Source organism: Leifsonia shinshuensis (assembly GCF_014217625.1).
Classification (GTDB): domain Bacteria; phylum Actinomycetota; class Actinomycetes; order Actinomycetales; family Microbacteriaceae; genus Leifsonia; species Leifsonia shinshuensis_A.
The window spans coordinates 1,573,629-1,628,457 of the sequence record NZ_CP043641.1 but is presented as its reverse complement, the minus strand read 5'-3'; the positions used below and the strand labels follow the sequence as shown (position 1 = coordinate 1,628,457).

Genomic DNA, 54,829 nt, shown 5'->3' with positions numbered 1-54,829 from the left:
CCACCTTCACCCCGGTGAGCGACGAGCGCACCATCCCGTTCGAGCACATCCGCGACAACGGCCTCACCCGCGACCTGGTCGTGCCGGGCGACATCACGTTCTCGCGCGAAGGCGTCGACTACACGCTCAGCGCGTTCGACGACGACGGCACGCTGCTGCTGGTCTTCGGCGACCCGACCAACGGCGACGACGGCCCTGGCGGCACCTACGCGTCCGGCCGCTTCCTCTTCGTGACACGGGAGGGCGACCGCGCCGTTCTCGACTTCAACCGCGCCTTCGTCCCCCCGTGCGGCTTCTCGGACCAGTACAACTGTCCGCTGCCGCCGCGGAACAACCGCTTCCCCGTCCCCGTGACCGCGGGCGAGCAGCGCGTCGTGCTCCGCGACGGCGCCGCGCACTGAGCCTCCGGCTCACCTCTGCTTCACCCCCTCGCACACCCCACTCCACACAGCACAGGAGAACTCCGTTGAGAAAGACCCCCCTGCTCGCCACGATCGCGATCGGCATCGCCGCCTCCCTGGCGCTCGCCGGCTGCTCCGGCGCGTCCTCGTCGTCGTCCGCCGGCGCCGACGCGTCGATCGCCGTCGGCTCGCTCTACGAGCCCGTCAACCTGGACAACACCGCCGGCGGCGGCCAGGGCGTCACCGAAGCCCTGAACGGGAACGTCTACGAGGGCCTGTTCAAGCTCACCGACGACGGAAAGGTGCAGCCGCTGCTCGCCACGAAGTACACGACGAGCGCTGACGGTCTCACCTACACCTTCACCCTCCGCGACGGGGTGAAGTTCCATTCCGGCAAGCCGCTCACCAGCGAGTCGGTCAAGACGAGCATCGAGCGCGTCCTCGCGACCGACTCCCAGTCGGCCCGCAAGTCGCAGCTCGCCGTCATCTCCGGCATCCAGACCCCGGACGACAAGACCGTGGTCATCTCGTTGAAGTCGCGCTCCATCTCGCTGCCGTACAACCTCAGCTACGTCTGGATCTACGGCCCTGGCACCACGAACTACAAGACGGCGGAGGACGGCACCGGCCCCTACACGCTCGGCACCTGGAAGCGCGGCAGCTCGCTCAGCCTCGAGCGCTGGAACGGCTACTGGGGCGCCAAGGCGAAGAACAAGGAGGTCGTCTACGACTACTTCACCGACGCCAGCGCCCTCTCCAACGCCCTGCTGACCAACCAGGTGGACATCGTCACCAGCATCCAGAGCCCGGACTCGCTGACGCAGTTCGAGGGCAACAAGAACTACACGATCAGCAATGGCAAGTCGACCACGAAAGAGCTCCTCGCCTTCAACGACAAGGTCGCGCCCTTCAACAACGCCGAGGTACGCAAGGCGGTCTACTCGGCGATCGACACCAAGAAGCTGCTCAGCTCGATCTGGGGCAAGTACGGCACGCTCATCGGATCGATGGTCCCGCCGAGCGACCCCTGGTACGAGGACCTGACCAAGGTCAACCCGTACGACACCGCGCTGGCGAAGAAGGAGCTGGCCGCGGCCGGCCTCCCGAACGGCTTCAGTTTCACGCTCGACACCCCGACCTACGACCCGCACCCGGCGGTCGCGGAGTTCCTGAAGAGCGAGCTCGCCAAGGTCGGCGTCACGGTCAACATCAACTCGATCTCGGCCGACCAGTGGTACACGAAGGTGTTCAAGAACCACGACTTCACCGCGACCCTGCAGGAGCACGTCAACGACCGCGACGTGGTCTGGTACGGCAACCCCGACTTCTACTGGGGTTACGACAACCCGCAGGTCACCGCGTGGGTGAACGAGGCCGAGCAGTCCTCCACCACTGCGGAGCAGACGGCGAAGCTCAAGCTCGTCAACGAGCAGATCGCGAAGGACGCCGCCAGCGCGTGGCTGTACCTCTACCCGCAGATCGTGGTGGCGTCGAGCTCGGTGAGCGGCTACCCGGTCAACGGGCTGAACTCGCAGTTCTACGCGTACGACATCACCAAGAAGTAATCCTCCACAGGACGACGCGCGAGACGCGTTGTCCACCGATGCTCGGGAGGCCCGCGAACGGGTCTCCCGAGCATCTACGCTGAAACGATCATGACCTCCTATCTCCTCCGCCGCACCGCGTTCCTCGTGGTGTCCCTGCTGCTGGCGATGGTCGTGCTGTTCTTCCTGCTGCGCGTCCTGCCGGGCGACCCGGCGAACGCCCTGCTGTCGGCCAGTGCGACGCCCGATCAGATCAAGGCGGCGCAGGAGCAGGTGGGCAGCAACCTCCCGCTGCCCGAGCAGTTCGCGAACTGGTTCGGTTCCCTGCTGACGCTGGACCTCGGGCACTCGTTCATCACGTCGCTGCCGGTGGGGCCCGAGATCGCCTCGCGGCTGGCGGTGACCATCCCGCTCACGCTGATGGCGTTCGTGCTCGCCCTCGTGCTCGCCCTGCCGATCGGGTTCGTCGCCGCCTGGAAGGCCGACCGCTGGTACGGCCTGGTGCTGTCCGCCTTCTCGCAGCTCGGCATCGCGGTGCCGGTGTTCTGGGTGGGCATCCTGCTCGTGGACGCGTTCGCGGTGAACCTGCGCTGGTTCCCGTCCGGCGGGTTCCCGCGCGACGACTGGGCCGACCCCGCGGCCGCGCTGCAGTCGCTCGCCCTCCCGGTCATCACGATCGCCATTGTGATGAGCGCCTCCATCGCCCGGTACGTGCGCAGCGCGACGCTCGACGTCATCGGAAGCGACTACCTCCGCAACGCCCGTGCGCTCGGCTCCGGGTTCGGGAGGGCGATGTGGCGGCACGGGCTGCGCAACGGGTCCGTGCCCGTCATCTCCATCCTGGGGATCGAGCTGGCGACGACCTTCCTCGGCGCGGTGGTGGTCGAGAGCGTCTACACGCTGCCGGGCCTCGGCAGCATGCTGCTCACCGCGATCCAGCAGCACGACTACCCGGATATCCAGGGCATCCTGTTCGTCTCGACGCTGCTGGTGCTGATCGTGGGCTTCCTCGCCGACATCGCGCAGCGGCTGATCGACCCGCGGCTGCGGCAGAGCATCTCGGGCAATCGATGAGCGCGGTCGTCCAGCAGGCGGCGCAGACGGCGCCGGATCCGCGGGAGCGGGCCCGCCGTCGTGCGCGGCGGTCGGTGACCCTCGGCATCGGACTCACCCTGGTCGGCATCGTGGTGCTCGTCGCCGCACTGTCGTTCGTATGGCTCCCGTTCGCGCAGGGCGACACCTCGGGAGGCCGGCTGCAGCCGCCGGACGGCACGCACTGGCTGGGAACCGACCGGTTCGGCCGCGATCTGACGACGCAGCTCATGATCGGCGCGCGCATCGCCCTGTCCGTCGGCGTCGGCGCGGTCGCGATCGGCGCGGTCATCGGCGTCACGATCGGGATGCTGGCCGCCTTCGCGACGCGCTGGCTGGACGACACCATCTCGGCCGTGCTGGACATCATCATCGCCTTCCCCGTGCTGCTGCTCGCCATGCTCATCGTGGCCGCGCAGGGCGCCTCGCTCGGCACGGCCATCCTGGCCATCGGCCTGGCGATGTCGGCGGTCGTCGCGCGGCTCACGCGCGTGCTCTCGAAACGTGTGCTCGGGCAGCAATACGTGACCGCGGCGCGCACCTCGGGCACGTCGTGGGGCGGGATCGTCGCCCGGCACGTCCTCCCGAACATCTGGCCGACGCTCGGCGTCAACCTCGCGCTCCAGTTCGGGGTCGCCGTGCTGGCGGAGGCGAGCCTGTCGTACTTGGGGCTCGGCGCGCCGCCGCCGAACGCGTCGTGGGGCCGGCTGCTGCAGGAGGCCCAGGGGACCGTCGCCGTCGCGCCGGTCGGGGCGATTGCGCCGGGCATCGCGCTCGTCGTGCTGGTGGTCGGAGTGAACTTGGTGGCCGACGGCCTGCGCGACGTGGCCGACCCGACGCGGAGGAGGTCGCGATGATCCTCGACGTGCAGAATCTCGGGGTGACCGCCAAGGACGGCTCTCCGCTCGTGTCCGACGTCTCGTTCCGTCTCGACGCGGGGGAGCGGCTGAGCCTGATCGGGGAGTCCGGGTCGGGCAAGTCGCTGACCTCGTTCGCAATCACGGGTCTCCTGCCGGACGGCCTGACGGCGACCGGGAGTGTTCAGCTCGCCGGCGTCCAGGTGGTCGGCGCGAAGGAGCGGGCGCTGGTCCCGCTGCGCGGGCGCACCGCGTCGACGGTGTTCCAGGAGCCGCTGACGGCGCTCGACCCGCTCATGCGCCTGGGCGCCCAGGTCGCCGAGCCGCTGCGCCGGCACCTCGGGCTGCGGGGCGCCGCGCTGCGCGACGCCGTCCACGCGGCGCTGGAGGAGGTGCGCCTTCCCGATCCGGAGCGGATCGCCCGCGCGTACCCGCACGAGATCTCGGGAGGCCAGCGGCAACGCGTCGCGATCGCCGCCGCGCTGGCCTGCCGCCCGCAGCTCCTCATCGCGGACGAGCCGACCACGGCGCTGGACGTGACCGTGCAGGCCGACATCCTGGCGCTTTTGGACTCCCTCGTCGCCGAACGCGGCATGGCGCTGCTGTTCGTCAGCCACGACCTCGCCGTGGTGTCGCGGATGACCGAGCGCGCGCTGGTGCTGCGGGCCGGGCGCGTGGTCGAGGAGAGCACGATCGAGCGCATCCTGACTTCCCCGGCCGACCCGTACACGGCCGAGCTCGTGCGCAGCGCGCGCGAACTGGACGCCGCCCTGGAGGTGCGATGACCGCCGTCCTCGAACTCCGCGACGCAGGCTTCCGTTACCGCCGGGCGAGCGCCCCGGCGCTGGAGGGCGTCTCGTTCGCCGTCGAGCCCGGGCGCAGCGTCGGCTTGGTGGGGGAGTCCGGCGCGGGCAAGACCACCGTGCTGTCGCTGCTGCTGGGACTCGCGAGCCCGACCTCGGGGAGCGTGCTGTTCGACGGGAGGCCGCTCTACCGGGGCGACCGGGCGTTGATGCGGGAGTTCCGTCGCAGCGTGCAGACCGTGTTCCAGGATCCGTACTCGTCCCTCGACCCGCGCCAGAGCGTCGGGAGGATCGTCGGCGAGCCGCTCGCCTCGCTCCGGATCGCGTCGGGAGCCGACGCCCGCTCGCGGGTCGCTGAGGCGCTGCGCGCTGTGGCCCTGCCGGACGACGCGGCGAGCCGCTACCCGCACGAATTCTCGGGAGGCCAGCGCCAGCGCATCGCCATCGCACGTGCGATCGTCTCTCGCCCGCGCATCCTCCTCGCCGACGAACCGGTCAGCGCGCTCGACGTGACGACGCGGATCCAGATCATCGACCTGCTCGGCGAGCTCGCCCAGCAGGAGGGGATGACGGTGGTCATGGTCTCGCACGACCTCAGTGTGGTCGCGACGCTCTGCGAGCAGACGGTCGTGCTGCGCGACGGTCGCGTGGTGGAGCAGGGGCCGACCCGGGAGGTCCTCGGCGCGCCGCGCGACGCGTACACGCAGCGCCTGATCGCGTCGGTGCCGCGGCTGCCGGCGTAAGTGGCGTGGTGGTGCGGCGGCTGCGTGCCGCGATCCCATCGTTTCAACTGCGCGGCCACACCGGAAGCACCTGGCGCTTCCACGTCGCGTTCGTGACGCCCGCCCACGAGGTGTAGAGCGCGACGGCCGCCGTCGCGAGTCCGAGGCAGCCTCCGACCCTCGTCGCTCCCGTCGCGCCCGCCAGGTCGCCGATCGTGAGGGCGACGAACGTCAGCGTCAGCAGCACGAACACCGCCAGCGTGGCCCCGTTGGTTTTCGCCGCGGCGACCGTCATCAGCGCAGTGAAGATCGTCCAGGCCAGGAGGAAGAAGCCGACGCCGAGGGAGCCCGCCTCCTCGGCCAGGCCGGGGGCGGTGCGCAGCCACCAGAACGACAGCCAGAAGGCGCCGTACGACGTGAACGCGGTGGCGCCGAAGGTGTTGCCGCGCGCGAACTCCCACAGGCCGGCCGCGAACTGGGTCAGGCCGCCGTAGAACAGGGCCATCGCGACGGCCGTCGCGCCCGCCTCGCCGACGAGTCCCGCGTTGGCGAGGCTCAGCAGCATCGTGGTCAGCGCGAACGCGGCGAGGCCGAGCGGGCCGGGGTCGGCGACCTCAGCGCGGGCCGGGGACGCGGCCGGGGCCTGGGTCGTGGGGTGGGCGATGGTCCGCTCGGCGGTTGCGCTCATGGGGTGCACTCCTTCGTACGTGGCCGGCCGGAAACGGCCGCCCCTCGACATTAGAATGCCAGATCGCAGATTGCAAACACCTATGATCACTCCGGCGACCGGACGGCACGGGACTACGGCCGGCGGAGACCGTCCAGCAGCAGGTTCAGCGTGAAGTCGAAGCGCTCGTGGCCGCGGCCGGAGGTCAGCTCGTCCGCGTGCGCCACGGTGTTCGGGAAGCGCTCGGCGGGCAGCATCCGCAGGCGCTCGGCGAGCTCGCCGCGGTCCCGCGACGGCTCGCCGTCCCGCTCCTCCGCCCGCGTCCGGAGCGCGACCTCCAGGCTGTAGGCGCTCACGTAGAGGAAGGCGGCGTCGATCGTCCAGGCCGCATCCAGGGGTGCGACTCCCGCCGCGAGCAGGATGGCGAGCAGGCCCTCGCTGATCCGCATGGTCTCCAGGCTTTGCGGCGCCGCCGTGAATGCCGCCGCCGAGATGCCGGGGTAGCGCAGGTACTGGTCGCGCAGCCCTGCGCACACGGCCAGGAACTGCGCGCGCCACTGGTCGACCGACGGGGTCGGCAACGGGACCTCGGCGCAGAGCCGGCCGATCAGGAGGTCGTCCAGCTCCGCCTTGCTGCGCACGTGCGCGTACAGCGACGCGGGGCCGGTGCCGAGCAGCACGGCGACGCGGCGCATCGTGAGCGCTTCGTAACCCTCCGCCTCCACGATCCCGAACGCCGCGTCGATGATCCGCTCCGCGCTCAGCGGCGCCTTCCGGGCGGGGGAGGCCGGTGCGTCCAGGCGGGCGATGTCGGCCGCCCAGCGGTCGCGGGACGGGGTCCGGTCGGTCATGCGGCCAGCCTAGCAGTTGACACGAACGTCGTTCGGTTGTAGAACAGTGATCGTTGAACGAACACCGTTCGACACATCGAACGACAACCCGATCGACCCGACCATCCCCGGAGGACCCCGCCATGACCCCTCAGCACCTCGCGAGCGAGTCCCCGGCTTCCACGCGCCGCACACCGCAGTCGCTCCGCGAGGCGTGGCCGGCGCTCGCCGGGCTCTCCGCCGTCTTCCTCTTCGAGATGCTGGACAACTCGATCCTCAACGTCGCTCTGCCCACCATCGGCCGCGAGCTCTCCGCCTCCACGGTCGCCCTGCAGTGGGTCACCGGCGTCTACGCCGTCGTCTTCGGCGGCCTGATGCTGGCCTTCGGCGCCGTCGCCGACCGCTTCGGGCGCCGTCGCGTCATGCTGGTCGGCCTCGGGCTCCTCGCGCTCGCCGGCCTCGCCACCGCGTGGGTGACGACGGCGGAGCAGCTCATCGCCGTGCGCGCCGCGATGGGCATCGCCGCCGCGATGACCACGCCGGGATCGGCCGCCCTCGCTTTCCGCCTGTTCGGCACCGAGAGCCTGCGGGTGCGGGCGATCACCCTCATCTCGACGGTCGGCCTCGTCGGCCTGGCCGTCGCTCCGACACTGGGCGGCCTCGTCCTCGCGGTCGCGCCCTGGCAGGTCCTGCTGCTGGTCAACGTCCCGATCGCGCTGTTCGCGATGGTCGGGATCCGGTTCGGGATCGCGGCCGACGATCCCGCGACGCTGCACCGTGCGCCGGCCGACCTCCTCGGCGGCGTGCTCGGGACGGCGACGATCGTGCTCGCGCTCGTCGCCCCGACCCTGTTCGTCGACGCGGGGGCCGGGTCCTGGGCGCCGTGGGCGGCCTCCGCCGCCGCCGTGGTGTCCGCCGTGCTGTTCGTGCTGCGCGAGCGCAGCGCGGAGCATCCGCTCCTCGACCTGGGCCTCGTGCGCCGTCCGCTGGTGTCGAGCGGACTCGCCTACAAGGCCGCGACCGGGCTGGCCATGGCCGGGATGGGCTACCTCGTCACCCTCCAGCTCCAGCTGGACTGGGGCTGGCCTCCCGCCCTCGCCGCGCTCGGCCTGCTGCCGCAGGTGGCCGTGCTGCTCGGTCTCGGCCCGTTCGTCGACCCCTTCGTCAAGAAGGTCGGCATCGTCCGGGCGGCGTGGCTGAGCTCCACCGCGGTCGTCCTGGGGCTGGCGGTCTACACGGCCCTCGGCCGCCTCGGGTACGTCTGGGTCGCGCTCGCGCTCGTCCTGGTCGCCGCGGGCCTGCGCGTCAACGGCGTCGTCGCGGCGGTCAACGTGATCGGCGGCCTCCCGGAGAACCGCACCACCGTGGGCGCCGCCCTCACGGACACCGCGTCGGAGGTGGCCTCTGCGCTCGGGATCGCCCTCGCGGGCACGGTCCTCGCGTCGCTGTTCGCCGGGGACATCGCCTCGGCGCACTGGACCGTCGCCCAGACCACGCAGTTCCAGGACGCCGTGACGCTCGCGGGAGCCGTGCTCACCGCCGCAGCGGCCCTCCTGGTGCTGTTCGGCGCCACGCGCGGGCGCCGCCGCACGGGCGATGCCCGCGCGAGCGACGCCCCTGCGTGAACGGCCAGGTCAGTCCAGTCCGAGCTTCTTCCGCAGCGACGCCACGTGGCCGGTCGCCTTCACGTTGTAGAGCGGCAGGCGCACGGTGCCGTCGGGGTTCAGCACGAAGGTGGAGCGGATGACGCCCGTGACCGTCTTGCCGTAGAGCTTCTTCTCGCCGTACGCGCCGTAGGCGTTGTGCACCGCGAGGTCCTCGTCGGACAGCAGCGGGAAGTTCAGGCGCTCCTGCTCCTGGAACTCCTTGTTCTTGGCCGGGACGTCCTTCGAGATGCCGATGACGCGGTAGCCGCTGGAGGCGAGCGAGTTCAGGTTGTCGCGGAAGTCGCAGGCCTCGGTGGTGCAGCCCGGCGTCATGGCGGCCGGGTAGAAGTAGACGATCACGTTGTCGCCCGAGAAGTCGGAGAGCGAGACGGCGTTGCCGTCCTGATCGCGGAGCGTGAAGGTGGGCGCGGGCTGTCCCGCTTCGAGTCGAACCTCAGTCATGAGACCATTCTGCCCCGACTGTCGAAGGGCACGTAAACGCCCCTAAAACCACCTTTTAGGGGCGTTTACGTGCCCCTCGGCGTCGGACGGTGCCGGTCAGCGGGCGAAGGTGGCGAGGAGGCGCTGCAGGGAGTCGAGGCGGGCGCGGCCGGTTTCGCCGAGCCGGCCCTCCTCGACGGCCTCGATGATCGCGCAGTCCGGCGCGTCCGGCAGGTGGGTGCAGCCGCGCGGGCAGTCCTCCGCGATCGCGGCCAGGTCGGTGAACGCCTTCAGGATGCTCGCGGTGTCCACGTGGCCGAGCCCGAACGAGCGCACGCCGGGGGTGTCGATGACCCAGCCGTGGCCTTCGGCGTTCTCCACCCGCAGCGACACCGTGGAGGACGACGTGTGCCGCCCGCGCCCCGTCACCTCGTTGACGTGGCCGGTCGCACGCTTGGCGCCCGGCACGATCGCGTTCACCAGGGTGGACTTGCCGACGCCGGAATGGCCGACCACCACGGTGTCGTGGCCGACCAGGGCGGCCGTGATCTCGTCCACCGGGATGTGGTCCTCGCGGCTCGTGAACACCGGGAGGTCGAGGCCGGCGAAGTTCTCCAGGAACGGCGCGGGGTCGGCCAGGTCGATCTTGGTGACGCACAGCATCGGCTCGATGCCCGCGTCGTACGCCGCGACCAGGTAGCGGTCGACCAGCCGGGTGCGCGGCTCGGGGTTCGCCGCGGCCACCACGATGAGCATCTGGTCGGCGTTGGCGACGATGACGCGCTCCACCTCGTCGGTGTCGTCGGCGCTGCGGCGCAGCAGGGTCGAGCGCGGCTCGATGCGCACGATGCGGGCGAGCGTGCCCTCCTCGCCGGTGGTGTCGCCGACGACGGCGACGCGGTCGCCTGTCACGATCGCCTTGCGTCTCAGCTCGCTCGCACGGGCGGCCGTGACCTGCCGCTCGTCGGCGGTGTCCTCGTCCAGCAGGACGGTGTAGCGGCCGCGGTCGACGCCGAGGACGCGCGCGATCTCGGCGTCCGCGTGCTCCGGCCGGGTCTTGGTCCGCGGGCGGTTGCCCTTGGGGTTCGGCCGGGAGCGGATGTCCGCCTCGTCGTAGAGGTCGTACTCGTCGTCCTCGTCGTCGTCATCCGACCACCACGACATCTACGCCGCCGAGCCTTCTGCCAGCATCCGGGTCCAGAGCTGCGGGAACTGCGGCAGGGTCTTGGCGGTGGTCGCGATGTTCTCGATCTCCACGCCGGGGACGACCAAGCCGACGATCGCGCCGGCGGTCGCCATCCGGTGGTCCTCGTAGCTGCGCCAGACCCCGCCGGTCAGCGGTCGCGGCTCGATGCGGAGTCCGTCCTCCAGCTCGGTCACGGCGCCGCCGAGGCCGTTGAGCTCGGCCGCGAGGGCGGCGAGCCGGTCGGTCTCGTGGTGGCGGATGTGGCCGATGCCGGTGATCTCGCTCGTGCCGTCGGCGAAGGCAGCGATCGCCGCGATCGCCGGGACGAGCTCGCCGCCGGTGGAGAGGTCGATCGAGATCGGCCGGATGCGCTCCGGGCCGGTCACGGTGAGCCGGTCGCCGTCCTTCGACACGGTCGCGCCGAACAGCGGCAGCAGGTCGGCGAGGTCGGCGCCCACTTGCGTGGTCGACTCCGGCCAGCCGGTGACCGTGACGGAGCCTCCGGTCACGACCGCGGCCGCCAGGAACGGCGCCGCGTTGGACAGGTCTGGCTCGATGTCGACATCGAGCGCGCCGATGCCGCCGGGCCGGACGATCCAGCGGCCGACTTCGGGCGACTCCACCGTCACGTCGCGCGCGGCGAGGGCGGCGATGGTCATCTCGATGTGCGGGAGGCTCGGGAGGCGCTCGCCGGAGTGCGTCAGGTCGAGGCCCTCCTCGAACCGGCTCGCCGAGAGCAGCAGAGCGCTGACGAACTGGCTGGAGCTGGACGCGTCGATGCCGATGGCGCCGCCGCGCACCGTGCCGGTGCCATGCACCGTGAAGGGGAGCGCGCCGCGGCCGTCGTCGTTCACGTCGACGCCCAGCGCTCGCAGCGCGGCGATGATCGCGCCCATCGGCCGGCCGCGCGCCGAGTCGTCGGCGTCGAACATGGTCGGGCCGAGCGCGAGGCCGGCCACCGGTGGCACGAACCGCATCACGGTGCCCGCCTGGCCGCACTCGATCGTGGTGCTGCCGAGCAGCTCCTCCGCCGGCGTGATCAGGAAGTCGGCGCCGAACTCGCTCGCGCCCGGCTGCTCGACGATCGAGACGCCGAGCGCCCGCAGCGCCTCCACCATGTTCGCCGTGTCGCGCGAGTGGAGCGGCGCGCGCAGCAGCGACGGGCCGTCGGCGAGGGCCGAGAGCACCAGCTCGCGCGCGGTCAGCGACTTGGAGCCGGGCAGCGACACGGAGGCCGTGACCGGGCCGCCGGCGACGGGCGCCGGCCACAGGGTGTTCGGCTCCTCGGTGCGGTTGTCGCCGTACGGATCGAAGTCGGGGGCGGAATATTTCGAGATCAGCATTGTTGTCAAGGTTATCCGTGATCGAGCCCGAAGGAAGGACCGGCCCGTGCCCGCAGCAACCGCTGTCCTCGACCTCCCGCGCACCCCTGCGCTGGCGCCGTCGAAGGCCCGGCCCTCCCGCGTCACGCGACGCCGGGTCGCTCAGCGGTCGCCGCAACTAGACTGGCCCCTGATGAGCACCGAAACCGAGGACAAGGGCGCGCTGTTCGAAGAGCAGGCGCTTCCCTTCATGGACCAGCTCTACGCGGCCGCACTGCGCATGACGCGCAACCCGTCGGACGCGCAAGACCTCGTCCAGGAGACGTACGTCAAGGCGTATGCCGCCTTCGCGCAGTTCCAGCAGGGCACGAATCTGAAGGCGTGGCTGTACCGCATCCTCACCAACACGTTCATCAACACCTATCGCAAGAAGCAGCGCGAGCCGTATCAGGGGACGATCGACGAACTCGAGGACTGGCAGCTCGGAGGCGCGGAGTCGATCTCCGCGACCTCCAGCCGCTCGGCCGAGGCGGAGGCGATCGACCACCTGCCCGACAGTGCCGTCAAGGACGCGCTGCAGGCCATACCGGAGGACTTCCGGCTGGCCGTCTACCTCGCCGATGTCGAAGGGTTCTCCTACCAGGAGATCGCCGACATCATGAAGACCCCGATCGGCACCGTCATGAGCCGCCTCCACCGCGGCCGCCGGATGCTCCGGGAGCTTCTGACCGACTACGCGCACGAGCGCGGGCTCTCCGCCGTCCAGAGCCCGGCCGTGCAGACCACCAGGAGAACGAAATGACCGACTGCGGCTGTGAGAAGGCGAAAGCCGAACTCGAGGAGTACCTGCGCAACGAGCTCTGCAACGAGGATGCTGCAGACGTCCGTGAGCACCTGGCGAACTGCGACGGCTGCTCCAGCGAGGCGCACCTGAACGTCGTGCTCACCGAGGTCGTGCAGCGCGCGTGCAAGGAGACGGCCCCCGAGACGCTGCGCACCGAGGTACTGCTGCGCATCCGGTCGTTCCAGGCGTCGGTGCACTGAGGCCGCGCGATTCGTCACGAATGTCGACTCTCGCGCGCTGAAACGCGCGATTCGTGACGAATGTCGGCCGGCTCAGGCGATCGACCCCGGGACCTCGTGCAGGAAGAACAACCCGCCCAGCGGGTCGGTGACCTGCGCGAAGCGGCCGAACTCGCTGTCCCACGGGTCGCGGATGGCTGTGCCGCCGAGTTCGACCACCCGCGCGACCGCCGCCGCCGCGTCCTGGACGCCGAAGTACACCACCCAGTGCGACGGCACGTCCGGTGGCAGCATCCCGTCGGCGTCGAACACTCCGCCGCTCGGGGCGTCGGGGTCGCCGAAGGTCTGGTAGCGGAAGTCGGCGGTGTCGCCGAGCACCTGGGTATTCCAGCCGAAGACGCGCTTGTAGAACTCCACCTGCTCCGCGAAGCTCCGGGCGTACAGCTCGTGCCAGGACAGGCCGCCCACTTCGGCGACGAGCTCGAAGCCGCGGTGCTGCTCGGGCTCCCAGAGGCCGACGACCGCTCCGCCCGGGTCGGCGACGACCGCGAGCCGGCCCTGGTCGCCGACGGCCATCGTGGGGGAGAGCACCTGCGCGCCCGCGTTCGCCGACGCCTTCTCGCCGGCGTCGGCGTCCTCCACCAGCAGGTACGTCAGCCACGCGTTCGGCTGCTGGCCCTCCATCGCCTCGCCCATCCCGGCGACGAGGTGCCCGTCGCGGCGGAAGGTCACATATCCGCCGTACTCGCCGCCGCCGGTCTCGGCGGTCCAGCCGAACAGCGACGTGTAGAACTCCTGGGCGCGGGGGAGGTCGGTGGTGGCGTAGTCCACCCAGCAGGGCTCACCGAGGCGGTGCGTGGTCACGACGGTCATGGCGTCAACGTACGCCCGGCGGCGGGCGCCCGGCTAGGGAGCCGCCGTCGCCGACCGCGGCAGCAGCAGCGCCGCGATCAGGCCGGTCGCGCCGAGCACCGCGACCACGGCCATCGCGATCCCGTACGCCTCGCCTCCGAGCGCGAGGTTCGCGACCAGGATGGTGCCGGCGATGGCCGTGCCGAAGGTCGAGCCGAGGTTGGAGACGCTGCGCGAGAGGCCGGAGATCTCGCCCTGCACGCTCTCGGGGAACGCCGACTGCACCACGTTCACCGACGGTGTCAGCATCAGGCCGAGCCCGGCGCCGATGAGGAACAGCCCCGGCACGAACGGCCAGCCTCCCGTCGTCCCCGCGGCCAGCCAGATCAGCAGCACCACGCCGGGCACGCACAGCACGAACCCCGTGACGATCAGCCCGCGCTGCGAGAACCGGCGCGCCAGTCTCCCGGCCAGCAGGGAGGTCACCAGCAGCCCGACCGTCGCGGCGGTGAAGATCACGCCGGTCTGGATGGCGTTGTATCCGCGCACCACCTGCAGGTACGCCGACACGGTGAACGAGGTGCCCATCAGGATCACCCACTGCAGGTTCTGCGTGATCAGCGCGAGGTTCGACACCCGCACCCGGAACAGGCTCGTGGACAGCAGCGGCGCCCTCCCGGTCCGCTCGCGCCGCCGCACCCAGAGGAAGAACCCGACCAGGATCGCGACCCCGGCGAGCACGAGCACGATCATCAGCGGGACGCTCGTGTCGGCCGCGAGGATGCCCATGACCAGCACGAACAGCCCGAGCGCCGAGAGGATCGCGCCGACGACGTCGAACGGCCGCTTCGGGTCGGCGGGCAGCGGGTCGGTGAGCGAGCGGCTGAGCAGCAGGATGACCACGATGACCAGGGCCTGGAACAGGAAGGCCGCGCGCCAGCTGATCCCGGTCGTGATCAGCCCGCCGATGAGCGGTCCGGCCGCGGCGCCCACGCCGCCCATCCCGCTGATGATCCCGAACGCCACGGCACGGGTCGGGATGTCGGGCAGGCAGATCGTGGTGAGGATGTAGACCGGCGGGATGAGCATCGCCGTGCCGATCCCCTCCAGCAGCGAGTTTCCGAGGATGACGGCCCACAGCCCCGGCGCGAGCGCTGTGATGACCGCGCCGACCCCGTAGACGATCAGGCCGATGACGAAGCTGCGCTTTCGGCCGATGTTGTCGGTCAGCTTGCCCATCGGGATCATCAGCGCCGCCATCGTCAGCAGGAACAGCGTGATACTGACCTGGATGCCCTGGACGGTCGTGCCGAGGTCGCGCGACATGTCGTTGATCATCACGTTCATGTTCGAGCCGGCGAAGCTGCAGATGAACTGGGCCAGCGCGAGGGGTGCGATGATGCGGCGGATGGTGGCCTGCGAGGCCGCTGCGGTCGTTCCGGTCATGTCGGCTCCCGGGGTTGGTCGCTGTCGCTGTGTGCTTCCGGCGGGATGGTACTGCCGCCGGATCGGCCGGTGCAATCGGGGTTGCCGCCAGCCCCTGGCGCTCCTTAGCCTGGCGCCCATGACCGACCTGGCGCCCACGACCGACCTGGCCTCCTGGCGTCCGGGACCGACCAGGGACGCGATCACCGGATTCGTCTCGGCCGTCGTCGACGGCCCAGACGCCGTTCCCGAAGCCGAGCGCATCGCCGTGTTCGACAACGACGGCACCCTGTGGACCGAGAAGCCGATGCCCACGCAGCTCGCCTACGTCGTCCAGCAGTGGACGGCGGCCGTCGCCGCGGACCCCGGCCTCGCCGCGCAGCAGCCGTACACCGCGGTGCGGGACGGCGACCTGGCGTGGCTCGGCCGCGCCGTCGACAAGCACTACGCCGGCGACGACAGCGACCTGCGCGTGCTCATCGCCGCCCTCGTCCGCACGACGGCCGGCGTCAGCGTGCACGACTACCACGCGTCCGTGGAGGCGTTCTACCGCGACGCCCGGCACCTCACCCTGCAGCGCTCGTACGCGAACGCCGTCTACCAGCCCATGGTCGAACTGCTCGACTACCTGGCCGCCAACGGCTTCGACTGCTATATCGTCTCGGGAGGCGACCGCGATTTCATGCGACCCATCAGCACCGCCTACTACGGCATCCCGCCGGAGCGCGTCATCGGCTCGGCGGTCGGGCTCACCTACGACGGGGAGTCGAACGACGTCCGTTACGGGACGGCCTTCGACTTCTTCGACGACGGCCCGGAGAAGCCGATCCGGATCTGGACGCGGACGGGCCGCCGGCCTCTCCTGGCCGCAGGGAACTCCAACGGCGACCTGCCGATGCTGCGCTTCCCGCGGAGGCACCCGCGCTCGCTGAGCCTGCTGATCCACCACGACGACGACGGCCGGGGAGACCTGCCGTACGACACGGGAGCTGAGGAGGCGCTCGCCGCCGTGGAGGCCGACGGGCTGACGCTGGTCAGCGTGCGCGACGACTGGAGCACCGTCTTCGTCGAGTGAGCCGACCCGCCGAGATCCGCCACGACGGTCCTTGCCGCGATTCGACGCCCGGAGTTAGGGTGCGGCCGTCCGGCCACGTCCGGCCGGCGCCGAAAGGGGAGGCAATGCCCGCTCAGTTCCGAGGCCGGATCGACCTCGACATCCGCGACTCCGAGCCCGACTGGACGCCGTTCGAGCCGCCGAAAGCGCCGGACGGCGCGCCCAACGTCGTCATGATCGTGCTCGACGACGTGGGATTCTCGGCGATGAGCTGCTACGGCGGCCCCATCGAGACCCCGAACATCGACAGGCTCGCCGACTCGGGCGTGCGGTTCACCCAGTGGCACACCACCGCGCTGTGCTCGCCGACGCGCTCCGCCCTCCTCACCGGGCGCAACCACACCCGCAACTCGATGGCGTGCATCACGGAGGCCGCGACCGGGTTCCCGAACGCGAGCGGCACCATCCCGCCCGAGAACGGCATGCTGTCCCAGATCCTGGGCGAGCAGGGCTGGAACACCTACGCCCTGGGCAAGTGGCACCTGTGCCCGTCCGACGAGATGAACCTGGCCTCCACGCGCCGGAACTGGCCGACCGGCCGCGGCTTCGAGCGGTTCTACGGCTTCCTCGGCGCCGAGACGAACCAGTGGTATCCCGACCTCGTCTACGACAACCACCCGGTCGACCAGCCCGCGACGCCCGAGGAGGGGTACCACCTGACCGCCGACCTGACGGACAAGGCGATCGAGTTCATCGTCGACGCGAAGGCGGTGGCGCCTGACAAGCCGTTCTTCCTCTACTACGCGCCCGGCGCGTGCCACGCCCCGCACCACGCACCGAAGGAGTGGATCGACAAGTTCGAGGGGCAGTTCGACGGCGGCTACGAGAAGATCCGCGAGGAGACCCTGCAGCGGCAGATCGCGCTGGGGCTGGTGCCGGAGGACACCGACCTGCCGCCGATCAACCCGATCGGGACCCCCGAGACGCGCAGCGGCCCGGACGGGCAGCCGTTCCCGGCTCTCGACTACACCAAGCCGTGGGACACCCTCGGCGACGACGAGAAGCGGCTGTACGCGCGCATGGCCGAGGTGTACGCGGGCTTCCTCGCGCACGCCGACCACCACATCGGACGGCTGCTCGACTACCTGGAGGAGTCCAGGCACCTCGACAACACCCTCATCGTGCTGGTCTCCGACAACGGCGCCAGCGGCGAGGGCGGCCCGGACGGCTCGGTCAACGAGAACAAGTTCTTCAACGGCATCCCGGACAGCCTGGAGGAGAACCTGGCACTCCTGGACGAGCTGGGCGGCACGAAGACGTACAACCACTACCCGACGGGCTGGGCGATGGCCTTCAACACCCCGTTCAAGATGTGGAAGCGCTACGACTACAACGGCGGCACGGCCGACCCGTGCATCCTGTCGTGGCCCAAAGTGCTCGGGCACGGCGGCGAGCTCCGGCACCAGTACCACCACGCGGTCGACATCGTCCCGACCGTGCTCGATCTGCTCGGGGTGGAGGTGCCGGAGCAGATCGGCGGCTACGTGCAGTCCCGGATGGACGGCGTCAGCATGCGCTCGGCGGTCGCGGACGCCGACGCCCCCTCCGCCCGCCACGTGCAGTTCTACGCGATGCTCGGCTCCCGGTCGCTGTGGCACGACGGCTGGAAGGCGGTCTCGACCCACCCGGTGATCAGCGGCTGGAGCCACTTCAACGACGACACCTGGGAGCTGTACCACACCGACGTCGACCGCTCCGAGAGCCACGACCTCGCGGCGGAGCATCCCGACAAGGTACGCGAGCTGGTCAACCTGTGGTTCGCCGAAGCGGGCGCGAACCAGGCCTTCCCGCTCGACGACCGCTCAGCGCTGGAGATCCTGCGGACTCCGCGGCCGCAGCTCACGAGCCCGCGCAACCGCTACATCTACCGGGCGGGCGGCGCGGAGATCCCGGAGACGCAGGCGGTCAACGTCCGCAACCGGTCGTACGTCGTCGCGGCACACGTCGACCTGCCCGACCCGGGAGCCGAAGGCGTGCTCTTCGCGCACGGAGCCCGGTTCGGCGGCCACGCGCTGTACCTGCGGGACGGCAGGCTCCACTACGTCTACAACTACGTCGGCAGCCTCGAGCAGCGCGTCGACGCGACGGAGGATCTGCCCACCCGGAGCGATCTCATCCTCTCCGCCTCGTTCGACAAGGACGGCGAAGAGGCCCCGGGCGTAGCGACCGGCATCCTGAGCCTGTACCACGGCGACCGCAAGGTCGGCGAGGGCCGCATCAAGACCCAGCCGGGGATGTTCAGCCTCGCCGGCGAGGGACTGTGCGTCGGCTACGACGGCGGCGAGCCGGTGACCGACGACTACCCGGGCGAGCGGCCCTACCGGTTCGCCGGCGGCACGCTGCACCGCGTGATCGTGGACGTCAGCGGCGATCCGTACGTCGACCTGGAGCGGGAGGCCGCTGCGATGCTGGCCCGGGAGTAGCCGGTGCGGGCCCGGCGGTTCCGGCTGTCGGGCCCCGCGGCTAGGTTGGCGGCATGGCCATCGACGACTTCCGCCTCCACGTGCCCGACGACGTCCTCGCGGACCTGAGGGACCGTCTCGCCCGCACGCGCTATCTGCGCTCGCCGCGGCCCGGCTGGGAGGGCGGCCCCGGCGACACGGAGCTGCGCGCCCTGGTGGACGGCTGGCTGGCGTTCGACTGGCGCGCGGAGGAGGAGCGGCTGAACGCGGTCGAGCAGCACGTCGCAGAGGTGGCAGGGCACCGCATCCACTTCGCCCGCGTGCGCGGCGCCGGCGACGGCCCGCACACCCCTCTGCTGCTCCTGCACGGCTGGCCGAGCGCGTTCGTGGAGTACTTGCCGCTCGCACGGCTGCTCTCGGATTCGTTCGACGTCGTGATCCCCTCGCTGCCCGGGTTCGTGTTCTCCGAGCCGCTCGAGCCGCCGCTGACCCGGCGCGCGATCGCGGACGCGCTGCACGGGCTGATGACAGAGGCGCTCGGTTTCGACCGCTACGCGACGTTCGGCGGCGACATCGGCGGGGGAGCCTCCACCTGGCTCGGCGTCGACCACCCGGACAGCGTCGTCGGCATCCAGCTGCTGAGCGGGCCGTTCCCGGAGGGCGACCCGGTCGGCGAGGAGGAGGCCCGCTACCTCGTCGCGCTGGACGAGTACGACCGCCTGGACGGCGGCTACAGCGAGATCATGCTCACCCGTCCCGACACCATCGCGGCGGCGCTGAACGACTCGCCGGCCGGACTCCTCGCCTGGATCGCCGACAAGTGGCACGACTGGATCGACACGGACTCGGACGGGACGTGGCAGCGCGTGGTCGACTCCGGCATCCTCTACACGATCGCGACGCTGTACTGGACGACGGAGAGCATCGGGACGTCGTTCCAGCAGTACTACGACTACGATCGCAACCCGCCGCGCCCGCCGCTCGCGTCCCCGGTCGGCGTCTACCTCGCGCGGGAGCCTGCCATGGCGGGCTTCCCACGCTCGCTGGCCGAGCGCGCGGCCCCGCGGCTCGAGGAGTTCGCGCAGGCGCCGGCGGGAGGCCACTTCGCGGGGTTCGAGCATCCCGAGGCGGCGGCGGAGGCGATCCGCGGTTTCCACGCGCGGCTGCGGGACGAGGGCTGACGCCGGTCGCCTATCGTGGAGGTGTGGTCGAGACCGGTTTCGTGACACCTGGGCCTCGGGTGTTCGCGGAGCTCGTCGCGGGGGCGCTGAGAGCGGCCGGGGAGGACACGCGTCCCGATCCCCGAAGCGTCATCGAGCACGGGTCCGCGAACCTCGTGGTGCTCGCCGGCCGGACCGCGGTGCGCGTCGGCCGCGACCCGCAGGCCTCCGCTCAGCTGGAGCGGGCGCAGCGGCTCATCGACGCCCTCCCCGAGCTGCCGTTCGGGGTGCCGCGGTCGGTGGCGGAGCCGGTCCGCGCCGGAGGGCTGACCGCCATCGCGCAGCGGCGAGTGCCGGGGGAGCCGCACCCCAGCGGAAGCGGCGACCCGGAGCAACTCGGGCTTCTGCTCGCGAGCCTTCGCGCTGTCCCGCTCGAGATCGTGGACGTACACCTGGCGCCTCCGCGCGTCTTCATGGGAGGCGACGCGTGGCGCCGCCTCATGCACGAGGAGGCGATCCCGCGCCTGGACGCCGCCGTGCGACCGCGCGCGGAACGGATCGCCGACGCGCTCTCGGCACTGGAGCCGCCGGCGGAGGCGGTGCTCACCCACGGCGACCTCGCGGGAGCCAACGTGCTCTGGTCGGACGGGCGGGTCGCGGGTGTGGTCGACTGGGACCTGGCCAGCGCCGGCGATCCCGCCGAGGACGTCGCCGCCCTGGCGACGTGGCACGGCTGGGAGGCGCTGCGCGGTGTGGTCGACGCCGACGTCGAGCGCCGCGCCCAGGTGATCGCGGCGACGTATCCGCTGCAGCTGGTCTGCTTCGGGATCGCGCACGGCCGACCCGACGTGGAGGTCTCCCGCGCGGTCGACCGTGCGAACCGGCGGCTCGCGGCTCAGACCGATGTCACCCCCACCACCCACGAACCTGGAGACCCCGCATGACCGACACCGCCCCCACCGTCCTCTTCGTCTGCGTCCACAACGCCGGCCGCTCGCAGATGGCCGCCGGCTACCTGAGCGCCCTCGGTGGAGACGGGGTGCGCGTGCTGTCCGCCGGCTCCGAGCCCGCTGACCGGCTCAACCCCGTCGCCGTGCAGGCGATGGCCGAGGAGGGCATCGACATCGCCGGGAACACTCCGGCGATCCTCACGACCGAGGCGGTGAAGGAGTCCGACGTCGTCATCACCATGGGGTGCGGCGACACCTGCCCGATCTTCCCCGGCAAACGCTACGAGGACTGGGACCTCACCGACCCCGCCGGGCGTCCCATCGAGGAGGTGCGGCCGATCCGCGACGAGATCAAGGGCCGGGTGGAGGCGCTGCTCGCGGACCTGCGCGGCTAGCGGAGGAGATCCGCCCCGGAACACCCCCGAAACGCAGACACCGGAGGAGCCGCGGCCCGTTTCGGGCCGCGGCTCCTCCGTTCGCTACGCGGGGGTTACAGCGTCAGGGCGCGCTGGATGAGCAGCGACTGCTCCTGCGCGTGGCGCTTCGCGGAGCCGGCCGCCGGCGACGCCGACGCGGGACGCGAGATGACGCCGATCGGGCGCGGGCCCAGCTTGGAGGTCTCCAGGATGATGAACGGCCAGGCGCCCTGGTTCTCCGGCTCGTCCTGCGTCCACACCAGCTCGGCGTTGGGGTAGGAGTCGGCCACGGCCTTCAGCTCGGCGCCGGGGAGCGGGTAGTACTGCTCCACGCGCACCAGCGCGATCTCCGGGTTCGGGTTCTTCTCCAGCTCGGCCGCGAGGTCGTGGTAGAGCTTGCCCGCCATGAACAGCACGCGCTTGACGGCCGCCTTGTCGGTGATCCGCGCGTCGTCGATGACCGGCTCGAACTTGCCGTTCGTGAAGTCCTCGACGTTGCTGGAGGCGCCGCGCAGGCGCAGCATCGCCTTCGGCGTGAACACCACCAGCGGGCGGCGCGGCCGGGCGTAGGCCTGGCGGCGCAGCAGGTGGAAGTACGACGCCGGGGTCGACGGGCGCGCGACGGTCATGTTGTTCTCGGCGCACAGCTGCAGGTAGCGCTCGATGCGCGCGCTGGAGTGGTCGGGTCCCTGGCCCTCGTAGCCGTGCGGGAGGAGGAGCACGAGCGACGAGCGCTGGCCCCACTTCTGCTCGGCCGAGGAGATGAACTCGTCGATGATGATCTGGGCGCCGTTGGCGAAGTCGCCGAACTGGGCCTCCCACAGCACCAGCGCGTCGGCCCGCTCGACCGAGTAGCCGTACTCGAAGCCCATCGCCGCGTACTCGCTCAGCAGCGAGTCGTAGATCCAGAACTTCGCTTGGTTGTCGCTGAGGTTCGCCAGCGGCAGCCACTCCTGGCCGTTCATCCGGTCGTGGAGCACCGCGTGGCGCTGCACGAAGGTGCCGCGGCGGGAGTCCTGGCCGACCAGGCGCACCGGGGTGCCCTCCAGCAGGACGCTGCCGAGCGCCAGCAGTTCGCCGAAGCCCCAGTCGATTCCGCCGTTGCGGCTCATGTCGCTGCGCTTGTTGAGGAGCTGCTGCAGCTTCGGGTGCACGGTGAAGCCCGCGGGCGGGTTGTTGAACGCGTCGCCGATGAGCGAGATGACCTGCTCGCTGACGGCCGTGGTGTCCGGCTCGCCGACGTTGTCGTTCTCGTCCTGCTGCGCGATCGGGTGCTCGAGGTCGGCCGTGGCCTCGCCCTGCGTGATGATCGGCACCGAGTTGGTCTGCGCCGCGTGCGTCTCCATGAAGGCGCGCTCGAGGCGGTCCTGGAAGTCGGCGTGCGCGGCCTCGTACTCCTCCTCGGTGATGTCGCCGCGGCCCACGAGGGCCTCGGTGTACAGGCGGCGCACGGAGCGCTTCGCCTCGATCAGGTTGTACATCAGCGGCTGGGTCATCGAGGGGTCGTCGCCCTCGTTGTGACCGCGGCGGCGGTAGACGATGAGGTCGACGACCACGTCGCGCTTGAACTCCTGGCGGTACTCGAAGGCGAGCTGCGCGACGCGCACCACGGCCTCCGGGTCGTCGCCGTTCACGTGGAAGATCGGCGCCTGGATGGTCTTCGCAACGTCCGTCGAGTAGACCGACGTGCGGCCCTCGCCGGGAGGCGTGGTGAAGCCGACCTGGTTGTTGATGTTGACGTGGATGGTGCCGCCGGTGCGGTAGGCCCGCAGCTGCGACATCTGCATCTGCTCGACCACGATGCCCTGGCCGGCCATCGCCGCGTCGCCGTGGACGAGGATCGGCAGCGTGAGGAAGGTGCCGGCCGGGCGGCGGTCCTGCTTGGCGCGGACGATGCCCTCCAGGACGCCGTCGACGGCCTCCAGGTGCGACGGGTTCGCCGCCAGGTAGACCGGGATCTCGGCGTTGTCGGCGCCCTTGAAGGTGCCCTCGGTGCCGAGGTGGTACTTGACGTCGCCGGAGCCCTGGACCGTGCGCGGGTCCTGGGTGCCCTCGAACTCGCGGAAGATCTGACCGTAGGTCTTGCCCGCGATGTTGGTGAGCACGTTCAGCCGGCCGCGGTGGGCCATGCCGATCGCGGCCTCGTCGAGCCCGGCCTCCGCTGCTCCCTGCAGGATGGTGTCGAGCATCGCGATGGTCGACTCGCCGCCCTCCAGGCTGAAGCGCTTCTGGCCGACGTACTTGGTCTGCAGGAAGGTCTCGAACGCCTCCGCCTCGTTGAGCTTGCCCATGATGCGCAGCTGCTCGTCGTGGGTGGGCTTCTCGTAGGGGCGCTCGAGCTTGTCCTGGAACCACTTGCGCTGGGCAGGGTCCTGGATGTGCATGTACTCGACGCCGACCGTGCGGCAGTACGAGTCGCGCAGCACGCCGAGGATGTCGCGGAGCTTCATCTTCCGCTTGTCGCCGCCGAACGCGCCGGTGACGAACTCGCGGTCGAGGTCCCAGAAGGTGAGGCCGTGGTTCTCGATCTCGAGGTCCGGGTGGCTGCGCTGGACGTACTCCAGCGGGTCGATGTCGGCCATCAGGTGGCCGCGCACCCGGTAGGAGTTGATCAGCTCCTGGACGCGGGCGGTCTTGTCGACGGCGCTCGCCAGGTCGACCGAGATGTCCGGGTTCCAGTGGATCGGCATGTACGGGATGCGCAGCTCGGCGAAGATGTCCTCGTAGAAGCTGCGCTTCCCGATCAGCAGCTCGTGCACGATCTTCAGGAACTCGCCGGAGCCGGCGCCCTGGATGACGCGGTGGTCGTAGGTGCTGGTCAGCGTGATCGTCTTGCCGATCGCGAGGCCGGCCAGGGTCTTCTCGCTGGAGCCCTGGAACTCGGCCGGGTACTCGAGCGCGCCGGCGCCGATGATGGCGCCCTGGCCCTTCATCAGGCGCGGGACGGAGTGGACCGTGCCGATGCCGCCCGGGTTGGTCAGCGAGATCGTGGTGCCGGCGAAGTCGCCGGCGACCAGTTTGTTGTTGCGGGCCTTCGAGACGAGGTCTTCGTAGGCGGCGAGGTACTCGCCGAAGCGCATCGTGTCGGCGCGCTTGATGCTCGGCACGAGCAGGGCGCGGGTGCCGTCGGGCTTCGGGAGGTCGATCGCGATGCCGAGGTTGATGTGCGCGGGGGCGACGACCGACGGCTTGCCGTCGACCTCCTCGTAGAACACGTTCTGGCTCGGGAACTCCTTGAGCGCCTGGATGAGCGCCCAGCCGATCAGGTGGGTGAAGGACACCTTGCCGCCGCGTGCGCGCTTGAGGTGGTTGTTGATGACGATGCGGTTGTCGATCATCAGCTTGGCGGGGATGGTCCGCACGCTGGTCGCGGTCGGGACGCTGAGCGAGGCGTCCATGTTGGTGGCCAGCGACTTCGACATGCCGCGCAGCGGGGTGACCTTGTCCTCCTCGGCCGCCTCGACGGTGGCGTTGGGCGAGGTGACCGGCGCGTCGGCCGGGACCGGCTGCGGCTTGGGCGCGATCGAGGTGGTGCGCGCCACCGGCTGGGCGCCGATGATCGGGATGGGGGTCGTGACCGGGCGGGGCTCGGACGGCGCCGCGGACTCCGCAGGCGGGGCGGGCGGCTCGGGGGCGCCGGGCGCGGGGGCCGGGGTCGGCTGTGCCGGCGGAGGCGTCGGGACGGTCGGCTCGGTGGGAGTCGGGATCGTCGGCTCGCTGGGGGTGGGGACGCCCGGCTCGGCCGGCGTCGGAGCGGGGGTCTCGCTCGGCGTGGAGGCCTCGCCGTCCTTCACGCTCGGCTTGTAGCTCTCCAGGATCGGCCACCAGGACTTGTCGACCGAGTTCCTGTCCCGGAGGAACTGTTCGTACAGCTCCTCGACGAGCCATTCGTTGGCTCCGAACTCACCCGACGATCCGTCGTCGGTTCCCACACCGGTCAATTGGCTCGACACAGCCGATCGCCCACTCTCTCCGTTGATTCGTTACGATCGGGCGGCCACTGGCCACCCGTTCCATCCGAGCATCAAGCCTAATCCCATCCGCGCCCGGGTGCGGGCGTTCGGCCCGGGAGGATACCGTTATTCTCATGCAGTTCTATGCGACGACTCCGCGGCACGATCTCACGTACTCCGACGTCTTCCTCGTGCCATCGCGATCGAACGTGACGAGCCGCCTCGACGTGTCCCTCGCGCCGCAGGACGGCACAGGGGCGACCATCCCGATCGTGTCCGCGAACATGAACTCGGTGACGGGCAAGCGGCTGGCCGCGACCCTCGCCCGACGCGGCGGTCTCGGCGTGCTCCCGCAGGACATGCACCTGCAGGACCTGGACGAGGCGATCCGCTGGGTCAAGGCCCAGCCGGTGGCGTTCGACACGCCGTACGAGGCGCGGCCGGAGGAGACCGTGGCCGACGTGCTGCGGCGCGTCCCGGCCGTCGAGGGGCACGGGGTGGTCGTGAGCGACGACGCCGGGAAGTACCTCGGCTGCCTCGCGACCGTCCAGCTCGGCTCCGCGCTGCCGGACGCGCGGATCGGCGACCTCCTGCACGGCGCGCTCACCTCGCTCGACGCGGACGACCTCCCGGACGGCCGGGCCGCGTTCGACGTCATGGACGCCGCGGGGCTCGCCTTCGCGCCGGTGCTCTCCCACGGCAGGGTGGTCGGCACGCTGAGCCGCACGAGCGCGCTGCGCTCCACCATCTACACGCCGGCGCTCGACGCGCACGGCCGGCTGCGCGTCGCGGCGGCGGTCGGGATCAACGGGGACGTCGCGGCGAAGGCCAAGGCGCTCGCGGCCGCCGGCGTCGACGTGCTCGTGATCGACACCGCGCACGGCGACCAGGACGGCATGCGCCGCGCCATCCACACCGTCAGGCAGCTCGGGCTCGGGCTGCCGATCGTCGCGGGCAACGTCGTCACGGAGCAGGCCGTCCGCGACCTTGTCGCAGCGGGCGCCGACATCCTCAAGGTCGGCGTGGGGCCCGGCGCGATGTGCACGACGCGCATGATGACCGCGGTCGGCCGCCCGCAGTTCTCCGCGGTGCTGGAGACCAGCGCGACGGCGCGCGAGCTCGGCGCCCACGTCTGGGCCGACGGCGGCGTGCGGTACCCGCGCGACGTCGCGCTCGCTCTCGCCGCGGGCGGAGCGTCGGTGATGATCGGCTCGTGGTTCGCCGGCACGATCGAGGCGCCTGGCGCGATCGTGAGCGACGAGCGCGGAGCGCTCTACAAGGAGAGCTGGGGGATGGCCTCCACCAAGGCGGTCACCGGACGGTTCGAGCGTCTCGACGCGTTCGACCGGGCCCGCAAGACGCTGTTCGCCGAGGGCATCTCCAGCTCGCGCATCTACCTGGACCCGCTGCGGCCGTCGGTGGAGGACCTCCTCGACATGATCACCACCGGCCTGCGCAGCTCGTTCACCTACGCGGGAGCGCGCACGCTGGCGGAGTTCCACGACCGCGCGCTGGTCGGCATCCAGTCCGCCGCCGGCTACGAGGAGGGCAAGGCCCTCCCCGTCAGCTGGTAGTGGCCGTCAGCTGGTAAGGGTTCTTACGAGCCGTTTCCGGAACCGGTGCCCGAACCGGTCCCGGAACCGGACTGGCCGCCGAAGCCGTTGCCGGACTGGCCGCCGAAGCCGCCGTTGCCGCCGAACTGGCGCGGGGTGAAGTTCTGGCCGGTGCCGAAGCCGCCGCGCGTGCCGCCGTCGATCGCGTGCGCGGTGAAGTAGCCGGCGAAGAAGACGACGACGAGGATGGCGACGGCGCCGACCGCAAGGGCGGTGTTCTGCGCCCAGGTGGGCCAGCGGTGGAGGATGCTGCCGTTCGACGGCCTGGCCGGCTTCGCGGGAGGGACGGCCCCGCCCTGCGGCGCGTAGTGCGGTGCGGGCTGCGCGTACGGCGGCTGCTGTCCGTACTGCGGCGCCGGCTGCCAGGGCTGGCCGGGCTCGGGTGCTGTGGTGCTCATGGTGCGGTTCCTCTCGGTGGGCTTCTGCCGCGAGGATGCCGCCGCTCGCTTCGGGCGCCCTATGGCGAGTCGATGCGCGCGCTGGGAATCGCTCCGGCCCCGGCCGCGCCGGGCGTTTCCGCGGGACGCGCCGCTATACTTCTCGGGAAATGGACGACCCTCCTTCTGCCAGCCCATTCCAACCGATGAGCCCGCCCGAGCGGGGTGGTCGCCGTGCTCTCTGAGTGGATCATGCTGGGGATCGGCCTCCTCCTGACCGTCGGCACCGGCCTGTTCGTCGCCAGCGAGTTCGCTCTTGTCAACCTCGACCGTGGCGACCTCGAGGCACGGCGCGCACGGGGCGAGTCGCGATTGTCGATGACGATCGCCGCGCTCAAGATCACCTCGACGCACCTCTCCAGCGCGCAGCTCGGGATCACGCTGACGACGCTCCTGACCGGTTACACGATGGAGCCCGCGATCAGCTCCCTGCTGCGCGATCCGCTCCTGGCAGTCGGCCTGCCGGCCGGCGCGGTCGTGGTGGTCGCGTCGGTGGTCGCCATCACGGTGGCGACCCTGCTGTCGATGATCCTCGGCGAGCTGGTGCCCAAGAACTTCGCGCTCGCGCTGCCGATCGCGACGGCCAAGCTGGTCATCCCGTTCCAGACGGTGTTCACGACGGTCTTCCGGCCGTTCGTGTTCCTGCTCAACGGCACGGCGAACGGATTCCTGCGGATGTTCGGCATCGAGCCGAAGGAGGAGCTGTCGGCGGCCCGCACCGCCGACGAGCTGTCCTCGCTGGTGCGGCGGTCCGCGAGCGCCGGCGTGCTGGAGGCCGACACCGCCACGCTGCTGAGCCGCACGCTCGCGTTCTCCTCGCGCACAGCCTCCGACGTCATGACGCCGCGGCCGCGGGTGGAGGCCGTCAAGCGCACCGACCCGGCGCAGACCGTGATCGGACTCGCCCGCAGCACCGGTTACTCCCGGTTCCCGGTCATGGACGAGGACGTCGACGACGTCGTCGGCTTCGTGCACGTCAAGCAGGCCGTCGCCGTCCCGCGCCAGCGCCGCGCGCGCGTGCCCGTCTCCGCGCTGCAGACCGATGCGCTCCGCGTGCCGGAGACGATGACGCTCGACACCCTGCTGGGCGAGCTCCGCGGCCGCGGCTACCAGATGGCGGTCGTGGTGGACGAGTACGGCGGCACCTCCGGCATCGCGACGCTGGAGGATCTGGTCGAGGAGATCGTGGGCGAGGTCGCCGACGAGCACGACCGCACGCGGGCCGGCGTGGTCCGCGGCCGCGACTCGATCACGTTCCCCGGCATCCTGCGCCCGGACGAGTTGCTGGAGCAGGCCGGCGTGACCGTGCCGGAGGAGGGCCCGTACGAGACGGTCGCCGGTTTCGTGATGAACGAGCTCGGCCGCCTCCCCAAGGTCGGTGACGAGGTCCCGATCGACGGCGGCACCCTCCGCGTGGAGCGGCTGGAGGGGCGCAGGGTCGACCGGATCCGCTACACGCCCGATCCCGAGCTTCCCGCGACGGGAGGTGCGGCATGAGCGACTGGGCCGGAATCGCCTGGCTGGTGGTGCTCCTCCTCGTGAACGCGTTCTTCGTCGGCGCCGAGTTCGCGGTCATCTCCGCGCGCCGCTCGCAGATCGAACCGCTCGCCGAGCGCGGCAAGCGCAGCGCCAAGACCGCGCTCTACGCCATGGAGCACGCGACCCTCATGCTCGCGACCACACAGCTCGGCATCACGGTGTGCTCGCTGCTGATCCTGAACGTCTCCGAGCCGGCCATCCACCACCTGCTCGAGGTGCCGCTGCACGCCACGGGCTGGTCGGAGGACGTGATCGGCACGGTCGCGTTCATCGTCGCGCTCGTGCTGGTGTCGTTCCTGCACGTGGTGTTCGGCGAGATGGTGCCGAAGAACATCTCGTTCTCGATGCCGGACCGGGCCGCGCTGCTGCTCGCGCTGCCGCTGGTCGGGATCGGCCGGGTGGTCCGTCCGATCATCGTCGCGCTGAACGCGAGCGCGAACGCGGTGCTGCGGCTGTTCCGGGTGGAGCCGAAGGACGAGGCCGCGAGCACCTTCACCCTCGACGAGGTGGCCACGATCGTGAGCCAGTCGACACGCGAGGGCCTGCTGACCGACCGGATCGGCGCGCTCACTGCGGCGTTCGAGTTCACCGAGAAGAAGGTGCGCGACGCGATGGTGAAGCCCGAGACGCTGGTCTCGCTCCCGCCCGCGCCGACCCCGGCCGACGTGGAGAAGGCCGTCGCCAAGTACGGCTTCTCGCGCTACGTCGTGCCGGACGCCGACGGCGAGCCGACCGGCTACCTGCACCTGAAGGACGTGCTCGACCTGGAGGAGACCGGCTTCGACCTCCCGGTGCCCGGCAAGCGCATCCGCCGCCTGGTGACGGTGTTCGTCGACGCCGACCTGGAGGACGCCCTCGCGAGCATGCGCCGCACGGGCAGTCACCTGGCCCGCGCGGTCGACGGCGAGGGCACGACGGCCGGCGTGGTGTTCCTGGAGGACATCATCGAGGAGCTGGTCGGCGAGGTGCAGGACGCCACCCGGCGGCTGTAGACCCTTCTGTTCAGGGGGCCAAAGCCCGGCGTCCGGAGTACCATGCCGCGCGGAAAGAAGAGGAGGAATTCTCATGTTAGCGTCGAGCAAGACGTACTCCGTGCTTCCTGCTTCGGACCTGGCGCGGGCCACGGCGTGGTTCCGCGACAAGCTCGAACTCGAACCGGAGGACACCAGCGAGCAGGGCGTCCGCTACCGCACCGGCGGCGACTCCTGGATCTACATCTACGAGACGTCCAACGCCGGCACCGCGCAGAACACCGCCATGTGCTGGCTGGTGGACGACATCGCGGCCGAGATGGAGCACCTGCGCGGCAGGGGAGTGCAGTTCGCGGACTACGACTTCCCCGGCCTCAAGACCGAGAACGGCGTCGCGACGGACGACACGGGCAAGTCGGCCTGGTTCCAGGACAGCGAAGGCAACTATCTGTGCCTGACGCAGCCGAACACACCGATGTGACGACTCGGCCTGTGATGCCTCAGTCGCGCCACGCCGCCCGGAGGTACTGCGGCGGCCAGTAGTCGATCCTGACGCCGAGCTCGTGAGCGGCCCGCAGCGGGAAGTGCGGGTCGCGCAGGAGTTCGCGCGCCAGCATGACCGCGTCGGCGCTGCCGCCCTCCACGATGTCGGCCGCCTGCTGCGGCGTGGTGATCAGGCCGACCGCGCTGACATCCACCTCGGCCGAGCTGCGGACGTGCTCCGCGAACGGCACCTGGTAGCCCGGCTGGGTCGGGATGCGCACGCCGGTCTGGATGCCGCCGGAGGAGATGTCGAAGAAGTCGGCCCCGGCATCCTGCGCCCAGCCGGCGACGGTCGCCGTCTGCTGCTCGTCCCAGCCGCCGGGCGTCCAGTCGCTGCCGGAGAACCGCACGAACAGCGGGAGGTCGTCGCCGATCTCCTCGCGCACAGCGGCGACGATGCGCAGCAGCAGGCGCGCGCGGTTCTCGAGGGAGCCGCCGTACTCGTCGGTGCGGTGGTTCGAGATCGGGGAGAGGAACTCGTGCAGCAGGTAGCCGTGGGCGGCGTGCAGCTCCAGGATCCGGAAGCCGACGTCGACCGACCGGCGGGCCGCTGCGCGGAAGTCGGCGACGATCCGGTCGATGCCGGCGAGGTCGAGTTCCTGCGGCACGTCGTAATCGCCGAACGCGATCGGCGACGGCGCGACGGCGATCCAGCCGCCCTCCTCTGCAGGCACGGTGCCGTGCCTGTCTTCGAAGCCCCAGGCCGGCCAGGTCGACGCCTTGCGTCCGGCGTGCGCGAGCTGGATGGCGGGCACGGCGCCCTGCGACGCGATGAACTCCACGATCGGCCGCCAGGCCTCCGCCTGCTCATCCGTCCAGATGCCGGTGTCGCGCGGAGAGATGCGGCCCTCCGCGTTGACGGCGGTCGCCTCCGTGAAGACGATGCCGCTGCCTCCCGTCGCGAGCGAGCCGAGGTGGACGAGCTGCCAGGTCTGCGGCACGCCCGAGTGGTCGAACACCGAGTACTGGCACATCGGGGAGGTCCAGATGCGGTTGCGGACGGTCACGCCGCGCAGGGTCAGCGGATCGAAGAGCGAAGTCATACTCGTTACTAAGCCGCCAGAGTCTGGAGATATGCCCGGAGGTCCTCCGCCGACGTGTAGACGTGGCCTGCGATTCCCAGCGCCCGGGCGCCCTCCACGTTCTCGGTCTTGTTGTCGATGAAGACGGTCTGCGCGGGGGTGACGCCGAGCTCGGCCATGACGTGCTCGAAGATCTCGGCGCTCGGCTTCACGGTGCCCAGCTCGCCGCTGACGAACACCTGCTCGAACAGGTCGCCCAGCGTCCCGTGCCGGAAGTACGAGCCGAAGTCGCGGCCCGCGTTGGACAGCAGGGCCAAGCGGGTGCCGCCCTCCTTGAGGTCGAGGAGCACCTGGAGCGTGTCGTGGTCGATCGTGAGCCAGCTGCGGAAGTCGGCGAGCCAGAGCCGGTGGATGGTCGCGTCCTCCCAGCTCTCGCCGAGCTCGCGCTCGATGCCGCGCCAGTACTGCTGGATGGTCAGCGTTCCCTGGTCGAGTGCGTTGCGGTGCCGCCAGTACGCCGGCCAGAACTGCTCGTCGTCGCCGCCGGCGATCCCCACGAGCGCGGTTCGGTCGGCCTCGCTCGGGGTGACGGAGATGACCTCGCCGTAGTCGAAGACGACCACCGATCCGGGGATGGAGATACTCACCTCTTCAACCTATCGTGGGCCGGGGAGGTTCGATGGAGGAGATGACGGTGCCGTCGGGTCTGGCGGTCGGCGCGGCCTGGGACGGGGCGCTCGCCCGCGGCTGGATCGCGGTGCCCGCCGAATCCGACGACAAGTACTCGCGCGGCGTGCTCGGCATGGTCACCGGCTCTGCGCGCTATCCGGGCGCAGCTGTGCTCGGCGCCGAGGCGGCCGCCCGCACCGGCGTCGGGATGATCCGCTACCTCGGCGCCGAGCGCGCAGCCCAGGAAGTGCTGCGCCGCCGCCCGGAGGTCGTCTCGGCGCCCGGCCGCGTGCAGGCCTGGCTGCTCGGCTCCGGGATGGACGCCGCCGACCGCGACGACGACGACCTCCGCAGGCTCCGCGACGCGCTCGACGACGGGACCCCGCTGGTGATCGACGCCGGAGCGCTCGACCTCGTCATGCGGGCGCAGGGGCCGGTCGTGATCACGCCGCACTTCCGGGAGCTGTCGAAGGCGCTCGCCGCGGCGGCCGACGACGGCGCGCCGACGCCGGAGCCGGACGAGATCCGCCAGGACCCGGGAGGCTGGGCCGAGCGCGCGGCCTCCGCCCTCGGCGCGACGGTGCTGCTGAAAGGCCATGTCACCCACGTCGCCACCCCCGACGGCTCGCGCGTCACCGTCACGGCCGGCCCGTCGTGGCTCGCGACGGCGGGCAGCGGCGACGTGCTCGGCGGCGTCCTCGGCGCGCTGGTCGCGACGCACGCGGACGCGATCCGGGAGCGCGGGCACGAAGCGCTCGCGGCTCTCGCTGCGACCGCCGCCTGGGTGCACGGCCGGGCCGGCGACGCCGCCTCGCAGGGCGGTCCCGTTGCCGCGCTCGACGTGGCGGAGGCCGTGCCGGTGGTGCTGCGGAGCCTGCTCGCGCGAAGCTGAGCGACCTCGCACACTGGCGGCCTTCCGGGGGCGGCACCCCCAGATCCGGTTCCCATAGGATGACGCCTATGGGGATTGACGCCGCGGGGATGGACGCCGCTCCGGTACCGCTGCCTGTGCCGCATGGGGGTTCGGACACGACCACGCTTCGCCGGATCGCGGCCAGCCCGCTGAGCCTGTGGATCGGCTTCCTCGTCGTCCACCTCGTGATCGGCGGCCTCGCGCTCCTGCAGCACACCGGCCTCGGCGACGTGATGTGGGTGTACAAGCCCTGGGCCCAGCTCGCCGCGCAGGGCACAGAGATCGTCGGGCTCAACGCCGACTGGGTGTACCCGTTCGGCGCGATCGTGCCGATCATGCTCCCGCTGCTGTTCGGCGAGGACAACTACGTCGGCGGCTGGCTGACCATGGTCATGCTGCTGAACGCCGCGGCCTTCGCCGTGCTCATCGTCGGGCGCGAGCCGCGCCGGCTCGTCGCCGCGTGGTGGTGGCTGGGCTTCCTGCTGCTCCTCGGCCCGATCGCGATCGGCCGGCTCGACGCCGTCTCGGCCGCGCTCTCCATCATCGGCCTGCTCTGGCTGACCTTCCACGAGCGCGCCGCCGTGGTTGTGCTGACGATCGCCACCTGGATCAAGGTGTGGCCCGCCGCGATCATCGTCGCGGCCGTGATCGCGATGAAGTCGCGCTGGCGGATCGTCGCGGCCGGAGCCGTGACCAGCCTCATCATCGTCGCCGTGCCGCTCATCTTCGGCGGCGGCATGCACGTCCTCAGCTTCATCACGACCCAGACCGGCCGCGGTATCCAGATCGAGGCGCCGGTGGCCAACTTCTGGATGTGGCAGGCCGCGTTCCACGTCCCCGACGCCGTCGTGTACTACGACCGCGACCTGCTCACCTTCCAGGTGACCGGCCAGGGGACGGTGGAGGCCGGCTCGCTGATGAACCCGCTGCTCGCGCTCACCGTGCTGGTCGTCGCGCTCATCGGCGTGCGGTCGCTGCGGCGCGGGACGCCGTACACCCGCATCCTGCCGGAGCTGTCGCTGGCGCTCGTGACGGCCTTCATCGCGTTCAACAAGGTGGGCTCGCCGCAGTACATCACCTGGCTCGCCGCGCCGGTCGTGATCGGGCTGGTCTACCAGGGCCGCGGGTTCAAGACGCCGGCGATCCTCGTGCTGATCACGGCGACGCTCACGCAGGTCATCTATCCGTACCTGTACGACGGCCTCCTCGTGCCGCTGCCGGCGATGGTCGCGGTGCTCACGGCCCGCAACCTGATGTACTTCGTCATCCTCGGCTGGACCATCGGCGCGCTCTGGCGTAAGCGGCACAGGGATGAGGCGGCGGGCGACCTGCTGCCCGCGCACGCCTGGCCGTTCCGCGCGGCGCCGGACGCGCATCCGGTCCCGGTGAGCGAAGCGCCGTAGCAGCACCCTTCTAGACTGGCTCGTGTGCCGGACGTACCATCCCGGTGCACGACAGAAGGAGGGGCTCATGCTGGTCGCATTCTCGGTGGCGCCGAGCGGGGGAGAGGGTCCGGACGCGTCGGTGCACGACGCGGTCGCGGCCGCGGTGCGGATCGTGCGGGAGTCGGGCCTCCCGAACCGCACGAACTCGATGTTCACGGAGCTCGAGGGCGAGTGGGACGAGGTCTTCGACGTGATCCGCCGAGCGACGGAGGCCGTCGGCGCCTACGGCTCGCGGGTCTCCCTGGTGCTGAAGGCCGACATCCGCCCCGGCCACAGCGGCGAACTCACCGGCAAGGTGGAGCGCCTGGAGGCCGCGTTGCGGCAGGGCGAGGCGGCGCCGGAGGGCGCGTAGATGGACCCGGTCGTATTCACGATCGGCTACTTCGTGGTGGTCTACGGGTGGCCGATCTACCTGCCGGTGCTCGTGCTGGTCGCGGGCAGCGCCACCGGCGCGGTCGTCGTCGCGATCGTGGGCGCCATCCGCTCCGGCTTCCGCCGGCCCGAGCCGGTCGAGGAGGACGTGGACGTCGCGGAGTTCTTCGAGGACGAGGCGCGGTAGCGCCCCCGCCGAAGGGCACGTAAACGCCCTCAAAACGTGGTTTTAAGGGCGTTTAGGTGCCCCTCGGCGGTGGCTGCTCAGTCGATCGGGACCGGGTCGGGGCGCTGCGCGTGCACGACGCCGGTGTCGACCCCGCGGCGCTCCCGCGAGTGGTCGATCCCGAACGACACCAGCGCGAGCACGATGCCGGCCACCGCCAGGATCGCGCCCACCACGATCGGCGACAGGTAGCCGAAGCCGGCCGCGATGGTCAGGCCGCCGAGGAAGGCGCCCGACGCGTTCGCGATGTTGAGGGCCGAGTGGTTCAGGGCCGCGGCGATCGACTGGCTGTCGTGGGCGACGTCCATCAGGCGGGTCTGGATCATCGGGGACAGCGCCGAGGCCGCCGCGGCGATGACGAAGGCCGAGATCAGGAGGCCCGCCAGGCTCCAGGCCGTGAAGAACAGCGCGGCCAGCCCGGCCAGCATGACGGCGAAGAACAGCAGCATCCCGCGCTCCACGCTGCGGTCGGCCATCCGCCCTCCGAGGAGGTTGCCGACCGTCATCCCGACGCCGATCAGGATCAGGACCAGCGGCACCGCCGACGCCGGCAGCCCGGTGACCGTCGTGACCATCGGGGCGACGTACGTGTAGACGGCGAAGAAGCCGCCGAAGCCGATCGCGCCGATCAGCAGGGCCAGCCAGACCTGGAGGCGGGTGAAGGCGCGCAGCTCGTTGCGCAGCGTTGCGCGCGGGTCGCCCGCCTGCCACGGCACCAGCAGGGCAACGGCGGCGAAGGTGAGGGCGAAGATCGCGGCCACCACGATATAGGCGATGCGCCAGCCGTGCTGCTGCCCGATCCAGGTGATGAACGGGACGCCGACGACGTTCGCGATGGTGAGGCCGGAGAGGACGAACGCGACGCCCTGGCCGCGCTTGCCCGGACCCATCAGCGACGCGGCGACGAGGGAGGCGATGCCGAAGTACGCGCCGTGCGGCAGTGCGGAGAGGAACCGGGCCACCAGCACCAGCTGGAAGGTCGGCGCGAGCGCGGACGCGATCGTGCCGACGGTGAACGCCACGAGCAGCCAGAGCAGCAGCTTCTTGCGCGGCCAGCGCGCGGCGACCGCGGCGATGGTCGGCGCCCCGACGACGACGCCGAGCGCGTACGCGGAGATGATCCAGCCGGCCTGCGCGTTCGCGGCGGTGGGGGACGCCGCATAGAGCTGGGGCAGCAGGTCGTGGGCGATGTTCGGCAGCAGGCCCATGGCGACGAATTCGGTCGAGCCGATGCCGAAGCCGCCGAGAGCGAGCGCGAGGAGCGCAAGACGAGTACGGGCCGACGACAGCTGCGTCGGCCCGTCGATAACCGGGTTCACCCGGACAGTCTATCGAATCGTTTCGAGTGGGACGTTTCAACCAGGTTACGGAGAAACGAACCGTCATCCGAGGCGCGACACCGCCTCAGTCGTTCTGCAGCAGGATCCCGTCCTGGATGGCGCGCTTGCGCAGGGCCACCTTCGTGCCGACGTCGTAGCCGGCCACGCGGTACTTCTCGCGGATGCGCTTGAGGTAGCTCTTGGCGGTCTCGTCCGAGATGCCGAGCTGGAAGGCGACGGCCTTCACCGGCTCGCCGGCGCCGTACAGGGCCATCACGCGGCGCTCCTGCGCGCTCAGCTTGGGCGCGCCGCCCAGCTCGCCCGCGTTGAGCGCGAGGTCGAGCTCCGCTGAGATGAACGACTCGCCCTTGCTGGCGGCGCGGATGGCCTCCACGATCATCTCGGCGTCCTCGCTCTTCACGAGGTAGCCGAGCGCGCCGGCGGCCAGCGCCTCGCGCACGACGGCCGGCTCGGAGTAGGTGCTCATCAGCACGGTGCGCACGCCCGTCGTCTTCAGCGTCGACAGCTTGAGCGAGATCGGGATGTTGTCCTTGAGGTCGAGGTCGAGCAGCACGACGTCCACCGGGAACTCGGGATGGGTCAGCAGCTCGGGCCAGCTCGCGACCGCCGCCACCATGCGGATGTCGTCCGCCGCGCCGCGGATCCACTCGGTGAGTGCGCCGAGGAGCATCTTGTGATCGTCGACGATGGCGATCCTGATGGGGGGAGTCTCGCTCATGAGCAGCCCTTTCTCGGTGTTGCCTTCCGGCGTGACCGGTCTTCCTGGTGTGGCCGGCTGGTCAGGTCAGCTCGGCCGTCGTATCGCTCACGGTGGTGATCTCGATGCGAAGCGCCGAGTCGCTGAACGACTCGGCGTGACGCCCCACCTTACGGATAGCTTGCCACGCCGCAGGGTCTACCCCGTTTCGCGGCACACCGGTGGTCGTGATCACGATCCCCATTGTGGCACCGGTCGCCACGGCGGATCCGGCGGCGACCTGCGGCCCGGCGCCGCGCTCGATGTCGAGCGCGAGGGTGCGGGCCTGCCCGGCGCCCGAGCGGACCGGGTCGCTGATCAGCAGCCAGACCGCGGTGAGGAGGCCGTCGCGCTGGTCGCGGGTGAGGCCGGCGGCGAGGCCGTCCGGGTCGGTGAGCGTCACCGTGGGGCCGAGCAGAGCGGACTCCGTGACCGCGTGGTACAGCCAGGTCTCCTTGCGGCCCTGGATGAGGTGCAGGCGCAGCTCGGTGGCGATGCTGGCCGCCTGGTCCGCGGTCGCCTCGTCCAGGGGCAGCGCGGTGCGGCCGGTCGCGACGCCGTCGAGGAGGCGCTCGGCCGCGAGGTCGAGCCTGGCCAGCTCCTCCGAGGCCATCATCCCGACCGCGTAGCCGGGGGAGGACACCGTGCTCTGCACCTGCGCGAGGTCCAGCTCCAGTTGCACGAGGGTGCTGAGCGCGCGGACGATCTCGACGCCGACCAGCGGCGGGGCCACCGCGATCGCGACCTCCGCGATGCCGGGGCCGAGCATCTGGATGTCGCCGAACGACCGCAGCAGCAGCACGACCGCGAGCGTCACCCCGAGCACCGCCGTGGCGATCAGGATGTCCCGCGCCGGCCGGACGGGGACGCACAGCAGCAGGGCCGGCCCGACCGCGGCGGCAGCGGTCAGCGGGAACCAGCCCGCGGACGAAGCCGTGCCGAGGATGTCGAGCACGACGACCGCCGCCCACAGCACGAGGGCGACGCCGAACAGCCAGTCCGGGAGCACGTCGGGCAGGCGGAACCGGAGCACGAGCGCTGTCACCAGCGTGACGATCAGCACGGCCCACGCGGCGAGGCTGAACGGCAGGGCCGGGTAGTACGGCGCCGTGATCGCCATGATCGCGAACAGGAACGCGATCAGCGCGACGGACGCGATGTTGAAGCCGAGGTCGAGCCGCGCCCTGCCGAGGGCGTCGCGTTCCTGCCGCCCGCGGGGCAGCGCGGACGCGCCCAGTTTGGCCGTGCCGGGCGCTGAGCCCTTCGGCGCGCCGGGCGTGCGCCCGCCCAGGATCCCGCGGGAGATCGGGATGGTGCGATCGTTCCGGCTCACTTCGGCACCTCCAGCACCACGGTGGTCCCGCTGCCCGGCGACGAGAACAGCCGGGCGTTGCCGCCGACATCGCGCAGCCGGGCGACGATCGACTCGGTGAAGCCGAGCCTGCCCTCCTCGATGCTCGCGACGTCGAAGCCCTTGCCGGCGTCGGTGACCATCGCGCGCACGGTGGTCTCGTCATCGGTGATGGTCACGTGCGCCTCGTTGACGCCGGAGTGCCTGCGGACGTTCTCAAGGCACTCGCCGAGCGCCAGCAGGAACGAGTCGAGCACGTCGCTCGGCAGCAGCACCTGCCCCTGGCCGTGCCAGTTGACCTCCAGCCCCATCCGGCGGAAGCGCTGCTTGACGGACTCCAGGGTGTTGCCGAGCGTGGACTCCTCGACGGGCTTCAGCCGGTAGTCGCCGGAGCGCGTCGGGTCGGGGGTGAAGCCGAGCCGGAGCTGGCGGAGCAGCGCCGCGTCCTCCGCGGCCTGCTCGCGCAGCGCGCCGACGCCCACGCCGACGCCGGAGTGCGCGAGCAGGGTGAGCGTGGCGAGCACCGTGTCGTGCAGAAGGCGCGCGCCCTGGCGGCGGCGGGCCTCCGTCTCGCTCGCCTGGCGCTCCACCCGGTAGGCGCGGCTCATCGTGGAGATGCGCTTGAGGGTGCGCGGCACGGTGCGCGACAGCCAGATGCCGGTCGCGGTCAGGGCGACCCAGCCCGCCGCGATGAAGATCAGGACCTCGATCAACCGCGAGCCCGTGACCAGCAGGGTGGTCACCGTCGCGCCGATCGTCGCGGCGCCGGCGACGATCGCCAGGAGGGTGCGGGCACGGGAGGTCGGGGCGATGACCGAGACGCTGGCGATCCCGACCGCGCCGACGACGCCGATCGTGGTCACCGCGGACGGGCCGAGCGGGACCTGGGGGAGCAGATGCAGGAGGATGAGCCCGAGCCCCGCGACGACCGTCACGCACATCCACACGGTCAGCCGGTTCAGCGCGGTGAGCTGGAACTGGGCGACGCCCATGCAGGCCAGCAGGACGAGCGAGGCGAAGTACAGCGGGGGCGGGATGGTCCCCGGCACGCTCAGGGTGAGCAGCGTCGTCGCGGTGGCGGTGAGGCCGACGGTGCGGGCGGTGGTGGCGAGCAGCCGATCACGCTCCTTCTGGATGCGCGACATGCCCCTCCGTTCCCCTCTACGCCGCGAACAGCCTCCTGAGCTGCTCGCTGACGGCGTCGTCCTCGATCAGGAATCCGTCGTGACCGAAGTCGGAGCGGATCACCACCGGCAGCCTACCGTCGATCGTCTCCGGGAGGTGGGAGGCGATGAGCTCCTGACCCTCCAGCGGGAACAGCCGGTCGCTGTCGATGCCGACCACCAGCGTGCGCGCTGTCACGCGCGAGAGCGCGGCCCCGAGCCCGCCGCGACCGCGTCCGACGTCGTGCGAATTCATCGCCTCGACCAGGGTCAAGTAGCTGTTGGCGTCGAAGCGGCGGGTGAACTTGTTGCCGTGGAAGTCGAGGTAGGACTCCACCGCGAACCGGCCGCCGCCGCCGAGCGGGCTGATCCCGCTCTGCCAGGCGCGCTCGAACCGCGCGTTCAGCTCGGACGGGCTGCGGTAGTTGAGCAGCGCCATCCGGCGGGCGAGCGCGAGGCCCCGGTGCGGCCCTTCGCCGTCCTTCTCGTCGTAGTAGTAGCCGCCGTGGAACAGCGGGTCGGTGCGCACCGCCTCGATCTGCACGGAGTTGAGCGCGATCTGGTCGGCGGTGGAGAACGGGGGCGCGGCGATCACAGCGAGCCGTTCGACCCGCTCCGGGTACGAGACGGCCCACTCCAGCGCCTGCATGCCGCCCATCGAGCCGCCCACGACAGCGGCCCAGCGGCCGATGCCGATCGCGTCGGCGAAGGCGGCCTGCGCGTTCACCTGGTCGCGGATCGTCGTGAACGGGAAGCGCGGCCCCCACTCCGCGCCGTCGGGGGCGATCGACGCGGGACCCGTCGTGCCCTGGCAGCCGCCCAGCATGTTGGGCGCGACCACGAACCAGCGGTCGGTGTCGATGGCCTTGCCCGGGCCGATGATGCCCTGCCACCAACCGGCGGTGGGATGTCCTGGCCCGTTGGCGCCGACGGCGTGGCTGTCGCCGGTCAGCGCGTGCAGCACGAGCACGGCGTTGTCGCCGGCCTCGGACAGCTCGCCCCAGGTCTCGTAGGCGACGCGGACGAACGGGAGGCTCTCGCCGCTCTCGAACGCGAACGCGCCGATGCCCGCGAACGACCGCGATCCGGCCGGGTCGGACTCCTTCCACGCCCCGCTCGCCGCGGGCTTGCCCAGCAGCGACCGCGCCTGAGCCTCCGTGATGAAGCTCGAGGGTGCCGTGTCCGCCGAGGTCTGCCACTCCATGCGCCCATTCTTCCGGAGCGGAGGGGTGCGCGGTGCTGTGTTACGGCCGTTCGGGTGACCGCGCGGTCGCTGATCTATGGGAAGATGCCAGATACGGAATGTTTCGAAGAGACAAGGGGAGTCCGTGCTCGTCTTCATCGCGATCGGTGTCGCTGGACTCGTCGTCCTGCTCGTATCGCTGCTCTTCGGCGAGCTCTTCGACCTCCTCGACGGCGCGCTCTCCGGCACCGGGCTCGGCGCCGGGCTCACCCTGTTTGGCGCGTCCGGTGTGCTCGCGCTCGCCAACGGCTGGCCGGCGAGTGCCGCGTACCTGATCGCCGGAGCCGCCGGCGTCGTGACGCTCCTGGGCGTCCAGCTCCTCATCCGCCGATTCGTGCGCAGCGAGGACGGGGCCCCGAGCGACCCGGCCGGGATGACCGGCGTCGCGCGCACCACGGTCACCCGCGCCGGCGGCGAGGTGAGCCTGGACGGCCCGTACGAGGTGGAGGCCCGGCTCGCCACCAGCGACACCGACATCCCCAGCGGCACCCCGATCCGGGTCGTCGCGGCGAACGGGCCGCGCGTCCGCGTCGAACCTCTCGACCCCTGAGCCCCCCACCGAAAGGACTGACCGTGGACTCCTCCCTCATCGGGATCATCGCGGGCGGCGCGATCCTCGTCGCCGTGCTCGCCGTGTTCCTGTTCATCGCCGGCCGCATCCGGCGCGTCGCGCCCAACGAGGCGCTCGTCATCGTCGGCCGCGGGGCCGGGCGTCGTGCCGGCGCCGAACCGGACGGCGGCCAGCGCGTCGTGATCGGCGGCCGGGTGTTCATCTGGCCGATCCTGCAGCAGGGTTTCCCGATCTCGCTGGAGCAGCGCCAGATCGGCATCGTCGTGGAGGGCGTCGACGCCAACTTCATCAAGCTGGCGATCCAGGCCAGCGTGAACTTCAAGGTGTCCGGCACGCCGGAAGGCGTCCGGCGCGCCGCCCAGCGCTTCCTCTCCCAGCAGAGCTCGCTGACCGAGATCATCCAGCAGTCGCTGGAGGGCTCGCTGCGCTCGATCATCGGCAACATGCCGGTCACTGAGATCATCTCCAACCGCAACGCCCTGTCGGAGGCCGTGGTCGAGGCGACGAAGGTCGACCTCGCCGAGCAGGGCCTCCAGGTCGACCTGCTCAACATCTCCGACATCTCCACACCCGGCACGAACTACCTCGCCGACCTCGGCCGGGCGGAGGCCGCGCTCGCCAAGCAGAACGCCGAGATCAAGGAGGCGGAGACCGCCCGCGCCAGCGAGTTCGCGCGCATCGACGCCGCCGAGCAGATCGCGGAGCGGCAGAAGGCGCTCAGCCTCAAGCAGGCGGCGATCAAGGCGGAGACCGATCGCGCGAACGCCGAGGCGGATGCCGCGGGCCAGCTCGCGACGGCCGAGCAGGACCGGATCGTCGCCGCGCAGGAGCGCGACGCCCTCGCCGAGAAGGCGAAGGTCGAGCAGGAGCGCCTCGACATCGAGGTGCGCAAGCCCGCGGAGGCGGACGCCTACGCGACCGTCCAGCGCGCCCAGGCCGACCGCGACGCCGCGAACGCCGCGACCGAAGCGGACGCCTTCAAGCGCCGCACCATCGCCGAGGCGAACAAGGTCGCAGCGGTTCAGGACGCGCAGGCCGCGGCGGAGGCCGTCCGGCTCGCCGGCGACGCCGAGCGCGACCGGCAGATCGCCCTCGCGGCCGGCGTGCGGGCCGACGGCGAGGCCCGCGCGGCCGCGATAGAGGCGGAGGGCCTGGCGGAGGCGCGCGCGACCGACGCGAAGGCGGAGGCGCTGCGCAAGTTCGGCGAGGCCGGCTTGGCCTCCGAGATCATCGACCGCCTCCCCGAGATCACACGCGCGGTCGCGGAGCCGCTCGGCAACATCGACTCGCTGACCGTCATCAGCACGGAGGGCGCCTCCGCGGTCACCAAGACCATCGGCCAGGTCACCAGCGAGGTGCCGAAGGTCGTCAAGGACCTGACCGGGCTCGACCTGGGCGCTGTGCTCGGGTCGCTCGCCGGCGGCGCGCTGGCGGGTGCGGGCGCCGGGCAGCTCCCCGGCGGCTCGGCGTCGGCGGAGGGCTGACCTCAGCCGTTCTCGCCGCTGTGCGGGTCGGGGTCCTCGACGGGCCTCGGCCCGTCCGCGGGCCCGTGCTCGTGCTCCCGCGCCCGGCGCTCCCTCGCCTGCTGGGTCTGCTCGTTGAGATAGTTGACGATCGTGGCGCTCGCGGTGCCGACGATCGCGATGCCGCCGATCATCAGCACGACGGCGAGCATCCTCCCCGTGACGGTGACCGGGTAGTAGTCGCCGTAGCCGACGGTCGCCATGGTCACGCAGGCCCACCAGATCGAGTCGCCGAACGAGCGGATGTTGGAGCCGGGGGCGTAGCGCTCGACCTGGTACACGGCGAGCGAGATGACGTAGATGAACATCAGCACGAACGTGCCGGCGATGATGATGATGCGCCGGCGCAGGTGGCTCCCGCTGCCGCCGCGCAGGCTCGGGATGCGGAAGAGGTCCCCGATCAGCCGGAACGGCCGGGCCACCGGGATCAGCACGGACAGCAGGTCGACGACGTTGTGCTGCACGAACCGGCGCTTGTCCTCCGCGAGCCGGAACCGCACCACGTAGTCGACCAGGAACGCCACCCAGATCAGCGCGAGCAACGCGATGAGCACGCCGTACAGCAGCCGGCCCATGTGCGGTTGCAGCACGGTCCACGAGTAGGCGATGAGGAAGACGAGGCTCGCGACGACGCCCGGCCACACGGTGGCCGCCTCCCAGCGCCTGCGCTTCGCGTCGTCCGCCATGGTCGGCTCGTCAGTCCTTGACCGTCAGCTCGCCCTTGGCGAATCGGTAGGAGGCGGCCTGCGCGACCGGCTTGACGACGATCAGGTCGAGGTCGACGTGCCGTGGGAGCTCGAGCGCGTGCACGATCGTCTCTGCGACGTCCTCGGCGGTCAGCGGCTCCGGCACGTCCTCGTAGACCGCGTCGCGCTTCCCCTGGTCGCCGCCGAAGCGGACCAGCGAGAACTCCTCGGTCGCGACCATGCCGGGGGCGACCTCCACCACCCGGATGGGCTCGCCGTTCAGCTCCAGCCGCAGCACCTCGGTGAGGGCGTGCTCGGCGAACTTGGCCGCGTTGTACCCGCCGCCGCCCACGTAGGCGTTCAGACCGGCGATCGAGGTGAGGTTCAGGATGTCGGCGTGGCCGGTCTCCCTGGCGCCGTCGCGCAGCAGCGGCAGCAGCGCGCTGATCACGCGCTTGGTGCCGATGACGTTGATCTCGTACATCCAGACCCAGTCGTCGACGCTGGAGGCCTCCACCGAGTCCAGGCCCTTGGCGCCGCCCGCGTTGTTCACCAGCGCGTGGATCGGGCCGGTCGCGGCGAGGTGGTCGCGGAGGGCGTCCACGTCCTCCTGGCGGGTCAGATCGGCGGCGAACACCTCGGCGCCGGTCTCGGCCGCGAGCTCGTCCAGGCGCTCCTGCCGGCGGGCGACGCCGACGACCTCCCAGCCCCGTTCGCGGAACAGGCGGACGGTCGCCGCCCCGATCCCCGAACTCGCTCCGGTCACGACCACACGTCTGCTGCTCATGCTGCCTATTCTCACGGGTTACGGCATGTTTCGGGTGCGTTGCCCACGCGCGGCCGCGAGTCTAGCGTGTTAGCGACCACCGAACGGTGCCATCACCCGAAGGCCACACCCGAGCAAGGAGCGCAAGCCATGACCGACGCCGCCGACTGGCAGTTCGAGACCAAGCAGATCCACAGCGGCGCCGCGCCGGACCCGGTGACCAACGCGCGCGCCACCCCGATCTACCAGACGACCTCCTACGTCTTCAACAACGCGCAGCACGCCAAGAACCTGTTCGCGCTCGCCGAGTTCGGCAACATCTACACCCGCATCCAGAACCCGACCCAGGCGGTCGTCGAGGAGCGCGTCGCCGCGCTCGAAGGGGGCACCGGCGCCCTCCTCGTCGCGTCCGGCCAGGCGGCGGAGACCTTCGCGGTGCTGAACATCGCGCAAGCCGGCGACCACATCGTGTCCTCCAGCTCGATCTACGGCGGCACCTACAACCTGTTCAAGTACACGCTCGCGAAGCTCGGCATCGAGACCACGTTCGTGGAGAACCAGGACGACGCCGAGGAGTGGCGCCGCGCGGTCCGCCCGAACACCAAGCTGTTCTTCGCGGAGACCATCGGCAACCCGAAGATCAACATCCTCGACATCGCGCTCGTGGCCGAGGTGGCGCACGAGTCCGGCGTCCCGCTGATCGTGGACAACACGATCGCGACCCCGTACCTGATCCGCCCGTTCGAGCACGGCGCCGACATCATCGTGCACTCGGCAACCAAGTTCCTCGGCGGTCACGGCACGGTCATCGGCGGCGTCGTCGTCGACGGCGGCACGTTCGAGTGGTCGAAGAACGCGGACAAGTTCCCGGGCCTGACCCAGCCGGACCCGTCGTACCACGGCGCCGTCTACACGGCGGCGGTCGGCGACGGCCTGGCCTACATCATCAAGGCGCGCGTGCAGCTGCTCCGCGACCTCGGCGCCGCGATCGCGCCGGCCAGCGCCTGGCAGCTCATCCAGGGCATCGAGACGCTCTCGCTCCGCGTCGAGCGTCACACGCAGAACGCGCAGGAGATCGCGGAGTTCCTGGAGGCCCACCCCGACGTGGCCACGGTGAACTACTCCGGCCTGCCGACCAGCCCGTGGTACGCCGCGGCCAACAAGTACGCCCCGAAGGGCGTCGGTGCGGTGCTGTCGTTCGAGCTCAAGGGCGGCGTGGACGCGGGCGCGGCCCTCGTCGACAGCCTGAAGCTGTTCAGCCACCTGGCCAACATCGGCGACGTGCGCAGCCTGGTCATCCACCCGGCCTCGACCACGCACTCCCAGCTGACCCCGGAGCAGCAGCTCACCGCGGGCGTCACGCCGGGCCTGGTGCGCCTCTCGGTCGGCCTGGAGAACATCGACGACCTGAAGGCCGACCTGTCGGCCGGACTCGCCGCGGCACGCGCCGTCGTGGAGGCCGCCCGGGTCTGACCCGCCATCGAAACGTGAGTCGTTGCGGAAACCAGTGACATGGAATCCGCAACGACTCACGTTTCGTTGTCGTTGATCCGGTCAGACCTGCGCGACGTCCACGCACTGCCGCAGCAGCGCGATGGCCTCCCGCGCGTCGGCGGTGACGAACGTCTGCCGCTCGCCTGCGCGGTCGCGCACGGCCCGGTCGAGCAGCTCCGCGTGCTCGGGCCAGCGTTCGGCGGCGGCGCGGGCGGCCTCGGTCTTGGAGAGGATGCGGCCGGACTCCATCGTCGCCACCAGCCGGATCGGGCCGAGGGCCAGCCAGCGCACGGTCTCCGAACGCACCGGGTCGCCGGGCTCGCGATCGGAGAGCTCGGTCTCCGCGCTGTCGCCGACCGGCGCCCAGAAGTCGACGAGGTCGCTGCGCGCGCGGGTGGCGAGGTGCGTCGCAGTGTCCGGGTGCCGGTCCGAGGTGGGTGTCCAGATCACGTCGCCGCCGTCCACGACGCCCTGCACGCCGTCCTCCAGCTCGCGCCACGTCGCCCAGCTCAGGCTGCCGCCGGCGAGGGCGCTGAGCAGGACGCCCTCCACGACCTGCGGCGCGGTCTCCACCTGGTCGGGCCCGCGGGCGATCTCCGACTCGGTCAGGTAGACGCCGTCGATGTGCGGCGACGACTCCGCGTGGAGGGAGGCGAGAGCCGGGAGGTCGTCAACCGGATCGCGGGTCACGACGAACACCACGTCGATGTCGCTGACGCCGTCGTACCAGTCGCCGGTCGCCGCCGATCCAGTGACGACCGCGCGGCTGACCAGGCCGGGCGCGCGGCGGCGTTGCTCGAGAAGAAACCGGGTGAGTGCCTCGCCGACCTGCGGCGGTAGTTGAGCGTCCATGATCCCCCTCTGTCGAGTCCTGTCAGACGATCGTCGCCTCTGCGTCGGCGAAGGCCAGGCGCGGCACGAAGAACAGCAGCACGGCGGCAACCAGGGCGCCGAGTCCGCAGATGGTCCAGACCAGCATGTAGCCGAACAGGCTCGCGGCCGTCGCGGTGACGGTCGCGGCGCCGGTGAGCAGCACGACGCCGAAGACGGCGGAGGCGAAGGAGCCGCCGATCGTCTTGGTCGTGTTCGTCATCGCGGTGGCCACGCCGGTCTGCCCGCGCGGGGCGGCGGCGGCCGCCGCGGCGGGAAGAGCCCCGACCAGTGCGCCGGAGCCGATGCCTGCGATCGCCATGTTCGTGAACACCTGCCAGGTCTCCAGGTGGAACGGCAGGAACAGCAGGTAGCCGATCGCCACCAGGAAGGACGCGCCGATCAGGGTCACGCGCGGGTTCAGCCACGACGACACCACGGGGAAGAGGACCGCGCCGACGATCATCGAGATGAGGTAGGCGCCGATCAGGATGCTGCGCTGCCCGGCGCTGAGCCCGAGTCCGTAGCCGTTCACCGGGTCGGTGCCCGCATAGGTGCTGAGCGGCGCCTGCGCGCCGAGGAGGCTGATCCCGATGAGGCCCGCAGTGAGCTGCACGGGCCACATGTTCGGCTGCCGCAGCACGCGGAGGTCGATGGCCGGGTCCTTCTGCTTCAGCTCCCACCGGCCGAACGGGATGAACGCGAGCACGCCGAGGACGATGAGCGCCCACACCCACCAGGTGCCGACGCCGTTGATCCGGAGGAAGGTCAGTCCCGACGTGATGAGCAGCAGGGCGAGGGTGAGCAGGACGAAGCCGACGCCGTCGAGCGTCCGTCCCTGCACCGGCTCCGACTCCGGGACGCCGAACAGGATCGCGAAGAAGACGAGCGTGACCGCCGCGGCCGGGACCATCAGGGTGGTCGTCACGTTCTGGCCGAGCGCGTCGAACAGCAGTCCGGCGCCGATCGCGCCGACGATCGCGCCGAACTCCAGCGCCACCACGAGCAGGCCGGCCGCGCGGCGCGTGCGCGACGCGGCCGTGTTGGTGCGGCGGCCGCGGTCGAAGATCAGCGCGATCTCGAGTGGCAGCCAGACCACGTAGAAGCCCTGCAGCGCGAACGCGATCAGGTAGGTGGTGAAGTCGTGCGAGAACGCGAGCGCCCAGCTCGACAGGGCGGTGAGCACGGTCGCGACCAGCAGGATGCGCTTGTGCCCGAACATGTCGCCGAGCTTCGCGAGCACCGGGACCACGAGCGCGGAGAGCAGCAGCTGGGCGGCCTCGAACCAGTTGTAGTCGGCGTCGTGGATGCCCAGGTGCTTGACGATGTCGGAGATCAGCGGCACGTAGTAGCCCTGCAGGATGCCGCTGGTCAGCTCGACCAGAGCCAGCCAGCCGATGAGGGCGGCGGTCGCGCCGATCGCCGTGGACGCCCGACGCTGGGCGACCGTCTTCTCCGAAGTCATGCGCGGATGCTAACACCTGCTGTGCCCTTGTACGGTAGATGCGTGGCCAGCGAACTCGACGATTCAGGTGCAGACGTTCTCGAAGAGACGGAACGGGAGGTCCTGGGCTGGCTCGAGTTCGGCGACGCGGCCCGTCACCTGGCCGGTGAGGTGGTCGAATCCGGCTTCGAGCCCGACATGGTCGTGGCCATCGCGCGCGGCGGTCTGCTGCTCGCCGGCGCCATCTCGTACGCCCTCGGGATCAAGGCCTGCGGCGCCCTGAACGTCGAGTTCTACACCGGCGTCGACACCCGCCTGCCCGAGCCGGTGGTCCTCCCGCCGATGCTCGACTCCGCTGCCTTGGAGGCCAAGCGCGTGCTGCTGGTGGACGACGTGTCCGACTCCGGCCGCACCCTGGCGCTCGTTGTCGACCTGATCGCGGCATCGGGCGCCGACGTGCGCACGGTGTGCCTGTACTCGAAGCCGCGCACGGTGCTGGAGCCGGACTTCGTCTGGCGCCGGACGGACCGCTGGATCACGTTCCCGTGGTCGGCGCTGCCGCCGGTCACGGCCTCCACGCACTGATCGCAGCTGCCGTGCCCAAGTCGTTGTCCGAGCTCGCCGCCGACGGCTCGATGGACCCGGGCTGGGCGCAGGCGCTCGCCCCGGTGTCCGACCGCATCGCGGGGATGGGCGACTTCCTGCGCGCCGAGGTCGCGGCGGGCCGGCCGTACCTCCCGGCGGGGGAGAACGTGCTCCGGGCGTTCCGCGCGCCCTACGCGGACGTGCGCGTCCTCATCGTCGGCCAGGACCCGTACCCGACCCCCGGGCATCCGATCGGACTGTCGTTCGCGGTCGAGCGCCATGTGCGCCCGATCCCGCGCAGCCTCCAGAACATCTACCGCGAGCTGCGCGACGACCTCGGCGTCGTCCCGCCGCCGCACGGCGACCTCAGCGCGTGGGCGGGTCACGGCGTGATGCTGCTGAACAGGGTGCTGACGGTGCGTCCCGGAGCCCCGGCCTCCCACCGCGGCAAGGGCTGGGAGCCGGTCACCGAGCACGCGATCCGCGCCCTGGTGGAGCGCGGCCGGCCGTTCGTGAGCATCCTCTGGGGAAGGGACGCGTCCACGCTGAAGCCGCTGCTCGGCGGCAATCCGGTCATCGAGTCCCCGCACCCGAGCCCGCTGTCGGCCTCCCGCGGCTTCTTCGGCTCCCGGCCGTTCTCCCGGGCGAACGCGCTGCTGGAGCAGGCGGGGGAGAAGCCCGTGGACTGGTCGCTGGAGCCGTAACGCGGCCGAAACGCGCGACGACGTACCCTGGAACGGTGCTGGAAGAGGAATACGAGACCCGCCGGGTGCTGCCGCGGCACCTGCGCAAGCCGGAGCCCGCGGAGTCGCCGTTCGACTACGCGATCCGGGAGGCGCGGCCCGAGGACATGCCCGACGTGCGGGAGATCTACAACCACTACGTCGCCAACAGCACCGTCACCTTCGATGAGGACGCGATGACGCTGAAGGAGTGGAAGAGCAAGTTCGCCTACCTCCACAAGCTCGGGATGCCGTTCATCGTCGCCGAGTCGCCCAGCGGGCAGATCCTCGGCTACGCGCTGGTGTCGCCGTGGAAGCAGAAACGCGCCTACCGCTTCACGGTCGAGAACTCGATCTACCTGGGCGCGGCCTCCACCGGCAAGGGCCTCGGCCCCGTCCTGATGCAGGAGCTCATCGACCGCTCGAAGGCCGCTGGCCTCAAGGAGATGATCGCGGTCATCGCCGACAAGGGCGCGGAGGCCTCGATCAAGATGCACGAGAACTTCGGCTTCACCGAGATCGGGCGGATGGGCCGGGTCGGCTACAAGTTCGAGCGCTGGCTGGGGACGGTGCTCATGCAGAAATCCCTGAAGTAAGGCGCTCCCGCCCGTCGGGCGTTCCCGCCGCTAAGGTGTGGTCCGTGACCACCGCCACCCCGCACACCGGCGAGGTCGCCTCCGCCGCCCCGGCGACGCCCGCGAACCTCCCGCTCCGCAAGCGTCCGTTCGACATCTTCTTCGTCGTGATGTTCTCGCTGTTCAGCCTGACCTGCGTCATCAGCGACGCCATCCCGACGCTCGGCATCCCGCAGACGGCGACGACGACCAACATCCTCGCGCAGTGGAACTACACGTACTCGTCGCAGTACGACCCGCTCTACCAGCACGAGGCGCTGTGGCTGCGGTTCATCACCGGCACCAGCGCGTTCGTCTACCTGCCGTTCTACATCCTGCTGATCGTCTGCCTGGTCAAGGGCTTCAACTGGATCCAGCTGTTCTGCGTGATCTACGCGACCATGATCATCAGCCTGACGGCCATCCCGATCTTCGGCGTCGAGTTCTTCGGACCGGTGGGGGAGCGCACCCCGAACCCGGTCGTCTTCCTGCTCTACAACGGGCCGTACGTGCTGGTGCCGTTGCTGCTGCTCATCCGGATGCGCAAGCCGATGCCGTTCACCAGGAGGTTCTGATGCCGCTGCTGGAAGACCTGTCCGTCTACGAGGACGGCGACGTGTTCACCGTCTACGACCACTCCTACGAGGACGAGGACGCCGAGCCCGGCCGCGGGAGGCTGCTCGGCACGGTCACGCGCGGGGCGGGTGGCGACTACGTGCCCGAGGGTCCCGGCGCGATGTTCGCGTGGATCGCGCCGGCGCGCACGATCGACGACGCGCTCGCGGCCTTCGTGGGTTGAGGCCGGCGCCGGTGAGTCCGGCACCCATGGGGCCGGGGCCGCTCACGCGGCCGGGTGGCGGCCGCCCAGCTCCAGGAGGCCGACGCCGCCGATCAGCAGCACCAGGCCGAGGATCTGCACCCAGGTCAGCGACTCGCGGAAGAACACCCAGGAGATGACCGCGATCGCGGCGACGCCGACGGCCGACCAGATCGCGTACGCGACGCCGAGCGGCACGCCGCGCGACAGCGACTGCGACAGCGCGACGAACGAGGCGACGTAGCCGACTACGACGATCGCGAACGCCCACCACTTGGGGTTGTCGCCCGAGGTGAACTTCAGGAAGGTGGTCGCGACGACCTCCGTCGCGATGGCGATGGCGAGGAAGATGTAACCCAGCACGGCACCACGGTAGCGATCGAAGGGGGAGATCGGATGGACGACACAGCCGACGTTGCGGCGGAAGGCGCCGCGCCGGTGCGGCAGCTGCGAATCGTGGTGGAGGCCGAGGACTACGACGAGGCGCTCGCGTTCTTCCGCGACGTGCTCGGGTTGCCCGAGCAGGAGAGCTACGCCGGCGACGGCGGCGCCCGGGTCGCCATCCTCGACGCCGGCCGCGCGACGCTGGAGCTCGCGAACCCGGCCCAGAAGGCGATGATCGACGACGTGGAGGTCGGCCGCCCGGTCGCGCCGCGCATCCGGCTGGCCTTCGAGGTGGACGACGGGCGAACGGTCACCGCGCGGCTGGTGGCGGGTGGCGCCGAGCTGATCGCGCCGCCGACGGTGACGCCGTGGAACTCGCTGAACTCGCGTCTGGCGACGCCGGCGGACCTCCAGGTGACAGTGTTCCAGGAGTTGGGCTGAGGTCCGCTATGGGTTTGCCGAGTATCCCGGCCGGCGCGCTCGCGCCGACCTAGGCTGACGTCGACGACATCGTCGGACGGCCCGCGTGGCGGGTCGGCCGAGTGAGGCCGATGGCACAAATCGTGGCCGGGAGCAGGGCTCCCGGCCACGTCCATGCCCGGCGTCCAAGTCGCGGGCGCCGCCGCGCTCAACTCCGCGGCGTCGCCCTCCCGAGCACCGCGAACCCGGCCAGTGCGAACAGCGCCGTCGGCAGCAGCAGCCATGCCGTCACCCCGACCGGGCCGTTGGCGACGAACCAGTCCCCGACCGCTCCCCAGCTCCCGGTGAAGGTGATCAGTGCGGCGCCGCCGACGATCAGCAGCACCAGGCCCGCGATCACGGCGAGCACGCCGTACATCCGCCAGCGCATGAACAGCGCCGCCGAGAACGCGCCGATCGCGAAGAAGAACAGCATCCCGCTGAACACGATGAACAGCCGTCCCGCGAACGACTCGCCTGCGAAGTAGACCGACGTGAACAGGTGGCCGCCCAGGCCCCAGCCGTTCGTCCACTCCTCGACCATGGACAGCACCGCGAAGCCGAGCGCGTAGCCGGCCGCCAGCAGCAGGAAGGTCAGCCCGGAGCCGAGGGAGAAGTCGCGCCGGGTGACGCTGTAGCCGAGCGCGAACGGGAAGGTCGCCGAGATGACCTGGATGCCCACGACCAGCATGTAGACGAAGATGTAGAACCCTCCGCCGCTCCACTGGGTGCCGTCCATGGCCTTCACGCGGTCGGCCGGGTCCGTCGCGCCCCAGATGATCCACCAGATCAGCCAGTTGACGAGCCAGATGAAGAACATGATCATCACCGGCACGTAGATGGTCGTCCACTTGTTGACGAGGTTCAGGCGGACGACCCGCCAGACGCGTGCCGCGGCGGCGGGGGAGGTGCGCAGCGCCGGTGTGCCGGGGGTCTGCGAGAGGGTGGTCATGCGCTCTGCTCGAATTCTGTCTCACGGACGTTGGTCTTGCGGACGATGAGTTGCTGGAGGGAGACCGGCGCGAGCTCCAGTCCCGCGGCGGCGGCCTCCGCACGTTCTCCGGCGCCGAGCCCGGCGACGGTCACGGAGGCGAGGCCGCCGATGCCGTCGCGGTGCAGCACCTCGCGGCCGCCGACGAAGGCGTCGACCGCGGTGCGCGGGCCGACGACCGTGGTGGCCGACGTGCGCAGCGCCTCCGCGTCGTCGTCCATCAGGATGCGGCCCTGGTCGATGACGACGACGTGCTCCAGCAGGTTGGCGACCTCGTCGATCAGGTGCGTGGAGAGCACGACCGTGCGCGGGTGCTCGGCGAAGTCCTCCAGCAGCCGGTCGTAGAAGAGCTGCCGAGCCACCGCGTCCAGGCCCAGGTACGGCTCGTCGAAGAAGGTCAGCGGCGCACGGGAGGCGAGGCCGACGATGACGCCGACAGCCGAGAGCTGGCCGCGGGACAGCTTCTTGATCCGGCGGTTCAGCGGCAGCCGGAACTCCTCCACGAGCCGGTCGGCGAAGTCCGCGTCCCAGTTCTCGAAGAACCACGGCGCGCTGCGCAGGACGTGCTTGGGCTGGAAGTCCTCCGGATAGCGCTGGCTCTCCTTGATGAAGCAGATGTTCTGGAGCACGCGCGCGTTCTCGGTCGGCTTCTCGCCGAAGACCCGGATGTCGCCGCTCGTGACGAAGTCCTGGCCGGTGATGAGCTGCATCAGCGTGGTCTTGCCTGCGCCGTTGCGCCCGAGGAGGCCGTGGATGCGGCCGGGCTTGATGGTGAGCGAGACGTCGTCGATCGCGGTGAACGATCCGAACCGCTTGGTCACCCCCGACACCTGCACCGCGGGAGCGATGGAGGTGGGGGCAGGGGCCTGGCTCATGCGCTGACTCCTTCCTTCTGGATCATCTGGCTGAGCTGGTCGGGGCCGATCCCGAGCTTCGCCGCTTCGGCGAGCAGGGGCCGGAGGTATTCGTCGCGGAAGGCGTCGCGCCGTTTGGCGACGAGCCGTTCGCGCGCGCCGTCGGAGACGAACATGCCGATGCCTCGTTTCTTGTAGAGGATCCCCTCGTCGACGAGGAGGTTGACGCCTTTGCCGGCCGTGGCCGGGTTGATCCGGTAGAAGGCCGCGAACTCGTTCGTGGACGGCACCTGGGTCTCCGGCGGGTAGACGCCGTCGATGATGTCGTTCTCGATCTGCTCGGCGATCTGGACGAAGATCGGCTTGCCTTCTTCGATCATCCGAACCTCATGGGTTCATTAGTCATGTAACTAAGTAAGCAACAATGCACGCATTTTGTCAAGGGCGCGTGTCGAGGGCATAGCGTGGACCCGTGGAACTCCATGAGATGACGGCGCTGGCGTTGTGGCAGGAACTGCAGGCGGGGAGGGTGTCGCCGCGGGAGCTGGCCGCCCACTACCTCGACCGGATCGAGCGCCTGAACCCGCAGCTCGGCGCGTTCGTCACCGTCACCCGGGAGCGCGCGCTGGAGCGGGCGGACGAGGTCGCCGAGCGCGTCCCGAAGACGGCGCCGCTGTGGGGACTGCCCTCCGGAGACAAGGACCTCTGGCTGCGCGCCGGCGTGCCGACCGGCTTCGGCTCGCGCGTGATGGCGGGCTTCGTCCCGGACCGCTCCGACGAGATCGTGGTGACGCTGGACGCCGCGGGCGCCGTGAGCCTCGGCAAGACCAACGCGCCCGAGTTCGGCCTCCCCGCCTACACCGAGTCGCTCGCCGCGCCGCCCGCCCGGAACCCGTGGGACCCGTCGCTCGGCGCGGGCGGGTCGAGCGGAGGTGCGGCCGTCGCTGTGGCGAGCGGGATGCTGCCGTTCGCGCCCGGCTCCGACGGCGGCGGCTCGGTGCGCATCCCGGCCGCCGCGTGCGGACTGGTCGGCCTCAAGCCCTCGCGCGGGCTGGTCCCCGCGGGCAGCGGAATCGACTCGCTCGCGGGGCTCGTCGTGGCCGGCCCGCTCGCCCGCACCACCGCGGACGCCGCGCTCCTGCTGGACGGGATGATCGCGAAAGTCGGCGGTCACATCGACCACCACTTCACGCTGCGCGCGCCGTACGAGGACGACGGCCCGTTCCTCGGGACGGCGATCCGCGGCGAGGGCCGCTTCCAGCTCGGGGTGATGACGACCTCCGCGTGGGATGACGCCTACGACATCGTGGTCTCCCCGGAGGCCCGGTCGGCGCTCGATGCGGCGGTGGAGGCGTTCGCGGCGATGGGGCACGGCATCGAGGAGACCGCCCTGGAGCCCGACCCGAGCTACGCCCCGGCGTTCCGGACGATCTGGCAGGCCGGCGCCGCGCGCATCCCGGCCGAAGGGGAGGCGCTGGCGCTGCTGGAGCCGCTGACCGCGTGGCTCGTGCAGCGCGGCCGGACCATCCTCGCCCGCGAACTCAGCGAAGCGCTCAGCGCGCTGACCGCCTACGAGCGCTCGTTCATCCGGCAGCTCGCCTCGTTCGACGCGGTGCTGACGCCGGCGATGGCGCTCACGCCGCGGCCGGTCGGCTGGTAC

56 protein-coding genes (2 of these 56 only partly in view) are annotated in these 54,829 nt (G+C 70.8%); 32 read left to right on the top strand and 24 right to left on the bottom strand.

Features of this window, described 5'->3' with window-relative positions; all coding sequences use genetic code 11:
• The 6 genes from F1C12_RS07885 to F1C12_RS07860 all read left to right on the top strand — a co-directional run.
• A protein-coding gene (locus tag F1C12_RS07885) for a DUF1684 domain-containing protein (protein WP_185278225.1) crosses the window boundary here: on the top strand, nucleotides 1-401 show its 3' portion. The gene continues 355 nt to the left of window position 1, outside the view; only the last 401 of its 756 coding nucleotides appear in the window; its start codon lies beyond the left edge, outside the window; the stop codon is at nucleotides 399-401.
• A gap of 65 nt (nucleotides 402-466) precedes the next feature.
• On the top strand, nucleotides 467-1,966 hold the full coding sequence (locus tag F1C12_RS07880) for an ABC transporter substrate-binding protein (RefSeq protein ID WP_258046166.1): 1,500 nt from the start codon (nucleotides 467-469) through the stop codon (nucleotides 1,964-1,966).
• Between the two features lie 90 nt (nucleotides 1,967-2,056).
• Entirely contained in the window at nucleotides 2,057-3,019 is a 963-nt protein-coding gene (locus F1C12_RS07875) for an ABC transporter permease (protein WP_185278224.1), read from the top strand.
• A complete protein-coding gene (locus F1C12_RS07870; RefSeq protein WP_185278223.1) occupies nucleotides 3,016-3,894 on the top strand; it encodes an ABC transporter permease in 879 nt (292 codons plus the stop codon). Before F1C12_RS07875 ends, F1C12_RS07870 begins: the two co-directional genes overlap by 4 nt.
• Nucleotides 3,891-4,679 carry an ATP-binding cassette domain-containing protein gene (locus F1C12_RS07865; RefSeq protein WP_185278222.1) on the top strand — a complete coding sequence of 263 codons (789 nt, stop codon included), beginning with the start codon at nucleotides 3,891-3,893 and terminating at the stop codon, nucleotides 4,677-4,679. The genes F1C12_RS07870 and F1C12_RS07865 overlap by 4 nt, the downstream gene beginning before the upstream one ends.
• Nucleotides 4,676-5,440, top strand: coding sequence for an ABC transporter ATP-binding protein (locus tag F1C12_RS07860; protein ID WP_185278221.1), 765 nt, complete (start codon nucleotides 4,676-4,678; stop codon nucleotides 5,438-5,440). The genes F1C12_RS07865 and F1C12_RS07860 overlap by 4 nt, the downstream gene beginning before the upstream one ends.
• Nucleotides 5,441-5,483: 43 nt before the next feature.
• Here F1C12_RS07860 and F1C12_RS07855 read toward each other — a convergent pair whose 3' ends face one another.
• Complete coding sequence (locus F1C12_RS07855) at nucleotides 5,484-6,107, bottom strand: acetate uptake transporter (RefSeq protein WP_185278220.1); 624 nt, start codon at nucleotides 6,105-6,107, stop codon at nucleotides 5,484-5,486.
• A gap of 113 nt (nucleotides 6,108-6,220) precedes the next feature.
• Nucleotides 6,221-6,937, bottom strand: coding sequence for a TetR/AcrR family transcriptional regulator (locus tag F1C12_RS07850; RefSeq protein WP_185278219.1), 717 nt, complete (start codon nucleotides 6,935-6,937; stop codon nucleotides 6,221-6,223).
• 122 nt (nucleotides 6,938-7,059) lie between these two features.
• Here F1C12_RS07850 and F1C12_RS07845 point away from each other — a divergent pair, with 122 nt between their 5' ends.
• The gene (locus F1C12_RS07845) at nucleotides 7,060-8,541 is read left to right on the top strand and encodes an MFS transporter (RefSeq protein ID WP_185278218.1); all 1,482 of its coding nucleotides are present in this window, start codon (nucleotides 7,060-7,062) and stop codon (nucleotides 8,539-8,541) included.
• A 9-nt stretch (nucleotides 8,542-8,550) separates the two neighbouring features.
• Here F1C12_RS07845 and bcp read toward each other — a convergent pair whose 3' ends face one another.
• The 3 genes from bcp to aroA all read right to left on the bottom strand — a co-directional run bounded on the left by bcp (nucleotide 8,551) and on the right by aroA (nucleotide 11,532).
• The gene (gene bcp, locus F1C12_RS07840) at nucleotides 8,551-9,024 is read right to left on the bottom strand and encodes a thioredoxin-dependent thiol peroxidase (protein WP_185278217.1); all 474 of its coding nucleotides are present in this window, start codon (nucleotides 9,022-9,024) and stop codon (nucleotides 8,551-8,553) included.
• A gap of 96 nt (nucleotides 9,025-9,120) precedes the next feature.
• Entirely contained in the window at nucleotides 9,121-10,167 is a 1,047-nt protein-coding gene (gene rsgA / locus F1C12_RS07835; protein ID WP_185278216.1) for a ribosome small subunit-dependent GTPase A, read from the bottom strand.
• A complete protein-coding gene (gene aroA / locus F1C12_RS07830) occupies nucleotides 10,168-11,532 on the bottom strand; it encodes a 3-phosphoshikimate 1-carboxyvinyltransferase (protein WP_185278215.1) in 1,365 nt (454 codons plus the stop codon).
• A gap of 172 nt (nucleotides 11,533-11,704) precedes the next feature.
• Between aroA and F1C12_RS07825 the strand changes: the two genes are divergently transcribed.
• Both F1C12_RS07825 and F1C12_RS07820 read left to right on the top strand, forming a co-directional pair.
• Nucleotides 11,705-12,313, top strand: a complete 609-nt coding sequence (locus tag F1C12_RS07825) for a sigma-70 family RNA polymerase sigma factor (RefSeq protein ID WP_185278214.1) — start codon at nucleotides 11,705-11,707, stop codon at nucleotides 12,311-12,313.
• Nucleotides 12,310-12,555, top strand: a complete 246-nt coding sequence (locus tag F1C12_RS07820) for a zf-HC2 domain-containing protein (RefSeq protein ID WP_179607524.1) — start codon at nucleotides 12,310-12,312, stop codon at nucleotides 12,553-12,555. The genes F1C12_RS07825 and F1C12_RS07820 overlap by 4 nt, the downstream gene beginning before the upstream one ends.
• 72 nt (nucleotides 12,556-12,627) lie before the next feature.
• Here the strand turns inward: F1C12_RS07820 and F1C12_RS07815 are convergent, their stop codons facing one another.
• On the bottom strand, nucleotides 12,628-13,407 hold the full coding sequence (locus F1C12_RS07815; RefSeq protein WP_185278213.1) for a VOC family protein: 780 nt from the start codon (nucleotides 13,405-13,407) through the stop codon (nucleotides 12,628-12,630).
• A gap of 33 nt (nucleotides 13,408-13,440) precedes the next feature.
• Entirely contained in the window at nucleotides 13,441-14,832 is a 1,392-nt protein-coding gene (locus F1C12_RS07810; protein ID WP_185278212.1) for an MFS transporter, read from the bottom strand.
• 118 nt (nucleotides 14,833-14,950) lie between these two features.
• On the opposite strand from F1C12_RS07810, the gene F1C12_RS07805 reads away from it, so the two are divergent.
• The 5 genes from F1C12_RS07805 (at nucleotide 14,951) to F1C12_RS07785 (ending at nucleotide 20,832) form a co-directional block, all read left to right on the top strand.
• Complete coding sequence (locus F1C12_RS07805) at nucleotides 14,951-15,886, top strand: HAD family hydrolase (protein ID WP_185278211.1); 936 nt, start codon at nucleotides 14,951-14,953, stop codon at nucleotides 15,884-15,886.
• Nucleotides 15,887-15,990: 104 nt separating this feature from the next.
• Nucleotides 15,991-18,348 carry an arylsulfatase gene (locus F1C12_RS07800; RefSeq protein ID WP_185278210.1) on the top strand — a complete coding sequence of 786 codons (2,358 nt, stop codon included), beginning with the start codon at nucleotides 15,991-15,993 and terminating at the stop codon, nucleotides 18,346-18,348.
• Between the two features lie 53 nt (nucleotides 18,349-18,401).
• The gene (locus F1C12_RS07795) at nucleotides 18,402-19,508 is read left to right on the top strand and encodes an epoxide hydrolase family protein (protein WP_185278209.1); all 1,107 of its coding nucleotides are present in this window, start codon (nucleotides 18,402-18,404) and stop codon (nucleotides 19,506-19,508) included.
• 23 nt (nucleotides 19,509-19,531) lie between these two features.
• Complete coding sequence (locus F1C12_RS07790; protein ID WP_185278208.1) at nucleotides 19,532-20,431, top strand: phosphotransferase family protein; 900 nt, start codon at nucleotides 19,532-19,534, stop codon at nucleotides 20,429-20,431.
• Entirely contained in the window at nucleotides 20,428-20,832 is a 405-nt protein-coding gene (locus F1C12_RS07785) for an arsenate reductase ArsC (RefSeq protein WP_185278207.1), read from the top strand. Before F1C12_RS07790 ends, F1C12_RS07785 begins: the two co-directional genes overlap by 4 nt.
• Before the next feature lie 95 nt (nucleotides 20,833-20,927).
• Here F1C12_RS07785 and F1C12_RS07780 read toward each other — a convergent pair whose 3' ends face one another.
• A complete protein-coding gene (locus tag F1C12_RS07780) occupies nucleotides 20,928-24,806 on the bottom strand; it encodes a multifunctional oxoglutarate decarboxylase/oxoglutarate dehydrogenase thiamine pyrophosphate-binding subunit/dihydrolipoyllysine-residue succinyltransferase subunit (protein WP_185278206.1) in 3,879 nt (1,292 codons plus the stop codon).
• A gap of 134 nt (nucleotides 24,807-24,940) precedes the next feature.
• On the opposite strand from F1C12_RS07780, the gene F1C12_RS07775 reads away from it, so the two are divergent.
• The gene (locus tag F1C12_RS07775; RefSeq protein WP_185278205.1) at nucleotides 24,941-26,380 is read left to right on the top strand and encodes a GMP reductase; all 1,440 of its coding nucleotides are present in this window, start codon (nucleotides 24,941-24,943) and stop codon (nucleotides 26,378-26,380) included.
• A gap of 23 nt (nucleotides 26,381-26,403) precedes the next feature.
• On the opposite strand, the gene F1C12_RS07770 is transcribed toward F1C12_RS07775, so the two are convergent.
• Nucleotides 26,404-26,817 carry a hypothetical protein gene (locus tag F1C12_RS07770; protein ID WP_185278204.1) on the bottom strand — a complete coding sequence of 138 codons (414 nt, stop codon included), beginning with the start codon at nucleotides 26,815-26,817 and terminating at the stop codon, nucleotides 26,404-26,406.
• 231 nt (nucleotides 26,818-27,048) lie between these two features.
• Here F1C12_RS07770 and F1C12_RS07765 point away from each other — a divergent pair, with 231 nt between their 5' ends.
• The 3 genes from F1C12_RS07765 (at nucleotide 27,049) to F1C12_RS07755 (ending at nucleotide 29,847) form a co-directional block, all read left to right on the top strand.
• The gene (locus tag F1C12_RS07765; RefSeq protein ID WP_185278839.1) at nucleotides 27,049-28,353 is read left to right on the top strand and encodes a hemolysin family protein; all 1,305 of its coding nucleotides are present in this window, start codon (nucleotides 27,049-27,051) and stop codon (nucleotides 28,351-28,353) included.
• Nucleotides 28,350-29,387: a hemolysin family protein gene (locus tag F1C12_RS07760; RefSeq protein WP_185278203.1), complete on the top strand. Its 1,038-nt coding sequence runs from the start codon at nucleotides 28,350-28,352 to the stop codon at nucleotides 29,385-29,387. Before F1C12_RS07765 ends, F1C12_RS07760 begins: the two co-directional genes overlap by 4 nt.
• A gap of 73 nt (nucleotides 29,388-29,460) precedes the next feature.
• A complete protein-coding gene (locus F1C12_RS07755) occupies nucleotides 29,461-29,847 on the top strand; it encodes a VOC family protein (protein WP_185278202.1) in 387 nt (128 codons plus the stop codon).
• 19 nt (nucleotides 29,848-29,866) lie between these two features.
• Here F1C12_RS07755 and F1C12_RS07750 read toward each other — a convergent pair whose 3' ends face one another.
• Both F1C12_RS07750 and F1C12_RS07745 read right to left on the bottom strand, forming a co-directional pair.
• Nucleotides 29,867-30,952 (bottom strand): NADH:flavin oxidoreductase/NADH oxidase, encoded by a 1,086-nt coding sequence (locus F1C12_RS07750; protein ID WP_185278201.1) that lies wholly within the window; start codon nucleotides 30,950-30,952, stop codon nucleotides 29,867-29,869.
• A gap of 8 nt (nucleotides 30,953-30,960) precedes the next feature.
• Nucleotides 30,961-31,578: an HAD family hydrolase gene (locus tag F1C12_RS07745; protein WP_185278200.1), complete on the bottom strand. Its 618-nt coding sequence runs from the start codon at nucleotides 31,576-31,578 to the stop codon at nucleotides 30,961-30,963.
• 32 nt (nucleotides 31,579-31,610) lie between these two features.
• On the opposite strand from F1C12_RS07745, the gene F1C12_RS07740 reads away from it, so the two are divergent.
• The 4 genes from F1C12_RS07740 to F1C12_RS07725 all read left to right on the top strand — a co-directional run bounded on the left by F1C12_RS07740 (nucleotide 31,611) and on the right by F1C12_RS07725 (nucleotide 34,517).
• A complete protein-coding gene (locus F1C12_RS07740) occupies nucleotides 31,611-32,492 on the top strand; it encodes an ADP-dependent NAD(P)H-hydrate dehydratase (protein WP_374939559.1) in 882 nt (293 codons plus the stop codon).
• Between the two features lie 68 nt (nucleotides 32,493-32,560).
• Nucleotides 32,561-33,916 (top strand): glycosyltransferase 87 family protein, encoded by a 1,356-nt coding sequence (locus F1C12_RS07735; RefSeq protein WP_185278199.1) that lies wholly within the window; start codon nucleotides 32,561-32,563, stop codon nucleotides 33,914-33,916.
• Between the two features lie 67 nt (nucleotides 33,917-33,983).
• Entirely contained in the window at nucleotides 33,984-34,310 is a 327-nt protein-coding gene (locus F1C12_RS07730) for a thiamine-binding protein (protein WP_185278198.1), read from the top strand.
• Nucleotides 34,311-34,517 carry a hypothetical protein gene (locus F1C12_RS07725; RefSeq protein WP_185278197.1) on the top strand — a complete coding sequence of 69 codons (207 nt, stop codon included), beginning with the start codon at nucleotides 34,311-34,313 and terminating at the stop codon, nucleotides 34,515-34,517.
• A gap of 77 nt (nucleotides 34,518-34,594) precedes the next feature.
• Here F1C12_RS07725 and F1C12_RS07720 read toward each other — a convergent pair whose 3' ends face one another.
• From F1C12_RS07720 to metX, 5 genes are all read right to left on the bottom strand, one after another.
• The gene (locus F1C12_RS07720; protein ID WP_185278196.1) at nucleotides 34,595-35,875 is read right to left on the bottom strand and encodes an MFS transporter; all 1,281 of its coding nucleotides are present in this window, start codon (nucleotides 35,873-35,875) and stop codon (nucleotides 34,595-34,597) included.
• Between the two features lie 85 nt (nucleotides 35,876-35,960).
• Complete coding sequence (locus F1C12_RS07715) at nucleotides 35,961-36,614, bottom strand: response regulator (RefSeq protein WP_179607489.1); 654 nt, start codon at nucleotides 36,612-36,614, stop codon at nucleotides 35,961-35,963.
• A gap of 61 nt (nucleotides 36,615-36,675) precedes the next feature.
• Nucleotides 36,676-37,965 (bottom strand): hypothetical protein, encoded by a 1,290-nt coding sequence (locus F1C12_RS07710; protein WP_258046165.1) that lies wholly within the window; start codon nucleotides 37,963-37,965, stop codon nucleotides 36,676-36,678.
• Nucleotides 37,962-39,128: a sensor histidine kinase gene (locus F1C12_RS07705; protein ID WP_185278195.1), complete on the bottom strand. Its 1,167-nt coding sequence runs from the start codon at nucleotides 39,126-39,128 to the stop codon at nucleotides 37,962-37,964. Before F1C12_RS07705 ends, F1C12_RS07710 begins: the two co-directional genes overlap by 4 nt.
• Nucleotides 39,129-39,144: 16 nt before the next feature.
• A complete protein-coding gene (metX, locus tag F1C12_RS07700) occupies nucleotides 39,145-40,350 on the bottom strand; it encodes a homoserine O-acetyltransferase MetX (protein WP_185278194.1) in 1,206 nt (401 codons plus the stop codon).
• Nucleotides 40,351-40,474: 124 nt separating this feature from the next.
• On the opposite strand from metX, the gene F1C12_RS07695 reads away from it, so the two are divergent.
• Nucleotides 40,475-40,939, top strand: coding sequence for an NfeD family protein (locus F1C12_RS07695; protein ID WP_258046242.1), 465 nt, complete (start codon nucleotides 40,475-40,477; stop codon nucleotides 40,937-40,939).
• Nucleotides 40,940-40,962: 23 nt separating this feature from the next.
• Nucleotides 40,963-42,444 carry a flotillin family protein gene (locus F1C12_RS07690; protein ID WP_374939558.1) on the top strand — a complete coding sequence of 494 codons (1,482 nt, stop codon included), beginning with the start codon at nucleotides 40,963-40,965 and terminating at the stop codon, nucleotides 42,442-42,444.
• Between the two features lie 2 nt (nucleotides 42,445-42,446).
• On the opposite strand, the gene F1C12_RS07685 is transcribed toward F1C12_RS07690, so the two are convergent.
• Nucleotides 42,447-43,169 (bottom strand): potassium channel family protein, encoded by a 723-nt coding sequence (locus F1C12_RS07685; RefSeq protein WP_185278192.1) that lies wholly within the window; start codon nucleotides 43,167-43,169, stop codon nucleotides 42,447-42,449.
• A 10-nt stretch (nucleotides 43,170-43,179) separates the two neighbouring features.
• Nucleotides 43,180-43,956 (bottom strand): SDR family oxidoreductase, encoded by a 777-nt coding sequence (locus tag F1C12_RS07680; protein WP_185278191.1) that lies wholly within the window; start codon nucleotides 43,954-43,956, stop codon nucleotides 43,180-43,182.
• A 129-nt stretch (nucleotides 43,957-44,085) separates the two neighbouring features.
• Between F1C12_RS07680 and F1C12_RS07675 the strand changes: the two genes are divergently transcribed.
• Nucleotides 44,086-45,408: a bifunctional o-acetylhomoserine/o-acetylserine sulfhydrylase gene (locus F1C12_RS07675; RefSeq protein ID WP_185278190.1), complete on the top strand. Its 1,323-nt coding sequence runs from the start codon at nucleotides 44,086-44,088 to the stop codon at nucleotides 45,406-45,408.
• Nucleotides 45,409-45,489: 81 nt separating this feature from the next.
• On the opposite strand, the gene F1C12_RS07670 is transcribed toward F1C12_RS07675, so the two are convergent.
• Nucleotides 45,490-46,281 (bottom strand): aminoglycoside adenylyltransferase domain-containing protein, encoded by a 792-nt coding sequence (locus tag F1C12_RS07670; protein WP_258046164.1) that lies wholly within the window; start codon nucleotides 46,279-46,281, stop codon nucleotides 45,490-45,492.
• A gap of 22 nt (nucleotides 46,282-46,303) precedes the next feature.
• Complete coding sequence (locus F1C12_RS07665) at nucleotides 46,304-47,764, bottom strand: MFS transporter (protein WP_185278189.1); 1,461 nt, start codon at nucleotides 47,762-47,764, stop codon at nucleotides 46,304-46,306.
• 42 nt (nucleotides 47,765-47,806) lie between these two features.
• Between F1C12_RS07665 and F1C12_RS07660 the strand changes: the two genes are divergently transcribed.
• The 5 genes from F1C12_RS07660 to F1C12_RS07640 are packed head-to-tail and all read left to right on the top strand — an operon-like array spanning nucleotide 47,807 to nucleotide 50,463.
• Nucleotides 47,807-48,328: a phosphoribosyltransferase gene (locus tag F1C12_RS07660; protein WP_185278188.1), complete on the top strand. Its 522-nt coding sequence runs from the start codon at nucleotides 47,807-47,809 to the stop codon at nucleotides 48,326-48,328.
• Between the two features lie 50 nt (nucleotides 48,329-48,378).
• Complete coding sequence (locus F1C12_RS07655; RefSeq protein WP_374939576.1) at nucleotides 48,379-49,032, top strand: uracil-DNA glycosylase; 654 nt, start codon at nucleotides 48,379-48,381, stop codon at nucleotides 49,030-49,032.
• Between the two features lie 35 nt (nucleotides 49,033-49,067).
• Nucleotides 49,068-49,646, top strand: a complete 579-nt coding sequence (locus F1C12_RS07650; protein WP_185278187.1) for a GNAT family N-acetyltransferase — start codon at nucleotides 49,068-49,070, stop codon at nucleotides 49,644-49,646.
• Nucleotides 49,647-49,690: 44 nt separating this feature from the next.
• On the top strand, nucleotides 49,691-50,239 hold the full coding sequence (locus tag F1C12_RS07645) for a DUF2781 domain-containing protein (RefSeq protein ID WP_185278186.1): 549 nt from the start codon (nucleotides 49,691-49,693) through the stop codon (nucleotides 50,237-50,239).
• Nucleotides 50,239-50,463: a hypothetical protein gene (locus F1C12_RS07640; RefSeq protein WP_185278185.1), complete on the top strand. Its 225-nt coding sequence runs from the start codon at nucleotides 50,239-50,241 to the stop codon at nucleotides 50,461-50,463. Before F1C12_RS07645 ends, F1C12_RS07640 begins: the two co-directional genes overlap by 1 nt.
• Before the next feature lie 42 nt (nucleotides 50,464-50,505).
• Here F1C12_RS07640 and F1C12_RS07635 read toward each other — a convergent pair whose 3' ends face one another.
• Nucleotides 50,506-50,844: a DMT family transporter gene (locus F1C12_RS07635; protein ID WP_219732690.1), complete on the bottom strand. Its 339-nt coding sequence runs from the start codon at nucleotides 50,842-50,844 to the stop codon at nucleotides 50,506-50,508.
• A gap of 33 nt (nucleotides 50,845-50,877) precedes the next feature.
• Between F1C12_RS07635 and F1C12_RS07630 the strand changes: the two genes are divergently transcribed.
• Nucleotides 50,878-51,306, top strand: coding sequence for a VOC family protein (locus tag F1C12_RS07630; protein WP_185278184.1), 429 nt, complete (start codon nucleotides 50,878-50,880; stop codon nucleotides 51,304-51,306).
• Between the two features lie 187 nt (nucleotides 51,307-51,493).
• Here the strand turns inward: F1C12_RS07630 and F1C12_RS07625 are convergent, their stop codons facing one another.
• Genes F1C12_RS07625 through F1C12_RS07615 form a run of 3 tightly spaced genes read right to left on the bottom strand, consistent with a single transcriptional unit; the run spans nucleotide 51,494 to nucleotide 53,549 of the window.
• Nucleotides 51,494-52,276: a hypothetical protein gene (locus F1C12_RS07625; RefSeq protein WP_258046163.1), complete on the bottom strand. Its 783-nt coding sequence runs from the start codon at nucleotides 52,274-52,276 to the stop codon at nucleotides 51,494-51,496.
• Complete coding sequence (locus tag F1C12_RS07620) at nucleotides 52,273-53,190, bottom strand: ABC transporter ATP-binding protein (protein WP_185278183.1); 918 nt, start codon at nucleotides 53,188-53,190, stop codon at nucleotides 52,273-52,275. Before F1C12_RS07620 ends, F1C12_RS07625 begins: the two co-directional genes overlap by 4 nt.
• Entirely contained in the window at nucleotides 53,187-53,549 is a 363-nt protein-coding gene (locus tag F1C12_RS07615; RefSeq protein ID WP_179607460.1) for a GntR family transcriptional regulator, read from the bottom strand. The genes F1C12_RS07620 and F1C12_RS07615 overlap by 4 nt, the downstream gene beginning before the upstream one ends.
• 107 nt (nucleotides 53,550-53,656) lie before the next feature.
• Here F1C12_RS07615 and F1C12_RS07610 point away from each other — a divergent pair, with 107 nt between their 5' ends.
• On the top strand, nucleotides 53,657-54,829 hold the 5' portion of the coding sequence (locus F1C12_RS07610; protein ID WP_185278831.1) for an amidase. It continues 237 nt past the right edge of the window; 1,173 of the gene's 1,410 nt are visible here — the first part of the coding sequence; the start codon lies at nucleotides 53,657-53,659; the stop codon falls past the right edge of the window.

Bases quoted from the DNA above. Each gene is read 5' to 3' on its own strand.
- F1C12_RS07875 (WP_185278224.1), top strand. From the start codon at position 2,057: ATGACCTCCTATCTCCTCCGCCGCACCGCGTTCCTCGTGGTGTCCCTG.
- F1C12_RS07870 (WP_185278223.1), top strand. From the start codon at position 3,016: ATGAGCGCGGTCGTCCAGCAGGCGGCGCAGACGGCGCCGGATCCGCGG.
- F1C12_RS07865 (WP_185278222.1), top strand. From the start codon at position 3,891: ATGATCCTCGACGTGCAGAATCTCGGGGTGACCGCCAAGGACGGCTCT.
- F1C12_RS07860 (WP_185278221.1), top strand. From the start codon at position 4,676: ATGACCGCCGTCCTCGAACTCCGCGACGCAGGCTTCCGTTACCGCCGG.
- F1C12_RS07855 (WP_185278220.1), bottom strand. From the start codon at position 6,107: ATGAGCGCAACCGCCGAGCGGACCATCGCCCACCCCACGACCCAGGCC.
- F1C12_RS07850 (WP_185278219.1), bottom strand. From the start codon at position 6,937: ATGACCGACCGGACCCCGTCCCGCGACCGCTGGGCGGCCGACATCGCC.
- F1C12_RS07845 (WP_185278218.1), top strand. From the start codon at position 7,060: ATGACCCCTCAGCACCTCGCGAGCGAGTCCCCGGCTTCCACGCGCCGC.
- bcp (WP_185278217.1), bottom strand. From the start codon at position 9,024: ATGACTGAGGTTCGACTCGAAGCGGGACAGCCCGCGCCCACCTTCACG.
- rsgA (WP_185278216.1), bottom strand. From the start codon at position 10,167: ATGTCGTGGTGGTCGGATGACGACGACGAGGACGACGAGTACGACCTC.
- aroA (WP_185278215.1), bottom strand. From the start codon at position 11,532: ATGCTGATCTCGAAATATTCCGCCCCCGACTTCGATCCGTACGGCGAC.
- F1C12_RS07825 (WP_185278214.1), top strand. From the start codon at position 11,705: ATGAGCACCGAAACCGAGGACAAGGGCGCGCTGTTCGAAGAGCAGGCG.
- F1C12_RS07820 (WP_179607524.1), top strand. From the start codon at position 12,310: ATGACCGACTGCGGCTGTGAGAAGGCGAAAGCCGAACTCGAGGAGTAC.
- F1C12_RS07815 (WP_185278213.1), bottom strand. From the start codon at position 13,407: ATGACCGTCGTGACCACGCACCGCCTCGGTGAGCCCTGCTGGGTGGAC.
- F1C12_RS07810 (WP_185278212.1), bottom strand. From the start codon at position 14,832: ATGACCGGAACGACCGCAGCGGCCTCGCAGGCCACCATCCGCCGCATC.
- F1C12_RS07805 (WP_185278211.1), top strand. From the start codon at position 14,951: ATGACCGACCTGGCGCCCACGACCGACCTGGCCTCCTGGCGTCCGGGA.
- F1C12_RS07800 (WP_185278210.1), top strand. From the start codon at position 15,991: ATGCCCGCTCAGTTCCGAGGCCGGATCGACCTCGACATCCGCGACTCC.
- F1C12_RS07795 (WP_185278209.1), top strand. From the start codon at position 18,402: ATGGCCATCGACGACTTCCGCCTCCACGTGCCCGACGACGTCCTCGCG.
- F1C12_RS07785 (WP_185278207.1), top strand. From the start codon at position 20,428: ATGACCGACACCGCCCCCACCGTCCTCTTCGTCTGCGTCCACAACGCC.
- F1C12_RS07775 (WP_185278205.1), top strand. From the start codon at position 24,941: ATGCAGTTCTATGCGACGACTCCGCGGCACGATCTCACGTACTCCGAC.
- F1C12_RS07770 (WP_185278204.1), bottom strand. From the start codon at position 26,817: ATGAGCACCACAGCACCCGAGCCCGGCCAGCCCTGGCAGCCGGCGCCG.
- F1C12_RS07765 (WP_185278839.1), top strand. From the start codon at position 27,049: ATGCTGGGGATCGGCCTCCTCCTGACCGTCGGCACCGGCCTGTTCGTC.
- F1C12_RS07760 (WP_185278203.1), top strand. From the start codon at position 28,350: ATGAGCGACTGGGCCGGAATCGCCTGGCTGGTGGTGCTCCTCCTCGTG.
- F1C12_RS07755 (WP_185278202.1), top strand. From the start codon at position 29,461: ATGTTAGCGTCGAGCAAGACGTACTCCGTGCTTCCTGCTTCGGACCTG.
- F1C12_RS07750 (WP_185278201.1), bottom strand. From the start codon at position 30,952: ATGACTTCGCTCTTCGATCCGCTGACCCTGCGCGGCGTGACCGTCCGC.
- F1C12_RS07740 (WP_374939559.1), top strand. From the start codon at position 31,611: ATGGAGGAGATGACGGTGCCGTCGGGTCTGGCGGTCGGCGCGGCCTGG.
- F1C12_RS07735 (WP_185278199.1), top strand. From the start codon at position 32,561: ATGGGGATTGACGCCGCGGGGATGGACGCCGCTCCGGTACCGCTGCCT.
- F1C12_RS07730 (WP_185278198.1), top strand. From the start codon at position 33,984: ATGCTGGTCGCATTCTCGGTGGCGCCGAGCGGGGGAGAGGGTCCGGAC.
- F1C12_RS07725 (WP_185278197.1), top strand. From the start codon at position 34,311: ATGGACCCGGTCGTATTCACGATCGGCTACTTCGTGGTGGTCTACGGG.
- F1C12_RS07715 (WP_179607489.1), bottom strand. From the start codon at position 36,614: ATGAGCGAGACTCCCCCCATCAGGATCGCCATCGTCGACGATCACAAG.
- F1C12_RS07705 (WP_185278195.1), bottom strand. From the start codon at position 39,128: ATGTCGCGCATCCAGAAGGAGCGTGATCGGCTGCTCGCCACCACCGCC.
- metX (WP_185278194.1), bottom strand. From the start codon at position 40,350: ATGGAGTGGCAGACCTCGGCGGACACGGCACCCTCGAGCTTCATCACG.
- F1C12_RS07685 (WP_185278192.1), bottom strand. From the start codon at position 43,169: ATGGCGGACGACGCGAAGCGCAGGCGCTGGGAGGCGGCCACCGTGTGG.
- F1C12_RS07680 (WP_185278191.1), bottom strand. From the start codon at position 43,956: ATGAGCAGCAGACGTGTGGTCGTGACCGGAGCGAGTTCGGGGATCGGG.
- F1C12_RS07675 (WP_185278190.1), top strand. From the start codon at position 44,086: ATGACCGACGCCGCCGACTGGCAGTTCGAGACCAAGCAGATCCACAGC.
- F1C12_RS07670 (WP_258046164.1), bottom strand. From the start codon at position 46,281: ATGGACGCTCAACTACCGCCGCAGGTCGGCGAGGCACTCACCCGGTTT.
- F1C12_RS07665 (WP_185278189.1), bottom strand. From the start codon at position 47,764: ATGACTTCGGAGAAGACGGTCGCCCAGCGTCGGGCGTCCACGGCGATC.
- F1C12_RS07655 (WP_374939576.1), top strand. From the start codon at position 48,379: ATGGACCCGGGCTGGGCGCAGGCGCTCGCCCCGGTGTCCGACCGCATC.
- F1C12_RS07640 (WP_185278185.1), top strand. From the start codon at position 50,239: ATGCCGCTGCTGGAAGACCTGTCCGTCTACGAGGACGGCGACGTGTTC.
- F1C12_RS07630 (WP_185278184.1), top strand. From the start codon at position 50,878: ATGGACGACACAGCCGACGTTGCGGCGGAAGGCGCCGCGCCGGTGCGG.
- F1C12_RS07625 (WP_258046163.1), bottom strand. From the start codon at position 52,276: ATGACCACCCTCTCGCAGACCCCCGGCACACCGGCGCTGCGCACCTCC.
- F1C12_RS07620 (WP_185278183.1), bottom strand. From the start codon at position 53,190: ATGAGCCAGGCCCCTGCCCCCACCTCCATCGCTCCCGCGGTGCAGGTG.
- F1C12_RS07615 (WP_179607460.1), bottom strand. From the start codon at position 53,549: ATGATCGAAGAAGGCAAGCCGATCTTCGTCCAGATCGCCGAGCAGATC.